The sequence below is a fragment of the Pirellulales bacterium genome (genome assembly GCA_019636345.1).
Taxonomy (GTDB): domain Bacteria; phylum Planctomycetota; class Planctomycetia; order Pirellulales; family Lacipirellulaceae.
In genome coordinates this window covers 346,030-403,700 of record JAHBXQ010000005.1, presented here as the reverse complement: position 1 = coordinate 403,700, position 57,671 = coordinate 346,030, and the positions used below count along the sequence as shown (strand labels likewise).

General features: G+C 67.2%; 39 protein-coding genes and 1 pseudogene (2 of these 40 only partly in view). 24 read left to right on the top strand and 16 right to left on the bottom strand.

The features are described 5' to 3' along the window. A protein-coding gene (locus KF688_14470; protein ID MBX3426880.1) for an alpha-keto acid decarboxylase family protein crosses the window boundary here: on the bottom strand, positions 1-1,341 show its 5' portion. 330 nt of this gene lie to the left of the window's left edge; the window shows 1,341 of its 1,671 coding nt (coding positions 1-1,341); its start codon is at positions 1,339-1,341; its stop codon lies beyond the left edge, outside the window. Positions 1,342-1,376: 35 nt separating this feature from the next. Next, positions 1,377-2,501, bottom strand: coding sequence for an S-methyl-5-thioribose-1-phosphate isomerase (gene mtnA / locus KF688_14465; protein ID MBX3426879.1), 1,125 nt, complete (start codon positions 2,499-2,501; stop codon positions 1,377-1,379). Between the two features lie 188 nt (positions 2,502-2,689). Between mtnA and KF688_14460 the strand changes: the two genes are divergently transcribed. After that, positions 2,690-3,013, top strand: a complete 324-nt coding sequence (locus KF688_14460; protein ID MBX3426878.1) for a heavy metal-binding domain-containing protein — start codon at positions 2,690-2,692, stop codon at positions 3,011-3,013. A 74-nt stretch (positions 3,014-3,087) separates the two neighbouring features. Here the strand turns inward: KF688_14460 and KF688_14455 are convergent. Both KF688_14455 and fbp read right to left on the bottom strand, forming a co-directional pair. After that, positions 3,088-4,225 (bottom strand): annotated as a pseudogene (locus KF688_14455) (Fic family protein). A 256-nt stretch (positions 4,226-4,481) separates the two neighbouring features. Beyond that, positions 4,482-5,501: a class 1 fructose-bisphosphatase gene (gene fbp / locus KF688_14450; protein MBX3426877.1), complete on the bottom strand. Its 1,020-nt coding sequence runs from the start codon at positions 5,499-5,501 to the stop codon at positions 4,482-4,484. Positions 5,502-5,888: 387 nt separating this feature from the next. Here fbp and KF688_14445 point away from each other — a divergent pair, with 387 nt between their 5' ends. After that, on the top strand, positions 5,889-6,365 hold the full coding sequence (locus tag KF688_14445) for a two pore domain potassium channel family protein (GenBank protein MBX3426876.1): 477 nt from the start codon (positions 5,889-5,891) through the stop codon (positions 6,363-6,365). 106 nt (positions 6,366-6,471) lie between these two features. On the opposite strand, the gene ald is transcribed toward KF688_14445, so the two are convergent. Then, positions 6,472-7,581, bottom strand: coding sequence for an alanine dehydrogenase (ald, locus tag KF688_14440; GenBank protein MBX3426875.1), 1,110 nt, complete (start codon positions 7,579-7,581; stop codon positions 6,472-6,474). A 436-nt stretch (positions 7,582-8,017) separates the two neighbouring features. Between ald and KF688_14435 the strand changes: the two genes are divergently transcribed. Next, a complete protein-coding gene (locus KF688_14435) occupies positions 8,018-10,615 on the top strand; it encodes a hypothetical protein (protein MBX3426874.1) in 2,598 nt (865 codons plus the stop codon). A gap of 72 nt (positions 10,616-10,687) precedes the next feature. Here KF688_14435 and infC read toward each other — a convergent pair whose 3' ends face one another. After that, on the bottom strand, positions 10,688-11,206 hold the full coding sequence (gene infC / locus KF688_14430) for a translation initiation factor IF-3 (GenBank protein ID MBX3426873.1): 519 nt from the start codon (positions 11,204-11,206) through the stop codon (positions 10,688-10,690). A gap of 228 nt (positions 11,207-11,434) precedes the next feature. After that, positions 11,435-13,471 carry a threonine--tRNA ligase gene (gene thrS, locus KF688_14425; protein ID MBX3426872.1) on the bottom strand — a complete coding sequence of 679 codons (2,037 nt, stop codon included), beginning with the start codon at positions 13,469-13,471 and terminating at the stop codon, positions 11,435-11,437. 1,120 nt (positions 13,472-14,591) lie between these two features. Between thrS and KF688_14420 the strand changes: the two genes are divergently transcribed. Both KF688_14420 and KF688_14415 read left to right on the top strand, forming a co-directional pair. Next, on the top strand, positions 14,592-15,464 hold the full coding sequence (locus KF688_14420; GenBank protein MBX3426871.1) for a PEP-CTERM sorting domain-containing protein: 873 nt from the start codon (positions 14,592-14,594) through the stop codon (positions 15,462-15,464). A 184-nt stretch (positions 15,465-15,648) separates the two neighbouring features. After that, positions 15,649-16,221 (top strand): PEP-CTERM sorting domain-containing protein, encoded by a 573-nt coding sequence (locus tag KF688_14415; GenBank protein MBX3426870.1) that lies wholly within the window; start codon positions 15,649-15,651, stop codon positions 16,219-16,221. 216 nt (positions 16,222-16,437) lie between these two features. On the opposite strand, the gene KF688_14410 is transcribed toward KF688_14415, so the two are convergent. From KF688_14410 to KF688_14395, 4 genes are all read right to left on the bottom strand, one after another. Then, positions 16,438-17,832 (bottom strand): 4Fe-4S dicluster domain-containing protein, encoded by a 1,395-nt coding sequence (locus tag KF688_14410; protein MBX3426869.1) that lies wholly within the window; start codon positions 17,830-17,832, stop codon positions 16,438-16,440. 210 nt (positions 17,833-18,042) lie between these two features. After that, positions 18,043-19,431 (bottom strand): FAD-binding protein, encoded by a 1,389-nt coding sequence (locus tag KF688_14405; protein ID MBX3426868.1) that lies wholly within the window; start codon positions 19,429-19,431, stop codon positions 18,043-18,045. Positions 19,432-19,652: 221 nt separating this feature from the next. Then, positions 19,653-19,832: a hypothetical protein gene (locus KF688_14400; GenBank protein ID MBX3426867.1), complete on the bottom strand. Its 180-nt coding sequence runs from the start codon at positions 19,830-19,832 to the stop codon at positions 19,653-19,655. Between the two features lie 13 nt (positions 19,833-19,845). Next, positions 19,846-21,354, bottom strand: coding sequence for a hypothetical protein (locus KF688_14395; protein MBX3426866.1), 1,509 nt, complete (start codon positions 21,352-21,354; stop codon positions 19,846-19,848). A gap of 441 nt (positions 21,355-21,795) precedes the next feature. On the opposite strand from KF688_14395, the gene KF688_14390 reads away from it, so the two are divergent. The 14 genes from KF688_14390 to KF688_14325 all read left to right on the top strand — a co-directional run bounded on the left by KF688_14390 (position 21,796) and on the right by KF688_14325 (position 44,709). Next, the gene (locus KF688_14390) at positions 21,796-22,818 is read left to right on the top strand and encodes a TRAP transporter substrate-binding protein (GenBank protein ID MBX3426865.1); all 1,023 of its coding nucleotides are present in this window, start codon (positions 21,796-21,798) and stop codon (positions 22,816-22,818) included. Between the two features lies 1 nt (position 22,819). Continuing rightward, a complete protein-coding gene (locus tag KF688_14385) occupies positions 22,820-23,332 on the top strand; it encodes a TRAP transporter small permease (GenBank protein MBX3426864.1) in 513 nt (170 codons plus the stop codon). A 19-nt stretch (positions 23,333-23,351) separates the two neighbouring features. Then, positions 23,352-24,650, top strand: coding sequence for a TRAP transporter large permease (locus tag KF688_14380; protein MBX3426863.1), 1,299 nt, complete (start codon positions 23,352-23,354; stop codon positions 24,648-24,650). 87 nt (positions 24,651-24,737) lie between these two features. After that, complete coding sequence (gene uxaC, locus KF688_14375; GenBank protein ID MBX3426862.1) at positions 24,738-26,141, top strand: glucuronate isomerase; 1,404 nt, start codon at positions 24,738-24,740, stop codon at positions 26,139-26,141. 622 nt (positions 26,142-26,763) lie between these two features. Continuing rightward, positions 26,764-28,623 (top strand): hypothetical protein, encoded by a 1,860-nt coding sequence (locus tag KF688_14370; protein MBX3426861.1) that lies wholly within the window; start codon positions 26,764-26,766, stop codon positions 28,621-28,623. Continuing rightward, positions 28,560-29,669: a beta-lactamase family protein gene (locus KF688_14365; protein ID MBX3426860.1), complete on the top strand. Its 1,110-nt coding sequence runs from the start codon at positions 28,560-28,562 to the stop codon at positions 29,667-29,669. The genes KF688_14370 and KF688_14365 overlap by 64 nt, the downstream gene beginning before the upstream one ends. A gap of 288 nt (positions 29,670-29,957) precedes the next feature. Further along, positions 29,958-30,503, top strand: a complete 546-nt coding sequence (locus KF688_14360; GenBank protein ID MBX3426859.1) for a sigma-70 family RNA polymerase sigma factor — start codon at positions 29,958-29,960, stop codon at positions 30,501-30,503. A 54-nt stretch (positions 30,504-30,557) separates the two neighbouring features. Continuing rightward, positions 30,558-32,024, top strand: coding sequence for a hypothetical protein (locus KF688_14355; GenBank protein ID MBX3426858.1), 1,467 nt, complete (start codon positions 30,558-30,560; stop codon positions 32,022-32,024). Between the two features lie 301 nt (positions 32,025-32,325). Next, the gene (locus tag KF688_14350) at positions 32,326-36,279 is read left to right on the top strand and encodes an autotransporter-associated beta strand repeat-containing protein (protein MBX3426857.1); all 3,954 of its coding nucleotides are present in this window, start codon (positions 32,326-32,328) and stop codon (positions 36,277-36,279) included. A gap of 116 nt (positions 36,280-36,395) precedes the next feature. Next, a complete protein-coding gene (locus KF688_14345) occupies positions 36,396-37,136 on the top strand; it encodes a PEP-CTERM sorting domain-containing protein (GenBank protein MBX3426856.1) in 741 nt (246 codons plus the stop codon). Between the two features lie 210 nt (positions 37,137-37,346). After that, positions 37,347-38,390 carry a DUF1559 domain-containing protein gene (locus KF688_14340; GenBank protein ID MBX3426855.1) on the top strand — a complete coding sequence of 348 codons (1,044 nt, stop codon included), beginning with the start codon at positions 37,347-37,349 and terminating at the stop codon, positions 38,388-38,390. Between the two features lie 70 nt (positions 38,391-38,460). Beyond that, complete coding sequence (locus KF688_14335; GenBank protein ID MBX3426854.1) at positions 38,461-38,889, top strand: hypothetical protein; 429 nt, start codon at positions 38,461-38,463, stop codon at positions 38,887-38,889. Positions 38,890-39,033: 144 nt separating this feature from the next. Further along, positions 39,034-42,348, top strand: coding sequence for a BNR-4 repeat-containing protein (locus KF688_14330; GenBank protein MBX3426853.1), 3,315 nt, complete (start codon positions 39,034-39,036; stop codon positions 42,346-42,348). 174 nt (positions 42,349-42,522) lie between these two features. After that, complete coding sequence (locus KF688_14325; GenBank protein ID MBX3426852.1) at positions 42,523-44,709, top strand: rhamnosidase; 2,187 nt, start codon at positions 42,523-42,525, stop codon at positions 44,707-44,709. Positions 44,710-44,726: 17 nt separating this feature from the next. On the opposite strand, the gene KF688_14320 is transcribed toward KF688_14325, so the two are convergent. The 4 genes from KF688_14320 to KF688_14305 all read right to left on the bottom strand — a co-directional run bounded on the left by KF688_14320 (position 44,727) and on the right by KF688_14305 (position 49,790). Then, on the bottom strand, positions 44,727-45,941 hold the full coding sequence (locus KF688_14320) for a carbohydrate kinase family protein (GenBank protein MBX3426851.1): 1,215 nt from the start codon (positions 45,939-45,941) through the stop codon (positions 44,727-44,729). Positions 45,942-45,960: 19 nt separating this feature from the next. Next, complete coding sequence (locus tag KF688_14315) at positions 45,961-47,058, bottom strand: TIM barrel protein (protein ID MBX3426850.1); 1,098 nt, start codon at positions 47,056-47,058, stop codon at positions 45,961-45,963. Between the two features lie 257 nt (positions 47,059-47,315). Next, positions 47,316-48,578 carry a Gfo/Idh/MocA family oxidoreductase gene (locus KF688_14310; protein ID MBX3426849.1) on the bottom strand — a complete coding sequence of 421 codons (1,263 nt, stop codon included), beginning with the start codon at positions 48,576-48,578 and terminating at the stop codon, positions 47,316-47,318. 30 nt (positions 48,579-48,608) lie between these two features. Further along, entirely contained in the window at positions 48,609-49,790 is a 1,182-nt protein-coding gene (locus tag KF688_14305) for a DNA-binding transcriptional regulator (protein MBX3426848.1), read from the bottom strand. 412 nt (positions 49,791-50,202) lie between these two features. Here KF688_14305 and KF688_14300 point away from each other — a divergent pair, with 412 nt between their 5' ends. The 3 genes from KF688_14300 to KF688_14290 all read left to right on the top strand — a co-directional run bounded on the left by KF688_14300 (position 50,203) and on the right by KF688_14290 (position 53,431). After that, on the top strand, positions 50,203-51,372 hold the full coding sequence (locus tag KF688_14300) for a hypothetical protein (protein ID MBX3426847.1): 1,170 nt from the start codon (positions 50,203-50,205) through the stop codon (positions 51,370-51,372). Between the two features lie 94 nt (positions 51,373-51,466). Continuing rightward, positions 51,467-52,240 (top strand): PEP-CTERM sorting domain-containing protein, encoded by a 774-nt coding sequence (locus KF688_14295; GenBank protein ID MBX3426846.1) that lies wholly within the window; start codon positions 51,467-51,469, stop codon positions 52,238-52,240. A 147-nt stretch (positions 52,241-52,387) separates the two neighbouring features. Next, the gene (locus KF688_14290; protein MBX3426845.1) at positions 52,388-53,431 is read left to right on the top strand and encodes a DUF1559 domain-containing protein; all 1,044 of its coding nucleotides are present in this window, start codon (positions 52,388-52,390) and stop codon (positions 53,429-53,431) included. A gap of 41 nt (positions 53,432-53,472) precedes the next feature. Here KF688_14290 and KF688_14285 read toward each other — a convergent pair whose 3' ends face one another. After that, positions 53,473-54,150: a hypothetical protein gene (locus tag KF688_14285; protein ID MBX3426844.1), complete on the bottom strand. Its 678-nt coding sequence runs from the start codon at positions 54,148-54,150 to the stop codon at positions 53,473-53,475. Positions 54,151-54,489: 339 nt separating this feature from the next. Between KF688_14285 and KF688_14280 the strand changes: the two genes are divergently transcribed. Both KF688_14280 and KF688_14275 read left to right on the top strand, forming a co-directional pair. Further along, positions 54,490-56,376: an adenylate/guanylate cyclase domain-containing protein gene (locus KF688_14280; GenBank protein ID MBX3426843.1), complete on the top strand. Its 1,887-nt coding sequence runs from the start codon at positions 54,490-54,492 to the stop codon at positions 56,374-56,376. A gap of 113 nt (positions 56,377-56,489) precedes the next feature. Continuing rightward, a protein-coding gene (locus KF688_14275) for a toll/interleukin-1 receptor domain-containing protein (protein MBX3426842.1) crosses the window boundary here: on the top strand, positions 56,490-57,671 show its 5' portion. Its footprint extends 441 nt past the window's final position; only the first 1,182 of its 1,623 coding nucleotides appear in the window; its start codon is at positions 56,490-56,492; the stop codon falls past the right edge of the window.

Here is a 57,671-nt window from a genome sequence, read left to right as displayed (position 1 = left end):
CGTCATCTGAAACGCCCCGTCCCCCGCGATCGCCACGACGCGGGCCGACGGCCGCGCGATCTTCGCCCCCAGCGCCGCGGGCACGGCGAACCCCATCGAGGTGTAATACGCCGGGCTGAGAAACTCGGTCCGGCCTTGGGTCGTCAGCTCCGTCGAAGCGAACAGCGCGTCGCCGATGTCGGCGATCACGATCGTTTGGTCGTCGAGCTGCTCGTCCAATCGCCGCATGAGCCGCGTGATCGTGATCGGCGCCTCGGCCGCCAGCTTGTACGGTTCCGGCTCCCAATCCGTCGGGGCAGGGGGCTGCGGCGTCGCGCGCTTCCACTTGAACGCGGCCAGACCTGCGAGAAAGTCCTGCAGCCGGACGTCGTGGTAGTGATGGTGACGAATCCGCAGCTCTTCGCTCGTGGCGTAGATGCAGTCGCCCGCGTTGAGCTCGGCCGTGTAGATGCCCAAGTTGATGTCGGTCATGAACGTGCCGAGCATCACGACGCAGTCGCTCGCCTCGACGTACCGCGTCACCTCTTGCCGCCCGAGCGCTCCTTCGTACAGGCCCATGTACAACGGATGCGTCTCGGCGACGACCCCTTTGCCCAGCATCGTGGCCGCCATCGGGATGCCCGTCTCCTCGGCCAGCTTGAGCGCCAGATCCTGCAGGCCGAACCGATGGATCTCGACCCCCAACAGCAGCACCGGCTGGCGGGCCTGCTCGATTCGTTTCGCCGCCTCGCACACCGCCTCGTCGAGCGCCCGGCGATCGCTCACGGGCTCCGCCGGCGGCGCCGGGCGCGGGCCGTCGGGAACCACGTGCACCATGTCGCGCGGCATGTCGATGTACACGGGCCGCTTGAACCGCTGGCACGCCGCCAGCACCCGGTCGATCTCGCGAAACGCCGTGGCCGGGTCGTTCAGCTCGGTCCCGGCGATGCACAGCTTCTCGAACACCTCGTACTGCGTGCGAAACCCCCGCACCATGTGGTGGAGCAGGGGGTTGTGAACCCGTTCGCGCATCCCCGGCGACCCGGTGACGACCACCACCGGCGACTTCTCGGCGAACGCCCCCGCGACCGAATTGCAGACGCTCAAGCCCCCCACGCAGTAGGTGACGCACAGCGCCCCCATCCCCCGCACCCGGGCGTAGGCGTCGGCCGCAAACCCCGCGCAATCCTCGCGCGTGCAGCCGATGGCGTTGATCGGACTCGCCTCGAGCATCGTGTAGAACGACAGAACGTAGTCCCCCGGAATCCCGAACACGTCGGCGATGCCGTAATCCTGCAACCGTTCGAGCAGATACTCGCCGATCGAGGGATTGTTCTTGGCCGGACTGGGCTTTGTCGCCATGGCAACCTCCGTGGGGTTCAGTTCCTGGTTTCAGGCTAGCGGGCCGCCGCCGCGGCGACAACCGCGGCGACCCTTTCGCGCTCGACCGGTTCGATCACCCCGCGCTCGGTGACGATCCCGCGAATGAGCCGCGCGGGGGTGACGTCGAATGCGGGGTTATAGGTCCTCGCCCCCGCCGGAGCGGTCTGCCGCCCGCAGCCGTGCGTGATCTCCTCTCCGGCCCGCTCTTCGATCGGAATCGCCGCGCCGTCGGCCAGCGACAAGTCGAACGTGCTCGTCGGCGCCGCCACGTAAAACGGCACGTCGTGGGCCGCGGCCAGCACCGCGACGCCGTAGGTGCCGATTTTGTTCGCCGCGTCGCCGTTGGCCGCGATCCGATCGGTCCCGACGATCGCCGCGTCGACCCGCCCGGAGTGCATGACCGCCGCGGCCATCGAGTCGCAAATCACCGTGCAGTCGACGCCGCTCCGCATCAACTCCCACGCCGTCAGCCGCGCCCCCTGCATCAGCGGTCGCGTCTCGTCGACCCACACGTGGGGCCGCTTTCCGCGCCGGGCGAGTTCGTAGATCACCGCCAGTGCGGTCCCCGCACCCCCCGTCGCCAATGCGCCGGCGTTGCAGTGAGTCAGCAAATTCGCCCCCTCAGGGAGTTCGGCGAGTGCGTCAGCCCCATGCCGCCCGATCGCCGCGCACATTTCGCGATCCTCCGCATGAATCGCTCGCGCCTCGGCCAACAGCCGCTCGGCAAGGTCCGCACTCGCCGCGTCGTCCCCGCCCGCGACTCCCCGCGCCTCGCAATCCCGCTCCCACCGTTCGACGACCCCGCGCATCCGCCCCAGCGCCCAGAACAAATTCACCGCCGTCGGCCGGCTTGCGGCCAGCTCGTCGCAAGCGCGGAGCACCGCGGCGCTTTGCCGGCGAGGCGGGGCCTCGCGGCTGGGGGGCGGAAGGTCTTCGGCCAGGGCCAGGCATGTCGCATACGCCGCGGCGCACCCGATCGCCGGCGCCCCGCGCACCGCCAGTCGCCGAATCGCGTCGACCGCCTCCGCGACGGTCGTGCAGCGCAGTTCGACCGTCGCGCCCGGCAACTGCGTCTGATCGACCAGCACCAGCGCCCCGCCGGCGGCCGGCCCCTCCCAGCGCAACGTCGTCGGCAAGATCGGCGATTCGCTCACGAATACGCTCTCCACGGCGCCACGCAAACGGGTGTGCTACGATGCACGCCCATAATAGCGTCGCCGCCGCCCCAGGCGAGCAGCTCGCAACAACGAGTCGGGGCAAGACGCTGCTGTCGAGCGGCAGACGCCCCCCAATCTCCGCCCCACGCCTCAATCCTCTTCGCCCTTCCATGATCATCACCACCACCAACACGATCGAAGGCTACCCGATTCGCCAGTACCTGGGGGTCGTCACCGGCGAGGCGATTCTGGGGGCGAACGTCTTCAAGGACTTCTTCGCCGGCATCCGCGACATCCTCGGCGGCCGCAGCGCCGCGTACGAGGGCGAATTGCGCAAGGCCCGCGACATCGCCTTCGCCGAAATCGCCGAACGGGCCCGCGAACTCGGCGCCAACGCCGTCGTCGGAGTCGATCTCGACTACGAAACCGTCGGCGCCAACGGCAGCATGCTCATGGTCAGCATCAGCGGCACCGCCGTGCTGGCGGAGGGGTAGCGGAAGGCGCTCTGCCGTAGCCGACTCCCGCCCGACGAACGCCGTCGCGGCTGCCTGCTGCCTGAGTTCAATTTCTACTTCGGATACGGCGTGAACCCATTGCCGTCTTTAATCAGCAGCTTGATCAGTTTCGGATGGACGAACAGCATGTCGCGACCGACGACGAGCATTCGCAGGACGCCGATCTCGACGAGCTTTTGCAGGTATCGCGACGCAGTTTGACGTTCCGCCAGTTTGACGTCGATGACGTTTTGAATCCGGCAGTACGGCAGTTCGAAGATCAAGTTGATCAACTCATGCCGCGGCGCCTTCGGCAGCTTCGTGCGGACATGCTCGGTCGTGTGTTCCGCAAGGGCGTTGAATCGCGTCGATTTTGGCCGTCGTCCACGCGGCCGTCTCGGCGACCCCCTGCAACATGTACAGGATCCACTCCTCCCAACGCTGCTCGCATGTGACCGCTTGCAGGAAGCGATAGTAGTCCGCTCGCCGCCGAATGATGTGTCGGCTGAGGTACAGGATGGGCAGCGTGAGCAGATTCTCTTGAATGAGAAACAAGCTGTTGAGGATGCGGCCCGTGCGGCCGTTGCCGTCGGTAAACGGGTGGATCGCCTCGAACTGGTAGTGCCCGACCGCCATCCGAACGAGCGGGTCGAGGTCCGTCGACTCGTGCAAGAACTTCTCCCAATTGGCGAGCAGGTCTCGCAGCAACGTCTCGCCGACAGGAGGAGTGTAAACGACCTCGCCCGTTACTCGGGCAAGGGCCGTCCCCGGGACGCGACGCACCTGCATCGAGACCCCTTTGATTTTCGTGCAGATCTGCTCGGCCGTCCGGGTGCTGAGCGGTCGTTTGGCGAGCGTCCGAAACCTTTCCAACATAGCCGTGCTGTAGCGGAGCGCTTCCTTCGTCGCCGGGTCGGCCTGCTCGTTCGATTCCCGATACTGGAATAGGCGATCGGTCGTGGTGACGATGTTCTCGACCTCGGAACTGGCCTGCGCTTCGAGCAACGGCAAAGTGTTGATGAGAATTCCTTGGTTGGGAATCCGTTCCGCAGCCCGCTTCAACTCGGCCACCGCGGCCCGAGCCTCGATGCACTGCTTGAGAACCGCCTTCGTCTCCAGATCGCCTGCGGGAGGAAGCAGCGGCAGGTGGTTGTAGGGATGCTCGGGATGCCAGGAATCGGCAGGCGTCAGCGGCTTCTTGGCGCGTTTCATGGCGTTGAAGCTCATGACGCGACCCACCCCCCGGCAATGAAAATATGTTTACAAAAGTCAAAAAAATCGCCATATCGCCCCAGGCATGGTGTTCGGATCAACATATCCCCGAACAGGCGTACAGGGGCGTCACCGTCACCGGACGTCGCAACCAAGCGGGCCGCAGAAACCGGCGCTTCAAACATGTTTGTGCGCCGGCGCCAGCGGGCGATCATGCCGACAGCCGATGGCCTCTACGCCCCCCTCAGAGCCCCCCTCAGACCTTCAGAGGCGACTCGACGAACGCGCGCAGTTTCTGCATCTCCAGGCGGCTTCCGACGAACAGCGGCACGCGTTGGTGCAGCGCGGTCGGCTCGATGTCGAGGATCCGCCCGTGGCCGTCGGTCGCCAGTCCCCCGGCTTGCTCGGCCAACAGCGCGATCGGGTTCGCTTCGTACGCCAGCCGCAGCTTCCCCTCGGGAAACGAACTGGTCGGCGGGTACATGAAGATCCCCCCCGTCAGCAGCGTCCGGTGGAAATCGGCCACCAGCGACCCGATGTACCGCGACCGATACGCCGCGTCGTCCTCGCCGCTCTTCAGCCAATGCAGAAACCGTCGGCAGTACGGCGGAAATCCGTCGGCGTACGACTCGTTGACCGAGTAGGTCCATCCCCGGTCGGGCATCTTCATGTCGGGGTGGGTCAGCACGAACGTCCCGATCGTCGGATCGAGCGTGAACCCGTGCACCCCGCGGCCCGTCGTGTAGACCAGCATCGTCGACGATCCGTACAGCACGTACCCCGCGGCGATCTGGTCGCGCCCCGGTTGCAGCACTTCGTCGTGAATCGGGCCGCCGTTTCGCGTCGCCCGTTTGTAGACCGAGAAGATCGTCCCCACGCTGACGTTGACGTCCAGGTTGCTCGACCCGTCCAGCGGATCGAACACGACGATGTAGTTCCCCTTTTCGGGGGCTTCGAGCACGACGACCGGCTCCTCGTTCTCCTCCGAAGCCAACAGGCCCACGTTCCCCCGCGCGCCAAGGCACTCCATCAGCACCTCGTTGGCGAACACGTCGATCCCCTGCTGGCGTTCGCCGTGGACGTTCGTCTCGCCGGCGGCGCCGCGGGCGGTCGACAGTCCCAGCCGGCGGACCTCCTCGCCGATGATCTTGCACGCCAGCACGATCCCCGCCAGCAGCCACGAGAAGTTCCCCCGCGCCTCGGGATGCCAATCCTGTTGCTGCTCGAGGATGTGGCGTTCGAACGTCTGGCTGAGATGGGCTCGGTGGTGCGTCACGGTGCGGCGCTCCGTTCGGGCGAGTGTGCGAATCCGCGCAGAGCCGCATGCCGGCCCCGGCAAATCTAGCTTCGCCCAACCCGCAGGATGCAATCCGCGGGCCGGAAACGCGGCCGGCCCAGTCCCCCGCGGTTGGAACAACCGGCACAGGTCGCTCCGCCGCGCGGCCAACGGCTCTTCGAGGCTCGGCCGCGGGACGCAGGCGCCATGCTCCGTGGCGTCCCATCGACAGAATCGCCGAGCGCCGCTGCGCAGACGTCCTGCGCGCAGACCAGTTGTTCAACCTGGAACGCGAACGGTTACGGCGGCGCTTCCGAACGCTTGTGCGTCGTGCGAAGATAGCATGAGCCTGACAGCTCATTCCTTGCCGCGGCTCACGACTCGTCCATGCTTGAGCAAATACTCTACGCCCTCGCGCTGACCAGCGTGACCGTCACGTGTCATGCGGCGGGCAGCGTGTATCTCGTCATTCCTGCGACCGGCGTCTGGAAGCCGGCGAAGACGTCCTCCGCAGCGTCGCGACCGGTGTGGACGCTGATTCGACTCGTCAGCCTGCTGCTCGTCCTGCATCTCTTGGAGATGTCGGTCTGGGCGGCGGCCTACGCCGCCGGCGGCGTGCTGCCTGATTTCGAGACGGCGTTTTACTTTTCGATGACCAGTTATTCGACCTTGGGATTCGGCGACGTGATTCCCCCTGTGTCGTGGCGGCTCTTGGGGCCGATCGAAGCGGTGGTCGGAGTCTTGATGCTCGGATGGTCCACGAGCATCATCGTCGCAGTCGTGCAGCGCATGTACAATTCGCGCTTGCCGAATGCGCCGGGCGCCACGGACCGCGGCGCCACGCCACTGGCGCCCGGCGAGTAGCGCGGGTTGCCGTTGCCCCGGGCTCAACTGACTGATCCGAACCGTACTCTCGCGTCTGGAGTGCAGATTTTGGGGGGGGCGGACCACGCGCCGCCCGCCATCGCGCTCATCCCCCCCACCGATTCGCCAGCGGCAGGTGGAACGTCTCGGCCACCGCCCGGTTGGTCACCTCGCCGGCGTGCATGTTCACCGCCCGAGCGATCGGCGGCAGCGTGGCGGCCGCCTGCTCGACGCCGCGTTGGGCCAGTTCGATCACCCAGGGGAGCGTTACGTTGCACAGCGCAAACGTGCTGGTCCGCCCCACCGCGCCCGGCATGTTCGTGACGCAGTAGTGCAGCACCTCGTCGACGATATAGGTGGGATTGCTGTGGGTCGTAGGGCGGCTGGTGGCGATGCACCCCCCTTGGTCGATCGCCACGTCGATGATCACCGCGCCCGGCTTCATCTCCTTGAGATGCTCGCGCTCGATCAGCCGCGGCGCCTTCGCCCCCGGGATGAGCACCGCCCCCACCACGAGATCGGCCAGCCGCAGTTGCTCGCGGATGATGTGCCGGTCGCTGTACAGCACGTCGACGTTGGGGGGCATCACGTCGGACAGATACCGCAGGCGGTCCATGTTGATGTCGAGGATCGCGACGTTCGCGTTGAAGCCCGCGGCGATCTTCGCGGCGTTGGCGCCGACGACCCCGCCTCCCAAGATCGTGATGTTCGCCGGAGCGACCCCGGGGACGCCCCCCAGCAGAATGCCGCGCCCCATCTGCGGGCGCTCCAGGTACTTGGCCCCCTCTTGGATGCTCATCCGCCCGGCGACTTCGCTCATGGGGGTGAGCAGGGGCAGCCGGCCCTGGTTGTCGGCCAGCGTCTCGTACGCCACCGCCGTGCAACCGGTCGCCAGCACCGCCTCGGTCAACTCGCGATCGGCCGCGAAGTGGAAGTAGGTGAACACCGTCTGCCCGCGGCGGATCAGCGGCCACTCGTTCGCCTGCGGTTCCTTGACCTTCACGATGAGATCGGCCTCGCCGAAGATCTCGTCGGGGGCGGCGGCCAGCACGGCGCCGGCGTCTTGGTAATCGTGATCGGGAATCCCGGACCCCAGCCCGGCCCCCGCTTCGATCAGCACCCGATGCCCCCGCCGGACGAGCTCCTCGACCCCCACCGGCAACATGGCGACGCGGTACTCGTCCAACTTCACTTCTTTAGGAACGCCGACGATCATGCGGACTGCCTTCGATGTTGAGGGGGGAGGGATTCACCGCAAAGGACGCGCGGGGGAAGTGACCACGAATCGTTTCCCCAATCGCCAAGCGGTGCTAGCAAATCGATTCTTGGCCATCGAGGTTTGGTCATTGGAGCTTGGTCCACGGGCATCCGCTCTCGACGAACTCTGCGCTGACCGCGGTGCAGGAACAAGCGGAACCGCAGCCGCCGGATTCTAACCGACGCCCCGGGCGGATAGGCAAGTCGACTAAACTGCGCAGAATTGCCGCGCGACGGCGCACGCCCGGGGCCGTGCGTCGGTTCACGCAACGGGCGAAAAACCGCGGTAGGCTCCCCGCGACCGGGGCGGATATAGTGAGGCGGTCCGAACCCCCGCCCGGCCGCACGCTCGCGGCCCTGAGTTCGCGCCGCCCCTGCGTCAGGAGGACGCTTCGATGCCATGGATGGTCCCGGTTTGTCGTCGGCTGCTCGCCCCTTCGCGTGAGCCACAGGCGCTCGCGTCCGGCTTGCGCCGCTGTGGGGCCCTCGCCCTGACCCTGGCGGCGAGCCTCGTCGCGCTGGCCGCCGCGCCCCTGGCCGCCGCTCCCAACCCATCGACCGCCCCGGCGCGTCAAGTCGGCGACGCCGGCGACCTGCGCCGCCTCGAGCTTGTCGGCGTGCGGCAATGCGACCCGCTCGAGGTTCGCCGGGCGCTGCTGTTGGATCTCGAACTGCAAGCCGCCGCTCGCCCCAGCGCCGACATGGCCGCGTTCCTCGACGCGCTCCAAGCGCGGCTGCGGGCCGGCTACTGCCAGAGCGGTTTCCCCGACGCGGTCGTCGACGCCTCGTACGACTCGGTCACCGACTCGGTCTCGGCCTACATCCACGAGGGCCAGCACTTTCGGCTGCGAAGCTTGCGCGTCGTCGGCGGCACGGCCAAGGTCCGCACGGCGCTGGTGAAGTCGCTCACCACGGTCCCGCCCCCGCGCTCGTGGTCGCTGTCCGTCGCGGGCAAGCCGACGGCGACGCCGCATGACCAATCTCCGGGGCGCCCGGCGTTCGTCCGGGGCGAGCCGGCGAGCCTCGACGTCGCGGGCTTACGCCGCGTCGTGGAAAACCGCCTGACGACGCTCGGCTATCCGGCCGCGACGGTCGAGGTCGCCGTGATCCTCGATCGCGGGCGCGCACGGGTCGATTGGGAGGTCGACGTCCAGCGACTCGGCCCGCAAGCGGTCGCCGCGGAGATCGTCGTCGCAGGGCTCGAGCGCAACACCCGCGCGCAGGCGCTCGCATTGATTGCCGCCGAGGTCGGCGACCGGGTCACGGGCGAATCGCTCGCCGCGATTCATGAACGATTGCGGCAATCGTGCCGCTTCTGGACGTACGAGGTCGCCGCCCGCGTCCCCAAGCTCACCCCCGCGCAGAAACGGGGCGAGACGGCGCCGGTCGAACTGGCGATCGAGTTGGTCGAGTACCCCCACGTCGCCCCGCTGGGGGCGCCGCTCGCCCCGGCCGACGCCGCCTTGGCCCGGTGCGCCGGGTGGCTGGAGTCGCAGCTTGCCGACCCGGCCGCCGACGATCTGCTGTGCCAGTTCAAGACCACGGCCCGCAAGGGCGCGGCGGCTCAGTCGTTCGTCGCTGCGGTGCGGCCGGGAGGGGGCTGGCTCGTCGACGCCACGACCTCCGTGCCGCCTGGGGTGCAATTGCATCATGCCGCGCTGGTCGCCGGCGGCGAGCTGCTCGTCTGCAATTGGAGCCGCAACGAGCGAATCGAGCATCCCCTGCCGGGGCGCCCGACCCTGCAACTCCAATTCGTTCCGGGACCGGTCGCAGGGAACGAATTCAAATCGACGCTCAAGCTCGTCCCCGGCTTCCGCTCGGCCGGGTCCGGCGACTCCGCCGCTTCCGCCGGCGAGTTCACCGCCCAGATCGAACCGGTGGCGCTGGTGCATCTCGCCCATCGCGAGGGCTCGCGCGTCGCATGCCGCGACGATCAGGCGGTCGTCGCCGTCGGCGGGATGGAACTGACCGTCGAAGCGGCGACCGGCCGACTGCGGCACGTTCGCTCGACCTTGCCCGGGGCGAGCGTTCAGTTCGGGTTCGTCCCCGGGGCGTTCGCTAAGGAGCAGGCCCGCATCCAGGCGCAGGCCGCTCGACTCGATCAGCGGTATTCGGCTCAGCGCCCGGCGTCCTCCTGGGCCCGGTTCCTTGCCGATCAGATCGCCGAGCAGCCCCTCGCCGCCGCCGACCCGGTCGCGAGCCTCGTCTGCCGGCAGGCCCGGCATTTGGCCGAGCAGGGTTGGTTCGACGCCCAACTGGCCCAGTGGGCACCGCGATTGGCCGGCAAGACGCCGCTCGGGGCGCCGCGACCCGCGTTCCGGCTCGCCTCGCCGCTGGCCGATCGCCCCCGGCTGCAAGCCGAGACCGACCCCTGCGGCGCCACGGCCGTCATGTTCGGGCCGGCGATCGCCGACGCGATGTTCCCTCGCGGCAGTTGGCCGTGGACCCTGGTCCGCGAGGCGTCGTTCGCCGCGGCTCACGAACGAGGGTTGATCAGTTCCGTCCGCGGCGCCAATCGCGAGCTCAAGCGAATTGCCCGCGCCCGCGACACGGGTCCCGTCGGGCTCTTCGCCGCGACGCTGTTTGCCGCCAGCACGAAGACCATGATCGACCCGACCCAGTTCGTCGACGCCGCGGTCCGCCGGCTCAGCGACGACAGTCTTGCGACCGACGTCCGGCTGGCGGTCTACGGCGACTACGGCTTTGCCGCCGCGACGCGAGCGACGTTCGAGTCGTTCGCCGCGCTTGAGACGCGCGAGCGACAGAAACTGGCGGCCGAGCTGCCCGCCCCGTGGGGCGCCGTGCTCGAGGTCGTCGCCCAGCGGATCGAACAGTCGCCGCAGCGCCCGATCGGCCAGACGATCGAAACCGCGCTCGTCGAAGCCTGGGACGACGGCCTCCGCGACCTCGCCGAAGCCAAACTCCGCGCGCTGGTCGACCCCGCAGAGACCCGCCAAGCGCGCCAGCAGGACGAGGGCAAGCTCGTCAAGTGAACGTCGCGCGCCGACCCCCGCGATGAGCGGACGGCGCTAGCTGCCGAGGAACCCCGCTCCTGCCGCCCGGCCTTACTTGGGCGCGAAGATCACCACAATCCGCCGGCCTTGCATCGACGGGTGCTGCTCGACCTTCGAGATGTCGGCCAACTCGGCGATCACCTTCTGGATCAGCTTGAAGCCCTCGTCGACGTGGGCGTTTTCGCGCCCGCGGAACACGACCGAGAAGACGACCTTGTCCTTCTCGCCCAGGAACTTGCGAGCCTGGTTGGCCTTGGTCATGAAGTCGTGCTCGCCGATCTTCGGCCGCAGGCGAATTTCTTTGTTCTTGCTGTGGTGCGTGTGACCCTTGTTCAGCCGCTTCTTCTGCTGGTACTTGAACTTGCCGAAGTCCATGATCCGGCAGACGGGCGGCTTTTCAGTCGGCGCAACTTCGACCAGGTCGAGTCCCGCTTCCCGCGCCCGCTCGAGCGCCTCGTCGCGCGTGATGACCCCCAGTTGGTCCCCCTCGGCGCCGATCACGCGGATCGGCGAAACGCGGATCTGATCGTTGATCCGTTGCTGCTTGCGTTCGATTGCTAGGGTCTCCACAGGGTGCGACCGCCGACCCCCCCGTTCGTCACAGGGCGTCAGCAAGCCAGGGGCAGCGGCCGGGGCGTCCCCAACTGTCGGACGCGACCGCGAAAAGAGCCCCTAAGTATTGGTTATTCCGGGGGTTCGCGTCAACTGGCGCCAGCGCGACGCTGGTACGAATTGCAGCGACGATGCCGGTCGCGAGCCCCCGTGATCCGTTCTCCTGGAGTCTTGGACGCTCGCCGGTCAATATCCCCCGCTCAGCTCCTCGCCCGAACTGGCCGCTGGAGCGGTCGCTTCAGCGACCTGCCGCACCGTTCGCGCCGCCGTTTCCGCCTGGAATTTGGCGATCGCCTCGGCGACCGGCATCGCCCCCAGATCGCCGTCGATCCGGTCGCGGACCGCCACGGTGCCCCCCTCGGCGTCCTTCTCGCCCACCACCAGCAGGTAGGGGATCAAATCGAGCTGCCCCTCGCGGATCTTCGCCCCCAGCTTCTGCCCGCGGTAGTCGCCGGTCACGCGCAGACCAGCCGCTTTCAGCTTCGCCTCGACCTCTCGGCCGTAGGCCTCGCTCTTCTCGCTCACCGTCAGCACCCGCGCCTGCTCCGGCGCCAGCCACAGCGGGAACGCCCCGGCAAAGTGCTCGATCAGCACCCCCACGAATCGTTCCATGCTCCCCAGCGGCGCCCGGTGGATCATCACCGGGCGGTGGGGCTTGTTGTCCGGCCCCGTGTATTCCAGACCGAACCGCTCCTCGCTCGGCAGGTTGTAGTCGAGCTGCACGGTCCCCAACTGCCACTCGCGGCCGATGCAGTCGGTCACCACGAAGTCGGCCTTGGGGCCGTAGAACGCCGCCTCGCCCGGCTCGATCGACATCGCCGGCAGGTCCATCGACTCGCACACCGCCTTGAGCGCCGCCTCGGCCCGGTCCCAGACCTCGGCCCCGCCGACGTACTTCGCGCCGTCGGGATCGCGGAATCCCAGCCGCACTCGGTAATTGGTCATCCCCAGCGACGCCAGCACCGTGCGCGTCATCTCCAGGCACCCCCGGAACTCGTCCGCCACCTGTTCCTCGGTGCAGAAGATGTGCGCGTCGTCCTGCGTGAACCCTCGCACGCGGGTCATGCCGTTCAGCTCGCCCGACTGCTCGTACCGGTAGACGGTGCCGAACTCCGCCAGCCGCACCGGCAGGTCGCGATACGACCGCGGCTTCGACTTGTAGATCATGATGTGGTGAGGGCAATTCATCGGCTTCAGCAGGTACCGCTCTCCCTCGCCCGGCGCCGCCCCCTCGCGCGGTCCCAGGTCGATCAGCGGGAACTGGCTCTCGCTGTAGTAGGGAAAGTGTCCCGAGATCTGGTACAGCTCGACCTTGCCGATGTTCGGCGTGTACACCGGCTGATAGCCGCGCTGGGCAAGCTCGGTCTTGAGATAGTCCTCGAGCGTCTGCCGAATGATCGCCCCCTTGGGCAACCACAGGATCAGTCCCGACCCCACTGTTTGGCTGATCGTGAACAGCTCGAGCTGCTTGCCGAGCACGCGATGATCGCGCTTCTTCGCTTCCTCAAGTTGCCGCAGATGCTCTTCCAGTTCCTTCTTGTCGAAGAACGCCGTGGCGTAAACTCGCTGCAGTTGTTCGCGGCCGGCGTCCCCTTTCCAGTAGGCCCCGGCGACGCTGGTCAGCTTGACCGCCTTGCCGATGTGCCCCGTGCTGGGGATGTGTTTTCCCCGGCACAGATCGATGAATTCCCCCTGGCGGTAGAACGACACGGTCGCCTCGTCTCCCAGCCCCGTGCGCAGGTGCTCGACCTTCAGCTTCTGACCCAGCTCCTCGCACAGCGCAAGCGCTTTCTCGCGCGGCATCTCCAGCCGTTCGAACGGCAAGTCGTCGGCGACGATCTTCTGCATCTCCGCCTCGATCCGCGCGAAGTCCTCCTCGGAGATCGGCGTGTCGAGATCGAAGTCGTAGTAGAACCCCGCGCCGGTCACCGGCCCGAAGGCCAGACCCGTGCCGGGGAACAGACGCATGACCGCCTGGGCCATCACATGCGCGGCGCTGTGCCGCATGATCGCCAGCGCCTCGGGATCCTTCTTGGTGAGCAGCCGCAGTTGCACCTCGCCCGCGGCCCCGAGCGGAGCATGCAGGTCGCGCACTTCTCCGTCCACCACCGCGGCGACGCTCGCTTTGGCGAGCCCCGGCCCAATCGCCGCCGCTACGTCGTAGGCGCTGGACTCGGGGGGCGCCTCGCGCCGCGTTCCGTCGGGCAACACTACTGTCAGCATGATTCGATTCGAAGCGAGGTGTCGTCAGGGGCCCCGGCGCGTTCGAACCCGGTGCGGTCGTCACTACGCCCCGCAACCGCCTCGAACCGCCGCGAAAACCGGCGATTGTATGCCGCCCCCTCGAAACTGACCACGCCGTTCGCCTTCAGGTCGTGATGCCATTTGCCAATTTGAGGGTGGCTGGGGTCGAACGAAGTGAGCTCCCAGGAGATCCCTGGGGGCTCCGCTGCGCTGCGACCCCAGCCACCCTTCCAAAGCCGCAAATGGTATCACGACCCGCTTCCACACCTCGCGCACCACAACCCTTCGGCCGCGAGCCACGCCACCAATCCGCAAGACGTCCCATCTTTTTTTCGAGCCGCGAGCTTTCTCTCTGTTCTCCTCTCTTTCATGCATTCTGAATCGCGAGCTTTCATTCTGAGTTCCGAGCTTTCTTTCTCGCTGACATTCTGAGCCGCGAGGCGACTTCTTCCTTCTTTCCGAGCCGCGAGGCGTCAGCCCGCGGAGCCTCCCCGCGGAGCCCCTCCCAACGCCACCCCCCGCCACGAATCCCCTCGTCCCCCGACCAAAAAAACCGGACTTTCGCCCAAGACTCTCTTAAAAACGTCGCCTGCAGGGCCCCTGGGCTCCCCGGCCCCGGCCATCGTCCCGCCAGGAAAAACGCCAAAAATTACCCAGTCCCCCCCTCAAAACTGTTGCAAGCCCGCGAATCCTTGGTACAGTGGCACTTGGAATGGCGGCCAGAGTGTCGTTCAGCGGGATGCTTTTCTGCCGACAAGCGAGTTGACGAATCCAGCATTTCCAATCAAAGTGCAGGAGTAACTCCTAACACGAGTCACGCAGCCGGAGCTTCATGGTTGGAAGCGTCGGTTCGTCCGCTTGCCGAATCGAGCAGAATCTTTTCTCCGCCGCCCCCACGGAGCAGGAATCTCGCTAAGCTACCCAGTCTGTAGGATCGCTCCCTGAAGTCGTAACATGACGCGCAGGATCGCACCGCAGCGGGCAGCTCGGCGGAACGACGGCTAGCTCTCAGTTTGCCCCCAACCGAGCGCAGATTTTCAACGGGTATCATCTATCTACAATGAGACGGGGAATTGGAGCAATGAAAATGAACCGTGGTGTGATTTTCTCTCTGTGTGCGGCCCTGGCGGCTATGGCCTCGCCGGCGCTGGCGGCTGTCAACGTGCAGCTCAACCTGCGATACACCGATCCCGCCAACGCCACCGGCGGCGGCACGTGGCAGTTGTTGGTCAAGTCGACCGCTGGTGAAGGCGTTGCCGGCATCAAGGTCAACATCAACGGTGCCCTGGGAGTTACGGGCGTCGATCTTCCGGCCGCTCAAATCACCTCGACGAGCGCCGCCTGGAACAACACCGACGACGTGTTTCGCTATCAGCTTATCGCCGCGGGCGTGACCGAAGTGGTCGCGGGCAGCGATCTCGCCCCGGTCCCGTCGGCCGGTCAGTTGACCGTCGGCAACGGCGGCAACGGCAACGTTGCGGTTGACGACCTGTTCACCAACGGCTCGACCGCCTCGGCCTGGAACAACAGCTCGCTGATCGCCAGCGGTTCGTGGACCGGCGCCCGTCCGTCGATCGCCGTGACGGAACTGAACGTCTTCTCGGGCACGACCCCCATCGCCGGCACCCTTGGGACCGTCGTCACCCGTGGCGACTCCGTCGGGGTCGATGGGTTGAAGCCGGGCGATGCGAATCGCGATGGCCGGGTAAACCTGTCCGACTTCGCGATTCTGTCGGCCAACTACAACAACCCTGCAGCGAGCAAGACTTGGGATCAGGGCGACTTTAACAGCTCGGTCGGCGGCGTTAACGAGGTCAATCTCTCGGACTTTGCGATCCTGTCGGCCAACTACCTGCAAGCTTCGCCAAGCCCGGCCGCTTCGGCTGCCGTTGGCGCCGTACCTGAGCCCGCCTCGGTTGGCTTGGTTCTCGTGGGTCTGCTTGGCGCCGCTTTCGCTTCTCGTCGGAAGTAGTTCATCAGGTGGTTTTCGGTATCAAACTGGCGTATGGAGAGGTTTTCCTTCTGCTAATGAAACTGAGAGAGTTCTAGCCATTCGAATTGGCTCTTGTCGGGACAGTTAGTTTCCCGGCAGATTTTAGTGTCAGCTTTAGTGCTGCTTTCTCAATCTCCCGAATCGATACTTGGTGAATACTACTATGAATAAACTCTTTGCGATCTTTGCGGTATCTTGCGTAGCAATCGCGGCGAATGCGAACGCTGCGTCGATCTCTGTCCAGCAGAATGGCGATATCTACTCCCTGTACATTCAGGGTGTTGAGAACAACATTGCCGCACTCGGTTTTTCCGCGGCTCCTGTCGCCCCTGCTACGTTCCTGAATCCCAACTCGGGTAATGCGTCTGGTGCTCCGCGTCCTGCCGGTCAGGCTTTTACCTACCGGAATCGCTTCCTTGATCTGGATCCGGCCGATGAGGATGTGTCGGGTGGTCTCGGCTGGACGTTGTTGAATACGAGCCAGACAGCCGGTGGCCTCACGTTTGAGGGCGGTCCCCTTGGTCAGCTCATCGACATCTCGGCTCCTGTGTTCCTTGCCAACATCATGTTGACTCCTGGTGGCTCGGCTACTTACCAAGTCTTGCTCAAGGACGGAACTGGAGCGGACATCGGAGCGCCTTTGACCGGCACCATTCCGGTCCCTGAGCCCGCCACCTTCGTTCTGGCTGGCATCAGCATGCTCGGTCTGGCGGCTGTCCGTCGTCGGATGGCCTAAGTTGAATTGATCATCGACTACCGGGGAGTTCGCTCCCTGAGTAGGTGATACCCGGGCCCGGCGTTCTCCCAAGAACGCCGGGCCTTTTTCGTCCCCTGAGCGGACGACGCTCGCCGCCGGTGAAGCGCTCGCACGGCTTGCCTGCCGTGTGGACAAAACGATTGGCATGCCGTGGCGTCGTTCACCGGGCGCTAGCGCCCGCCGCTCAGTTTCGTTTCATGTCTTGTTGGCGATTCGCTCTTGGGCGTAGGCGGCGGCCAGCAGTTGCACGGGGTGGACCAGTTTGATTGCGGCGAGGTCCTGGCGGCCGGCGACCCCTTGGGCGAGTTGCAGTTGGCAGCCCGGGTTGGCGGTGGCGAGCACCGCGGCCCCGGTCGTCGCCAAATGGTCGAGCTTCCGCGTGAGCAGCGCCGCCGACTGCTCCGGTTGGGTGATGCCGTAAATCCCGGCCGAGCCGCAGCACCAGTCCGCCTCAGGGAGCGGCACAAGCTCGACCCCGGGGATCGCACCCAAGACCTGGCGCGGCTGCGAGACGACCTTCTGCCCGTGGCATAGATGGCAGGAGTCGTCGTAGGTGACGCGGACCGCTTCGCAGGCCGCACTCTCCGCGCAGGGCCGGCAACCGTGGGAGCGACTTGCCCCCGCAGAGAGCGTCTCCCACGGCGCGGCCGTCGGGGGGCGAAAGTCAATCTCCACCAGCCACTCGTGGACGTCGCGGACTTTGGCGTCCCACGCACGGGCTCGCTCAGCGTACGCCGGGTCGTCGGCCAGCAGGCGGCCGTATCGCCGCAGGTGCGAACCGCAGCCCCCGGCGTTGGTGACGATCGCGTCCATCGCGTTCAGGTCGAACGCGTCAATATTCCGTCGGGCCAGCTCGCGGGCCGCCTCGAGGTCGCCGTTGTGAGCGTGCAGGGACCCGCAGCAGGGCTGCCAGCGGGGCGTATGCACCTCGCAGCCGTTGGCCAGCAGGACGTCGACGGTCGCTCGATTGACGTCGGAGAGCATCAGGTCCTGCATGCAGCCGGTGAGCATCCCCACGCGGCGGCGCGGGTCGGCCTGCGGTCGCTCGATCTCGGTGATCCGAGCCATCGAAAACGGGGGGCGAATCCGCGGCGATTTCGGCTCCAGGTCGCGCAAATGCCGCGGCAGCAGCCGTGTCAGGCCGATGGCCCGGGCCAGCCGCTCGAGCCCGCTCGCCTGGTACAGCCACAGCAGTCGCCCCGCGGCGTGCAGCAGCCGCGGCCGCATGAACAATTGCCGCAGCGCCAGCCAGCGGTAGAACCGCCGTCGCGGCGCGTCGAGCATTTTCTGCCGCTCGACCTCGGTCCGGGCGGTCTCGAACAGCTCGACGTAATCGACCCCCGCCGGGCAAGCCGTTTGGCACGCCAGGCACCCCAGGCAGAAATACATCTCCTCGCCGAACGCCCGCGACATGGGGAGCGTTCCGTCGGCAATGTCGCGCATCAGCGCCACTCGGCCCCGCGGGCTGTGCCGCTCGCGACGGGTCGCGTCGTACGTGGGGCACGTCGGCAGACACATCCCGCAGTGCATGCATTGCTGCAGCACGGCGTAATCAAGCGACTTGAGCAGGTTAGGTTCAGGCGGAGTCATCGCATGACATGCGGCGCGGTAATGCGCGGCGGGCTTGGATTGAGTCGGACCGGCCCATCGTCCCAACATGAGCGGACGGCGCTAGCCGCCGGTGAAGCACGCACGGCTTGCCTGTCGCGTGGTTGCAACGAGTGGTTTGCCGTGGCGTCGTTCACCGGGGGCTAGCTAGCGCCCGCCGCTCATGGGGATTGTGGTGGTTTGCGGGGCCGATCAGTCGAAGATCTTCCCCGGGTTCAACAGCCCCTGCGGGTCGAGCGTTCGCTTGATCTGCCGCAGCAGGTCGTAGCTGGCGTCTCCCAACTGCCGGCGGAGGAACGGTTTTTTCGCCAGCCCTACGCCATGTTCGCCGGTCACGGTGCCCCCCAGGGCCAGGGTCTTGTCGACGATCTCCTCAAGGGCCTGTTCGACCCGGTGCATTTCCTCGGCGTCGCGTTCGTCGGTCAAGAACGTGGGATGCAGGTTGCCGTCGCCCATGTGGCCGAAGGTGCCGACCTGCACGCGGTGTTTGACGCATGTGGCGGCGACGAAGGCGACCATCTCGGCCAGGGCGCTGCGGGGGACGGTCACGTCCTCGAGGATCGTCGTGGGCCGCACCCGGGCCAGGGCCGCGAAGGCGCTCCTCCGGGCCAGCCGCAGCCGGTCCGCCTCGGCCTCGTCGTCGGCCGATTGGACGGCGATCGCCCCCTGTCGCCGGGCGATGTCCTGCATCGCGGCGATCTCCTCGGCCACGGTCGCGGGGGCCCCGTCCGACTCCATCAACAGCAGCGCCGCCGCGTCGGTCGGCAGTCCGACCCGGCTGAATTCCTCGACGCAGCGGATCGTCTGCTGGTCGAGAAATTCGAGCGTGCAAGGGACGATCTTCGCCGCGATGATCGCCGAGACGGTCTCGGCCGCGGCTTCCATCGTGCGAAACGTGGCGAGCGCCGTCTGCCGCGCCGCCGGTCGGGGCAGCAGCTTGAGCAGCACCTGGGTGATCACCCCCAGCGTCCCCTCGGACCCGATGAACAGGTCCCGCAGGTTGTACCCCGCGACGTCCTTGACGCACTTGTTGCCCAGCCACAGCACTTGCCCGTCGACCAGGACGACGGTCATCCCCATGACGTAATCGCGGGTCACGCCGTACTTCAGCCCGCGCAGCCCCCCCGAGTTCTCGGCGACGTTGCCGCCGATGGTCGAGATTTTTTGCGATCCCGGGTCCGGGGGGTAGAACAGCCCGACCTTGGCTGCGAGCTGATCGACCGTCTGGGTGATCACCCCCGGCTCGACGCGGATCGTGAGGTTTCGTTCGTCGAGCTCGAACACCTGGTTCATTTCGACGGTGCACAGCACGACGCACCCGGCCACGGGGACGCTGCCGCCGCTCAGCCCCGTGCCCGAGCCGCGGGTCACGACCGGGGTCCCCGCAGCGTGGGCGGCCCGCAGGCACTGGGCGACCTCGTCGGTCGTGCGGGGAAAGACGACGCACGCCGGCCGCTGCCGCAGGGCGGCGGTGCCGTCGAAGCCGTACGGCGCCAGATCGGTTGGCTCGGTGAGGACCCGCGCGCGGTCGCCCACCGCGGCGGCGAGCTGATCGATCAGGGCGGGAGACGCGGGATTCATGCGGCCAGGGCACACGGAGCGGTCGAGGCGACGATCGCTCCAGCATAACCGACCAAGGCCGCGAGTGCGGGGGGCGCCACGCGGCGGATGGTCCCGCGTGGTCGATTTTCTCCGAAAATCGACCTGGGGACGACGGCTGCAGCGCATCGTCTGTCGGCGATCAGCGCCGATCGGTCGATTCTCGGAGAGAATCGACCACGTCATCGAGAGAATCGACCTCGCTACTCCAGCGCCTTGTCCTGCTTGATCCACACGACCGCCGAGCCGAACCAGAGCAGCATCCCGACGATCATGATCTTGTAGTGCATGTCCATCTCGATCGCGCCGCGATAGACGAGCACCGAGGGGACGATCGTCAGCGCGAGGCCGGCGTACGAGACGAGCTTGAGCAGGGCGTGCATGACAATGGTCCTTTCAGCCGGCGGACGGGGCGCGGCCCGGGGAGGCGAACTGTTGCTGGATGAGGCTGCAGAGGGCGTACAGCGTGACGGCGATGATCCACGCCGGCAGCACTTGCGAGAACAGGTCGGCTCGATACGCGTCGAGCCACGAGGGAATGTATTTCTTCATCACGGCGAACGACTCGATGTTGTCCTTGGCGTACAGCAGGAAGCAAATGCCGAACGACCCCAGCCATCCCACGGCCGCCGGCCAGCTCGCCAGCAGGCGGCGTTTCTCGGCGTAGTTTTGCTGAAGACCCAGCCGTGGAAAGACCCAGTAGTCGATAAAGATAAACGCCCCCAATGGCATGAACAGCAGGCCGTAGTAGGCGACGATCCGGTCCAGATTGGCGATCACCGCCGGGATGCACGCGGTGAAGATCATCACCACCCCGGCCATCAGGGTGACGATCCATCGGCGCCAGTTGGGGGTCGCCACCTGAAAGGCCAGCCCCGCGCGATACAGCGTCGGGTTGGCGGTCGTCCACCCGGCCAGCAGCACGCACACGATTCCTGCATACCCGGCCCCCAGCATGGCGATGTTCGCCGGCGTGGGGTTCGGCGCATCGACCCCCGCGGCCCGCTGGGTGACCATGAACGCCGCGCACATGATCCCCGAGCAAATCCACGCCATGTAATGCCCCAACGCCATGCCGAACGCCGAGGCGAACCCCATCTGCCACTTCTTGGCGAAGCGAAAGATCGTCACGTCCCCCATGCCGATGTGCTGGCAAGCGTTGCACAACCACGCCAGCCCGACGCATGACCAAAACCCGTACTGCGAGTACCCCTTTTCGGGCTTGCCGTTCCAGATCTTCTCGTTGGCGACTTCCCAGAAGTCGGACAAGCTGCTCACCCCCAGCGCCGGCAGCGACGCGATCCCCCCGGCGAGAAACACGAACGGCATCCACGGCGCCACGACCTTGGCGAAGTGGGCCAGTTTCTCGAATCCCAGCACGGCCAGCACGGCGATGACCGCGCCCACGCCGATCGCGATCGCGATCCACGCGGGGCTGGGGATGCGATCCCCGGCGGCGTAGTCGGGGCTGTCGACGCCCAGCGTGTTGGCGACCGCCGTGGTCGACACGCTCACCATCGCCCCGGCCAGCAGGCACATCACCAGGGCGAACAGCCCCGAGTAGACGACCGTCAAGTACGGCCCCGCGACCTTGCGGATCTGCCAGTACACGGTCAGCCGCTCGCGCACGGCGATCGGGGCGCACATCAGGGCCCAGCTCAGCACGGCCAGCAGGTTCCCCAGCGCCAGCCCGGCGAACACGTCGAACGCCGTCACCCCGTGCTGGACCAGCAGCACCCCCAGCACGAACTCGGTCCCCGCGATGTGCTCGCTGGAGAACATCGCGATGAACGTCTTCCAGCCGTGCAGCTTGTCTTGGCTGACCGGTTCGCGTTCGTACTCGTACAGGGCGTCGAGCCGGTCGACGAGCGAACTGCCGGAGTGATGGTCGTGACCGGTCGCCATGGGCGCGTCTCGCGAATGCGGGGTCGAGAATTCAAGAACAGCAGCGGTTCGGGACAAGCGGCGGCGCGGGAAAAGGCCTGGCGCCCGCAGCCGGCGGTGCAATTGTGATCGCAACGCGCCCGCCGCCGCAACCGGCCTCGCGACGATTCCGTCGCCCCTCGTGCCGCGAAGCTTCCAAGATGGGCCGAGTTTGCCGCGCGAGCCAGCCGCCTGACGGAAATTGACGCCGCCGAGCAACGCGCGTCACGCCGGGGGGCGGCGGTTCTGCGGTTCCAACCGCCCGTCGCCGCACATCCCCTTGCGTGAATTCGACATAACCCGGTAATCGCTAGCCACTTGCACCCACCCGCCCGGTGACGACACTGGGGAGAACGGCTGGGCCCGGCCCTCGGCGCCCGGGCGGCCTCTTGTCGAACTCCTGCTGGTGCGGGGAGCTGCGTGATTTCCAAAGGCCCCTCATACTTCATCGCCGGCGCGCTGGCCGGCGTCCTGCTCGCCACGGTCGGATTCACGTGGTTCGTCCGCGGCCTCAACACGCCCGGCGCGGCAGGGGGCGCGGGGCATGTCGTGCTCAAGCTGGCTCACGGGCTCGACCAGCAGCATCCCGTCCATCTGGCGATGGAAGTCTTCGCCCAACGGGTCGCCGAGAAATCCGCCGGCGCCCTGCAGATCGAAATCATCCCCAACGGCCAACTCGGCTCCGAGACCGAGTGCCTCGAACAGGTCCAGCACGGCGCCCTGGCGATGACCAAGGTCTCGGCCGCCCCGCTGGAGAGCTTCATCCCCGAGTTCGCCGTCTTCGGCATGCCCTATCTGTTCCGCAGCGAGCAGCACAACTGGGACGTGCTCGACGGCCCGATCGGTCGCGAGTTGCTCCTGAAGGGAGAGTCGGCGGGGCTCCGCGGGCTCTGTTACTACGACGCGGGGGCGCGCAGCTTCTACACCGTCGACAAGCCGATCCTCAAGCCCGACGACCTCAAGGGGCTCAAGATCCGCGTTCAGGAGAGCCCCACCTCGATGGAAATGGTCGAGGCCCTCGGGGGGTCGCCCACGCCGATCAGCTTTGGCGAGCTGTACACGGCCCTGCAGCAGAAGATGGTCGTCGGGGCCGAGAACAACCCCCCCAGCTTTTACAGCAACCGGCACTTCGAGGTCTGCAAGCACTACTCGCTCGACGAGCACACCCGGGTCCCCGACATCCTGATGATCAGCCCCCGGGTCTGGGACCAGCTTCCCCCTCCGATGCAGGCCTGGCTGCAGGAGGCCGCCGACGAATCGGCCGACTACCAACGCCAGATCTGGCGCGAGCAGACCGAGGAGGTCCTGGCCGCGGTGGTCGAAAAGGGGGTCGCGATCCACCGCCCCGATCAGGCCGCGTTCGCCGCGAAGGCCGCCCCGATGCTGGTCAAGTACGACGGAACGCCCCTGGGCGATCTCATCCGCCGGATCAAGGAGGTTCCGTAGGATGCGTCGCGCCTGGGAGCAGTTTGAGCGACTCGTCCGGCTGGCCGAGCGGATCCTCGAAGGGGCCGTCGTCGTCGCGGTGGCCGTGCTGGTGCTGGTCGTGTTGTGGGGTGTGGCGGCTCGCTACTGCCTGAGCGATCCCAGCCGCTGGACCGAGGAGGCCGCGCGGCTGCTGTTGATGTGGGTCGCCATGCTTGGCGCCGCGGTGGCGTACAGCCGCGGCGAGCATCTGGGGTTCGACTACGTCGCCTCGCGGCTCGACCCCGGCGCCGGCCGCGCGTTGGGGGTCGTCGTCGAACTGACCGTCATCGCTTTTGCCGCCGCGGCCATGGTGTACGGCGGCTACGTCCTGACGGCCGAGACGCTCGGCACGGGGCAGCTTACCCCCGCGCTGCAACTGCCGATGGGCTACGTCTATCTCGCCGCCCCGATTAGCGGCGTCTTTTTCGTTCTGTTCGGCCTCGTCAAAATCCGCCAACGGCTGATGCCTGACGCCGCCGATCCCGCACCCTGACGCCGCCCAACCGCCCCGCATGGACGAGCAAGTCCTCATTCTCGTCGTCGCTTTCGTCGTCATCGTGGCGTCCAACGCCCCGATCGCGATCGCGCTGGGGGTGTGCGCGCTGTTGGCGCTGCTCTCGCTGGGGACGCTGCCGGCCTGCTACATGATGGCCCAACGGATGACGACCGGCGTCGCCAGCTTTCCGCTCTTGGCGATTCCGTTCTTCGTCCTCGCCGGGCTGCTGATGGGCGAAGGGGGGATGGCCCGGCGGCTCGTCGACTTCGCCACCGCCGTGGCCGGGCAGTTCAAGGGAGGGCTCGCCTACATCACGACGATCACCTGCATGATGTTCGGCGCCATCTCGGGCTCGGCCACCGCCGCCCTCTCCTCGATCGGCGGCATCATGATCCCCGAGATGACCCGCAACGGCTACGACCGTCGCTTCGCCGTCGCCCTCACGACGTCCGCTTCGACCACGGGATTGGTGATCCCCCCCAGCAACATCATGATCGTCTACGCGGTCGTTACGGGGAACGTGTCGGTCGCCGCCATGTTTCTCGCCGGCGTGCTGCCGGGGATCGCCGTCGGATTGGCGATCATGGCCGCCTGTGCGCTGATGTTCCGCGGCCAGCAGGTCGGCACGGTCGCTCCCTTCGCTTGGGGCCGAGTCGTCGCGACCGGGCTCGGCGCCTTGCCCAGCATGCTGCTGATCGTCATCGTCCTGGGGGGCATCCTGGGAGGCGTCTTCAGTCCCACCGAGGCCGCGGCGATCACCGTCCTGTACGCCTTTCTGTTGGCGGTCGTCTTCTACCGCGAGATCAAGCTCGCTCAGCTTCCCGCGCTCCTGCTGCGAACCGGCATCACCACGGCGGTCATCTTCTTGCTCATCGCCACCAGCCAGGCGCTCGCCTGGGTGCTGGCCAGCGAGCAGATCCCGCAAGCGATCAGCGCCGCTCTGTTGTCGCTGTCGGACAATCCGCTGGTGATCCTCATGCTGGTCAACATCCTGCTGTTGGCCGTCGGCGCGGTGATGGACATGACCCCCGCCGTGCTGATCTTCACCCCGATCTTTCTGCCAGTCGTCACCAAGCTGGGAATGCACCCGGTTCAGTTCGGCATCATGATGATCGTCAACCTTTGCATCGGCCTGTGCACCCCCCCGGTGGGAACCTGCCTGTTCGTCGGCTGCGGCGTCGGCAAGACGACCATCGCCGAGGTGACCCGGCCGATGATCCCGTTCTTCCTCGCCATGTTCGTCGCGCTGATGCTGACCACGTACTGGCCCGCGTTGTCGATCTGGCTCCCCACTGTCGCCGGAGCGATCGAGTAACTCCCCGTTCGCGGCGCGCCGCGGCCGGCGGTATCATCACGAGAACGACCTGCCGAGCGACCTTCCCACTTCAGGCGGAAACTTCCCATGCCGTTCATTCACGACGACTTCCTGCTGCAAACCAAGACGGCTCGCCGGCTTTATCACGACTACGCCGCAGGCGAGCCGATCCTCGACTATCACACCCACCTCCCTCCGGCCGAGATCGCCGGCAACCGCCGCTTCCGCGACCTCGCCGAGATCTGGCTGGGGGGCGATCACTACAAGTGGCGCGCCATGCGCGCCGCCGGCGTCCCCGAGCGGTTCTGCACCGGCGACGCCCCGCCGTACGAGAAGTTCCTCGCCTGGGCCCGCACCACCCCCCAGACGATCCGCAACCCGCTGTATCATTGGACCCACCTGGAGCTGGTCCGTTATTTCGGCGTCACGGAACTGCTCAACGAGGAGTCCGCTCCCCGGATCTGGGCCGCGGCCAACGAGCGGCTCGCGACCGACGATCTCACCCCCCGTGGGATCTTCCGCACGTTCCAGGTCCGCGCCGTCTGCTCGACCGACGACCCGGCCGACGATCTCGAACATCACAAAACGATCGCCGCGAGCGACCTGCCGACCCGCGTCTATCCCACGTTCCGCCCCGACCGCGCACTGGCGGTCGACGCGCCCGAGGAGTTCAACGCCTGGCTGGCCCGGCTCGAAGCGGCCGCCGACGTTTCGATCGGTTCGCTCGACGCACTGCTCAATGCGTTGCGCCGCCGGCACGACTTCTTCCACGAGCAGGGTTGCCGGCTTTCGGATCACGGCATCGAGCGCTGCTTCGCCGCCCCCTGCACCGACGCCGAGGCGGCCGCCGTGTTCGACAAGGCGCGCCGCGGAGTCGCCGCGACCCCCGACGAGCACGAGCGCTTCGCCAGCCATCTGATGCACTTCTTCGGCGTGCTCGACGCCGAACGGGGGTGGACCAAACAACTCCACCTTGGCGCCCTGCGGAACAACAACTCGCGGCTGATGAGCACGCTGGGACGCGACGTGGGGGGCGACTCGATCGCCGACGTCCCCCAAGCCCGCGCGCTGGCGACCTATCTCGATCGGCTCGAACAAGCCGGCGCGCTTCCCAAGACGATCCTCTACAACCTCAACCCGGCCGACAACGCGGTCTTCGCCACGATGATCGGCAACTTCCAGTCGGGCGAGATCGCCGGCAAAATCCAGTGGGGCAGCGGCTGGTGGTTCCTCGACCAATGGGACGGCATGACCCAGCAGATGATCGACTTGGCCAATCAGGGACTCCTCGCTCGGTTCATCGGCATGTTGACCGACTCGCGGTCGTTCCTCTCGTACCCACGGCACGAATACTTCCGCCGCTGTCTGTGCGATCTCGTCGGCGGCGACGTCGAGCGGGGCGTCATCCCCGACAGCGACGACCTGCTGGAACCCTTCATCCGCGGCATCTGCTACGGCAACGCGCACGCGTATCTGGGGCTCGAGTGTTGAGCGGCCAGCGCGATCGCCCGTCGCCGTCCCCGCCTTACGTGGCCCAAAAATCGTTTCTCGCTTTTGGCCGCGCGCTTTGAGATAATTCCCTCCGTTCGACGACGGCCCAGCGGCGCTTGCAGCCGCGGCGACTCATGCGGCGACGGTCGAGCGAGGTTGAAATCATTCGTCGGCGCGCGCGTCGGCGACTCCCGGGGACCTCGCACGCCAGCCGACCGCAGAGCTTCGCAGACGCGGCGCGCCGACCCGTCGACCGCGCATCGCTCGTGCTGACGTCACTTCCGCCACCGCGGCAATACGCTCCAGACGACCGATTCGTCCGAACGTTGGGATCCCAACTTTTTGAATCACGCGGAGAGAGACCAGCGGTCAAGAACACCCCCTAGGCCGGAGGCCCGCGGCCTCCGCTCGTCGCCGCCAACTTGTTGCCACGTTCGACCCGATCAGGCTAGACTGGAGGTTCGCCTGCCGCGCACCCCCCCGCGCGGCGTCCCTCCTTGTTCGCCGTGGTTTCCGGACGACCGCGGCGGCGCCCTGCGCCGGGGTCTTGGACCCGGCGTCTCGCCTTGCTTGGTGTCGGCTGATGATGCGTCGCTTATTGCGATCTTTGGTTTTGTTCGTCGTGGCCGGGGCCCTCGGTGCGCCGTCGGCTCGCGCGATTTACTGGAACAACGACCCCGCGCGGGGCGTCGCCTCGGCCGACGGTCTGACCGATCGGCCCGACTGGTTCGTCAACACGCACGTCATCCAGAACCAATCGAACGGCTCCCGCGGCACGGCGACGCTGCTCAACTCGGAGTGGGCGATCACCGTCCGGCACGTCGTGCAGAACGGCGGCAATTACAGCCAGATCGCCGCCGCCGACCAGATCTATCTCAACGTCGGCGGAATTCGCTACTACGCCGATCAGGTCCTCACTCCCGACGGCAGTTCGGAGATGGCGCTCGTGCGGCTGCGCGGGGGAGTCAACGGAGCGCTCGACGCCACGGGGACCGTCAACACGAGCTTCAACGAAACCGGCCGCTACGTCCATGTCGGGGGGTACGGCTACTGGGGGATCATCAGCACCAGCAACGTCGCGGGAACCGCCAACGGGTCGGCGTCGTTCCACCGGGCGTACAACATTCCCTACGTCACGGGCGGCCAGTTGCGGATCATCGCCGACGGCGAATCGTCGCTCGCGACGAACAATCTGCTCGAGGGTATCGCCGGCCCCGGCGACAGCGGCGGGCCGATGTGGGGTTACTACGGCAGCGGCGCCCCCGACGCTTCCAGTTCCTTGAGCGACTGGCGGCTGGTCGGTCTCACCGCAACCAGCACCGCCGGCACGGGGGGCGCCTCCTGGGGAGGGTTTTCCAACCATACCCGCGTCGCGTCGTTTTCCAGTTGGATCAACAACACGATCGCCAACGCCCCGGCCCCCGCTCCCGCGACGACCGGACCTTGGACGCAGGTCGTCGGCACAGGGCTGTACGACACGGGGGGCGCCAAGTTCAGCGTCACCGGCTCGACGTCGTCCGCGGTGACGCAAGCGGCCTTCGGGCCGGACGGCGCCGGGTATGCGCTCGACGCCGTCGGCGACAAGCTGACGATGACGGCCGTGCTCGACACGCCGTTGACGATGGCCTCGACGCAGTTCCGCTACGGCATGTTCGACGACGCGGGGGGAACGATCCCCGGCAACGTCCCCGGGGGGACCCCGTGGCACGGGTACCTCGTCGGAAACGCGGTCGAGAGTTCGCCCCAAGGCCCGCTGGAGAAAGGCCCCAACGGGGGCGGAGTCGGACAGTGGTGGTCGATCGTCAGCCCCAACTCGGGCGTGGCGCTCCTCAGCCGCGGAGGCTCCGCGACCGGGACCTATGACGACGCCGCGGGCAACCAGAACATGCCCGCCGGCCGCTACGCGCTGACGCTCGGCTACACGAGGGTCGATTCGGGGCTGCAGATCGATTGGTCGACCGTCTCGGTCGACGCCGCGGGCGTTCCGAACGGCGTCTACTCGCACCTGGGGACGGTCGTCGACCCGACCCCTGCGGCCAGCAACTGGAACTTCAACCAGTTGGGCTTCTTTCTCGCCGGCGGCTCGTTCACGGGGACGATCGTCATGGACGAGATCAACGTCCAATTCGACGCGGCGCCGCCGTCGCCCGCCGACTTCGACGCCGACGGCGTCGTCGACGGCGCCGACTTGGCGATTTGGCAGACCAACTACGGCGCCGAGGGGGCGTCGCAGTCCGTCGGGGACGCCACGGGCGACGGTTTGGTCGACGGCGCCGACTTCCTCGCTTGGCAACGTCTCGCCGCGCCGGGCGCCGCCGGGCCGAACCTCGCCGCAGTCCCCGAGCCGACCGCCGCGGCGCTCGTCGTGCTGGCCCTCGCGGGGTTTCTTTCTCGCGTCGGCCCGCGTACGCTGGCGCGATGCACCGAGCCCGCGGAATCCTCATCGAGCGGTTCGTCCGATTGCGGCGCATTGTCCGCTTGATCGCGCTGACGTTCGCGACGTTCCTGGCGGCCTCCGTTGCGGCGGCCGACGAGGCCCGCCTTGCCGCGAAGGTCGAATCGCTCCTTCCTCCCCACGTCGGCGCCGCGGTGACGGCGATCGACGACGGCGCCGTCGTGTTTCAACGCGCTTGGGGCCGGCGGCGGTGCGATGCGGCCGACCTCTGCACGCCGACGACGAACTTTCGCTTGGCGTCGGTCTCGAAGCACTTCACAGCGACCGCCGTCTTGCGGTTGGTCGATCAAGGCCAGGTGCGACTCGACGACACGCTTGACGAGTACTTCTCCGAGCATCCCGACTTCTGGCGCCGGATCACGGTGCATCACTTGCTGACCCACACGTCGGGGCTTCCCGATTACGAGGGCCTGATCCCCGCGGGGACGACGCTGCAACTGACGGATCTCAACGTGCTGGCGATCCTTCGCGCGGCGCGCGAGCCGCTGTTCGAGCCGGGGACCAAGTTCGCCTACTCGAACTCCGGCTACGCGCTGCTCGGGTTGATTGTCGAGGCCGCGGCCCGGCAGCCCCTGCACGATTTCTTGCGAGCCGAGGTCTTCGACCCCGTCGGCATGCGGCGCTCCGTGCTCTACGTCGCGGGGATGAACGAGGTCGCCGAACGGGCGTACGGCCACGAACCGGGCGAGGCCGACGGCTGGCTCCTCGCCGACCAGAGCGTCACCAGCGCCGTCCGTGGCGACGGCGGCGTGTACAGCTCGCTCGACGACCTGGCGCGGTGGCTAGTGGCGCTTGACCAAGGAGCTCTGCTCAGCGAAGCGTCCGCCCGGGCCATGTTCGCGCCCCATGTCCGCACCGATCGGGGCGAGGATCACTACGGCTACGGCTGGTTCCTGGGCGAGCACCGCGGCCAGCGGCGCACGATGCACGCCGGCAGCACGCGGGGCTTTTCGCTGATGTTGCAGCGATTTCCCGACCGGCAAGCGGCGGTCGTCATCCTGCTGAACCGCTCCGGGATCGACGGGGGGGACGCGTCCCTCCAACGGGTCGTCGATTGCCTGCTGTTCGACTAGGGATCGCTAATTTCCCCAGCCGGAGCGCCGACGGCCCACGGCCTCCGGACCGGATTGCGGAGAGGTCCAAGCCGCGGGCGAATTGGGGGCGAATTCGAGTTTTTTTCAGAATGTCCGTAAGTTTTCCGCCAGCGCGGACATATCCCGTCCCATACCCGCTCGTTCGTAAATTACGCGAGTTCGAGCGATTTGCAGGGTTTTCTCTGCACTTGGGCCCTAAGAATTCCCCTTGTCCGAACATTTCCCCTGGGGAGCGGGCGAAACCCCGCTTCCGGGTCGATTCTGGCCATGTCCTCCGACGATCCCGTCCTTGAGTTCAGCGAGCTTCTGCAGCGCAGCCGAAGCCGCGTCTACGGGCTGATCTACGCGATCGTGCTCAACACGACCGACACGGAAGACCTGTTCCAGCAGACCGCGGCGCTCTTGTGGGAGAAGTTCGACGAGTTTCAGCCGGGCACCGACTTCGCCTCGTGGGCGCTCAAGGTGGCGCGGTACAACGCGGCGAACTTCGTGCGGAGTCGCCGCCGCGAGCGACAGCGGTTGACCTCCGCGGCGATCGACGATTTGTACAGCGCGAGCGTCGCGACCGAGGACGGCGATTCCGAAACGCGGCTCGAGGCCCTCAAGGGATGCCTTGCGAAGCTCTCGGACGCCGACCGGTCGTTGGTGTTTCGCTGCTACGGAGCGGGCTTGCCGATCAAGGAGGTCGCCCAGCAGCAGGGACGCTCGGCCAACGCGCTGTACGCGGCGCTTCATCGAATTCGCCGGAACCTGTTGGAATGCGTGAAACGAACCCTCGCCGCCGGCGATCGCCCCGCTTCGAGTTTGTCCTAACGACCTCCGCCGCCACTGCCTGCCGGCCTGCTTCCCGGGAATTGGAATTTCTCCATGGATGAACGGTTTCATCAATTGATCGCCCGAGTCGTCGAGGATTCGACCGACGAGGACGCGATGCAGGCGCTTTCGGCGCGGCTGGAAGCCAACGCCGAAGAGCGGGACTATTATCTCGACTATTGCCGACTGCACGCCGAATTGCAGTATCTGGCCTCCGCCGAAGGCGCCGAGCGCCGGGCCTTGGACGCCGTCGCCGCGCAGGCGCTTCATCCTCCGCAAACGCCGAGCCCCCACGCGGTCGAGCGCCCGGCCAAGGGCGCTCGCAAAGGGTTGTGGGGGTTTTTCGCCCTCGCGGCCAGCGTTGCCGTGCTGCTCGGCTGGACGCGCATCGGGGGCGAGCAAGCCGCTCAATTCGGACTGCGCAAGCCGACGATCGTCGCCAGCCTGGTTTCGACGCAGCACGCCGTCTGGCTGGGGGCGGCGTTCGAACCGGGGGACCAGTTGCGCGTCAACGCCCGGCTGCGGCTGAAGTCGGGGCTCTTGAAGATGAGCACCCCCGACGGCGCCGAACTGCTGGTCGAGGGCCCCTGCGATCTGTTGTTCAAATCGACCGATTGCGTCGAGCTGCGCGAGGGAAAACTCTCGGCGCGGACCGCCGATTGGGCCACGCAATTCTCCGTCGAGACCAAGTCGCTGAACGTCGTCGACCTGGGGCAGCAGTTCGCCGTGTCGGTCGACGCCGGGGGAAACGCCGAGGCCCACGCCCTCGACGGCGGTTTGCGGATCGAGCCGCTTGCCGCCGTCGACGTCTCGCGAACCAGCTTCTTGCTGGGCGAGGGGCAAGCCGTCCGGGTCGATCCCGTGGCGATGAAGACCACCCGGCTGCCGGCCGACAAAGACCAGTTCGTGCTCCGCTTCGGCGATTTCCGTCCTTACCGGCCGCTGGTGATCCACAACTCGGGTCGCGGCTTGCGCGTGGGGGACGAGGATCCGTTCTGGCGGATCATCGGCGGGGCCGAGGGCGCCGGCTATCAGGGGCCGCAGTACGCGGTCGTTTGCGAACCGGACGAACGGTACTTGTCGAATCACCCGCTGGTTTCGCAGTGGATGTCGGTCGCCAAGGATCTTCGCCCAGGCTGTCTGCCGAACGCTTCGTACACCTTTCAGACGGAGTTTGATCTGTCAGGGTACGACCTGTCGACGGTGCGGATCCTGGCCGACGTATTAGCGGACAACGGCGTCGCCGAAGTGCGGATCAACGGCGCTCCGGTCGATTTGGACCCGTGGCGCGACAACGAATTCCTGCAAGAGTTTCATCGCTTTCGTCGGGCCGAGATCGCCAGCGGTTTCGTCCCCGGGAAGAACGTGATCGAGATCGACGTGTGGAACGGCATATACCAGACCGATCCCAACAACATGAAGGCGGCCGAGCCGACTCCCAATCCCATGGCGATTCGCGTGGAGTGGCAGGCGTTCGGCGTCCCCTTGTCCGTTGAACCCGATCGCGACGACGTGATCTGAGCAGCCAGGTTCGTCGCCATGCGACGAGCTTGCGGGGCAGCTGCTCAGGTCGTCCACGGCATGCAAAGCCGCCGACGGCGAAACAGGGAGCGTGCGCGCTCTCCTCGCTGAAGGTTCGCTCTTCGCAGTTGCGGCATGCCGTGCGCTGATTCCTTGGCTCGTTTTTCGTTTCGTAATTACAGTGAAGTTAGCGGCGTCGACGTGCGAGGCCCGGGGGCAGGGGCGCTCGCGCGCGGGGCAATCGGCGCCGCCTCGGTTCTCCCGACTCCTCCCCTTCGTGCGACTTTTAAGGATGCATCCTGTGAACGCAACCCGGAACTTGCTGCGTTTGTTCGCATTGACCGCTTCGTTGACGATGGCGGCGCGCGTCGAGGCTCAAACCACGCTCTATACAGATTCGTTCGGCGGCGGGGCTGTGCCGCTCAACGGCGTGCTCGTCCAAGGCGGCACGTTGCAGACCGGCTCGATCGCGTGGTCGGCCAACTCCGCGTTTCTGGCCAACGGCACGATCAGTCTCGCCGACGAAGGCTCGGCGATCCTGCCGTTCACGCCGCAGGTGAACGCCACCTACACGCTGACCATGGACGTCAACAACCCGTCGACCCAGTGGATTGCGCTGGGTTTCAAGGGGACGCCGCTGACCAGTCCCGGGACCAACTTTACGAACGACCGCTTCGCCAACGGCAACGGTTACGCCTGGATGCTGTATCGCGATCACGCCACGGACCCGACGCAGGACATTCAACTGTTCGGCGGCGCCAACACGGCCAACCCGATCGCCGACAACGACGTGACGTTCAACAACGCGGCGACGAATCAACTGAAGATCGTGCTCGATACGACCGGCGCGGGAACCAGCTTTACGGCCGACTTCTTTCTGAACGGCGTCTCGGTCACCTCGACCGGGCTGCCGGTGACGATCGCACAGCCGATCACGGCGATCAACTACGTCGGCCTGTCGTACGACAACACGGCTCTCGTTCCGGTGACGTTCGACAACTTCCTGCTGACCGAGTTGATTACCGGCCCGGTGGTGAACCAGTGGAACGTCAACGGCGGGGGCGTGTTCGGCACGGCCGGGAACTGGACGATGGGGGCCCCGCTCGCGGGCTCGACCGTGCAGTTCGGCAGCGTGCTGACCGCCCCCAACTCGCCGGCGACGGTCACGCTCAATGCCCCGGCGTCGTTGGCCGAGGTCCAGTTCAGCAACGCGGGGGCAAGTTACAACTTGGCCGGACCCTCGACGCTCACGCTCACCGGCGCCCGCACGATCAACGGCATCGCGGGGACGCATGAAATCTCGGCGGTGATCGCCGGGACGGCCGGGCTCGTCAAGGCGGGCGGCGGCAACGTCTATCTCAGCGCCAACAACACCTACACCGGGACGACCGACGTGCAGGGAGGAACGCTGCGACTGCGCACCGTCGGCGCCGTCGACGGCGACGTCACCGTACAGTCCGGCGCGGCCCTGTACTTCTCGGGCGATGCGGCCGCGAGCGGGGCGGGCTACAACGGCGCGTTCGCCAACTCGATCTCGGGCGCCGGCGACGTGCAACTTGACTCGACGCTGACCACCGAAACCGTCACGTTCGCCACCGCCAAGACCTACGCGGGCGTCACGACCGTCGCGGGAGGGACGCTCGCCCTCAGCGGCGCCGGCACGCTGGGCGCCTCGGACGGCACGGCCGCTTCGCGGACCGTGGTGACGGGCAACGAAACGACCGGCAAGATCGCCCTCAGCGGCGGCATCGCCGTCGGCAACGAGGTTCTCGTGCTGAACGCCCGCGAGCTCGCGGCGCTGAACGCGCCCCACCTGACCAGCGCCGGCGCCAACAGTTGGGCCGGCAACATCAAGGGAGACGTGGGCGGATCGAACTACAACATCGTCTCGACCTCGGGGACGTTGACCCTGGCCGGGACGATGTCGGCGCCCGATGCCGGAGTGCGCAACTTCGTGTTCGACGGGGCCGGCAACGTGAACATCCCCGTCGGCGCTAAGATCGTCGATCTGGCCACCGGCGACAACGGGGTCCCGACCCCGGGGCCGGTCAACGCCAACAACAACGTCAACGTGATCAAGCGCGGCTCCGGCACGCTGACCATTCGCACCGGCACCAACAGCAACGACGACTTCTGGCTTGGCACGACGACGGTCGAGGCGGGCACGCTGGAGGTGATTTCCGACGGCGCCAACAACGGCGAACTGAAGAGCGGCACGATCGCCGTTCGGGCGGGCGCGGTGCTCGACGTCGATCACTTCGGGTCGTACGACCTGCAGATCGGCCAGACGCTCACTGGCGCCGGCACGGTGTTGGCCACCGGCAAGACCGTGGCGATCTACTCCGACAACGTCCTCACCCCCGGCGACAACGGTGTCGGCACGCTGTCGATCGTCGGCGCCGCGTCGCTGACCAACGTCGGCCCCGGCGGGGCGCTCAACTACGAGCTTGGCAACACGACCGCGGTCGGGGGGACCGAGAACGACCTGGTCTCGATCAGCGGCGCCCTGACCACCAGCGGCGCCTCGCCTATGGCGGTCAACGTGCGGGCCGTCGAGGGGACGCTCGCCACGGGCAATTACCGGCTGATCTCGCACGCCGGCGGCGCCACCGACGCCAGCGGTTTCACCCCGCAGGTGTTCGACAACCTGGGCGCCGTGCTCAACCCGCGGCAGACGCTGTCGACCAGCGGGGCCACGGCCGGGCAGGTCAATCTGGTCGTCTCGGGGAGCGCGGGAGCGCTCACCTGGAACGGCACGGCCGGCAATCAAACCTGGGACGTCAACGTCAGCTCGAACTGGACCGGGGGACCGCAGTTCCGCGATCTCGATCAAACGACCTTCGGCGCCGGCGGCGTGAAGAACGTCACGGTCAACACGCGGGTCACCCCCGGCTCGACGACGTTCAGCGGCGGCGTCGGCAGCACCTACACGCTGACCGGCACGGGCGGGATCACCGGCTACGGCGCCGTGAACGTCAACAACGGCACGGTCAAGCTGTTCAACACGGGCAACAATTACGCCGGCTCGACCACCGTGGCCGGCGGCGCCCGATTGGAAGCGGCCACCATGACCAGCGGCAACATGGTCGTCAACGGCACGCTGGCTGTGAAAAACAATCTGGCGGTCAGCTTCGTCGACGACTTCTCGACGAACCTGTCCGCGTACACCAGCACGCGCATCCTCGACGCCAACGGCGGCGGGAGCAATACCTATACGTGGGAAATCAACAACGGGGCCGTGCGGATCAACACGACCGCGTACGACGGCATCGAGCAGACCGCGCTGACTCGCACCGATCACACGCTGGGGATCGGCCAGGAACTGCGGGCCGCGTACGAACCGAATCATCTCGACACGCAAGACATCGGCTTGTACGTCGGCGCCGGACATCCGACTGCGGACGTGCGGGCCAACTACGTGGCGATGTACGTTCGCAACAACGGGCAGGTTTTCACCCGCGGCTTCAACGGCACGACCGAGTTCGGCCTGGCCGGGGGCGCCACGCCGGCCGACATTGATTCGATCTTCATCACCCGGACTTCGGCCGATACGTTCCAGGCCGGTTACTACGAGAACGGCGCTCGCGTCGTGTTGGCCACGCGCGTGATCGAGAACGGCAACGCGGCGGGCATCGGCAACTCGATCGGGCTCTACAGCGACGTCCGCGGGGTCGGCCTCCGCGGCAGTCTGGACAACCTGTCGATCTCCAGCGGCAGCGCCAGCCACGTGACGACCGTCGCCGGGGATCTGTCGGTCGCGGCGACGGGGACGCTCGAGTTCGATCTGTCGAGTTTGGGTTACACCTCGCTCGACGTCACTGGCGCGGCGACGTTCGCCTCGGGGGCGACCGTCGCGGTGAACCTGCTCGACGGCTTTATGCCGGCCGAAGGATCGATCTTTTCGCTCGTCGATGCGACGGGGGGAATCACCGCGTCGAGCCTCAACTTCAACCTGCCGGCGCTGGCCGGCGGGTTGGCGTGGGACACCTCGGCGTTCGTCGCCAGCGGCGACGTGAGCGTCGTCGCCAGCGGCTTGGCCGGGGACTTCAACGACAGCGGGTTCGTCGACGGGAGCGACTTCCTCGCTTGGCAGCGGAACAACGGGGTCGGCAATCTGGCCGACTGGCAGGCGAACTACGGCGCCGGCAACCCGAGCACGCCGAACCTCGGGGCCGTTCCCGAGCCGGCTTCGCTGTTGTTGGCTGCCCTGTGCCTGGGCGGACTGCTCGCGAGCGCCCGTCGCGGCAAGCAATGAGTTGCAGGATGCGAAGGACGAACACGACAGAGACTTGGCCATCTTTGGGGCGGCACGACACGTAGCGTTTTTTTTCTCGGTTTGACTTCTCTTGGTTTTTTTTGGAGGTGGAACTCATGAAGTTCACAACGCGATTGACATCTTTGGCTGCGGCCCTCGCGGGTGCGGTCCTCGGCGCCTCGGCGTCGCTGGCCGGTCCCATCGGGCTGATCGACGATTTCAGCGGGACGCTGGCCCCGTACACGGCGACGCGGATTCTCAAGGCGACTCCCGCCGCGAGCGACAACGTCGGCCAGTGGCAGATCACCGGCGGTTCGTTGGAGTTCAGCACGACGACCTACAACGCAATCGAGCAGTACGCGCTGACTCGCACTGACGCAACGCTGCAAGTCGGCGAAGAGTTGCGGGCCGATTACCTTGGCGGAAACAACGGTTCGCAGGACATCGGGCTGTACGTCGGCGCCGGACACCCGACCCCGGACGTTCGCGCAGATTACGTAAACATTTACGTGCGGAACAACGGACAGCTCTTCTCCCGCGGTTTCAACGGGACGACTGAATTGTCGCTGGCCGGCGGCGGCTCGCCTGCGGTCGACACGCTGTTCATCAAGCGAACGGCAGCCGACGCGTTCGAGTTGGGTTACTACGAGGCAGGCGTCCGTAACGTCCTGTCGACCCGCTCGGCGTTGAGCAACGCCAACATCGGCAACGCCATCGGGTTTTACGCCGACATTCGGGCGGCCGGCGTCCGCGGGAACATGGACAACCTGCGGATCGTTCCCGAGCCGGCGACGGTCGTGCTGGCCGGCGTCGCCCTGATGGGCCTCGTCGCCGCGCGGCGGCGGCGGACGGCCTAACGAGGTTGGTTGCCGTCGCTTGAGTTTTTGAGCGTCGACGACCCGAAGATCATTGCCAGGCCGTCTCGCGGGCGACTCGTGCGTCCGCGAGACGCGTCCTGGATTTGCGTCGCTTGCCGCGGGCGGGCCGACGACGAAGGATAACGACGGGGGCTCTCCACTGACACCGCCGGGCGTCGTCCCGCGGAACCACGGAAGATGCGAGATATGATGATCAAAACGATCGGAAGGCAAGCGGCGCGCCCCGCGGCGCGGGGATTCACCCTCGTGGAACTGTTGGTGGTCATCGCGATCATCGGCGTGTTGGTGGCGCTGCTCTTGCCGGCCGTGCAGGCGGCGCGCGAAGCGGCTCGCCGGATGCAGTGCGGCAACAACCTGCGGCAGATCGCGCTTGGGCTGTTGAACTACGAATCGCAGCGAAAAGTGTTTCCTGCCGCCCGGCGCGGCAACGACGGCAGCGCCGCGAGCGTCACGTGCCCCAACGGCGACGGCTTCACGCTGTCGAGCGACCGCAGCGGGGCGAGCGCGCTGGCGCTCATCCTGCCGAACCTGGAGCAGCAGTCGCTCTACGATCTCTTGCACGTAAAGGACGTTGAAATCTGGAGCCCGGCCGTCGGCTGGCATACGCGCTATCCCGAGATCGCCACGGCGCTCGCCCAGCGTCCCCCCGTGTTCGAGTGCCCGAGCGACACGTCGCTCGGCCAGTTCGCCCAGTGGGCCCACGAGGTCCCGGTCGGCCAGTTCAACGTGGCGCCCAGCAGTTACGCCACGGTCTTCGGAACGAATCGTCCTGACAGTCCGCTGGCGGAGATCAAATTCTGCGGCGACGGCATGTTCGTGTATGAGCGGAAGTTCCGCGTCTCCGAGGTCGAAGACGGCCTGAGCAAGACGATCGTCGTCGGCGAAGTTCGCGAATCGCATCTGGTCGTCGACGGCAACGCGATCAACTCGAACATCTGGTCGAACGGCAACCGGATGCAGTCGAACATGCGCACCACCGCAACCCCGCTCAACACCGTCCCCGGCGAGAACGGCGGGGCCGGGGTCGTCACCCAGACCGGGGCTCGATCGAACGGCGGGTTCTCGAGTTTCCACGTCGGCGGCGGACAGTTCGCTTACGGCGACGGCCACGTCGAGTTCCTCACCGATTCGATCGATCTGGCGACCTACACGGCCTTGGCCGCCCGCTCCGACGGCGATCGCGGCAACGCCTACGGCGGCAGCACCGGCAACACGGGCGGATCGGGCCGCTGACGAAACGCTCCCGCCGCTTGCGAAAACGACGGGCAAGTTTCAGCACCATTCCTTGCGAGGCGAACTGACCATGACACGGATTGGATCGTCGATTCGCGCCGCGGCCGCGCTGGCGCTCCTCGGGACTGTCGGCTGCGGCGACGGGCTGCCGCAGCGCGTCCCCGTTTCCGGTCAGGTGCTCATCGACGGGGTCCCGCTCACCCAAGGCTCGATCATGGTCGTGCCCGAGGGGGATCGGCCGGCCGGAGGAACCATCGGCCCCGACGGGCGGTTCAGGCTGTCCTCCTATGCGCGCAACGACGGCGTCGTCCCCGGCACGCACAAGGTGGCGATCCAGGCGACCGAGCATCTGAGCGAGCGCGACACCCGCTGGCTGGCCCCCAAGAAGTACGGCAACCCCAATGCGTCGGGATTGACGATCACCGTGACGGAACCCCGCGACGACGTCGTCATTGAAATCACTTGGGAAGGGAAGAAGCCCTTCGTCGAGCGGATGTGACCGCTCGCTCGGACGGCGCCGCCGCGAGAGGCCGACGGCGCGGAGTTCCGGGGCGTCCGCGACGCTTCGATCGCATCGACGGCTCGGACTTGCGACAAATCTACGACAGAGAATCTACGACAGAGAAGAGACGGAACACCGCCGATGTTGCATCGTTTGAGGCTGCTCGCTTGCCGATTGATTTTGCCGGGACTGCTGCTCGCAGCGACCATGGCTGCGCCGTGCGCGGCCCAACTGACGCTCGTCGACGATTTCGTGCTTGACCCGGCGGCCCTGCTGATGCCGGCCGGCGCCACCTACGGTCGGGCGATCAACGGCGTTTCGTTCCAGCAGGAACCGCTGATGACCTACGGCGGCTTTCAATACGCCGCGTGGTATCACCTGGGGCCGACGGACGAGAACGTCTATCTGGCCCGCCGCGACCTGAGCGGCGGCGCTTGGGAAGTGATGGACACGGGCAAGACGTTCATCAACGGCGACGCCCCTGACTGGAACGCCCACAACGTGATCTCGATGGGGATTTCCGGCGACGGCAAGATCCACTTAGCGTGGGATCACCATGGCCACACCCTGCGATACATGACCACCGGCGCCGGCGCCGCGACGGGGGCGACCTGGGATTCGAGCATCTTCGGCGCCGAGCGCAACTCGCTCAACGCGGGCGGGTCGACGATCTCGGCCGTCACCTATCCGCGGTTCGTCACGGACCCGAACACCGGGACGATGAACCTGGAGTACCGCATCGGCAGCAGCGGCAACGGCAGTTCGTTCCTGGCTGCGTACGACCCCGGCACGGGACTGTGGAACTCGCCGCGACGGTACATCGACGGCACGGTCTCGATTTTCTACGACGACCCGTATGGGCCCAGCTCGAACAATCGCAACGCCTATCTCAACGGGATCGACGTCGATTCGTCGGGCCGGATGCACGTGACCTGGACGTGGCGCGAGCAAGCCACGGGCTCGTCGAATCACGACATCATGTACGCCTACAGCGACGACGGCGGCCAGAACTGGCATAACAACGCCGGCGCGACGATCGCCACCCCGACGACCGACATCACCTCCGCGTCGCCGGGGATCGTCGTCGTGCCGATGGATCGCGGCAACACGCTGATGAATCAGCAAACGCAGGCGGTCGACAACGACGGCCGGGTCCACGTGGTCATGTGGCACAAGACGGACGAGGCGCCTCCCGTCACGGGGTTCACGACGAACAACACGGCGTATTACCATTACTACCGCCATCCGACCACCGGCGACTGGACCCGCACCCAACTGCCGACCTCGCGGGCCGTGGGACTGCGGCCCGACATGGCGTACGACGAGCACGGCAACATTTACGTCGCGTACGTGACGCCGACGACCGGGTCGCCGAACAATTACTACACCAACGGCGACCTGATCATCGCCGCAGCGTCGAAGGCGGCCGGGTACGAGGATTGGGAGATCGTCTTCACCGACACGCGCGGTTGGGTGACCGAACCCTTGATCGACCAGCAGCGGCTGTTGACCGGGGGCAAGGTCTCGGTCTTCGTTCAGGAGAACAGCCCGCTCACCTCGGCCACGGGGACGCCGCTGCACGTGCTGGAATTCAACAAGCTGGCGAACCTGGTGGTCTGGGCCGGCGACCATGACGCGACCTGGCACGACGGCCCGGGATTGAACTGGGACAACGACAACGACGACGTGGGCGACGCCGAGTTCGCCGACGGGTATCGCGTGCTGTTCGACGACGGCGCCGCGTTCGCCGCGGTCAACATACTGCACCCGGTCGCCCCGGCGTCGACGACGTTCCGCAATTCAGCGGCCAAACCGTACGCGATCACCGGCGCCGGGATCAGCGGGGGCGGCGGGCTCGCGGTCCTCGGGGGGGGCGTCGTCGCTTTCGCCAACGGGGTGAACGACTATGCGGGCGACACGAGGATCGAAGACGGGGCGCTCCATCTCGTCGGCTCGGCGAGCATCGCCGCGTCGCCGACGATTGCGGTCGCGGCCGGCGCCGTGCTCGACGCCTCGACGACCAATTCCGGAGGGATGACGCTCGCCGGCCAGACGCTCGCGATCGACGGCTCCGTGTTCGGCTCGGTCGTCGCGACGAACGGATCGACGGTCAATCTCAACTCGCAGACGGCCGTCGGCGGCAATCTGTCGGTGGAGTCGGGGTCGACGGCCGACGGCGCGGGGCGCGTGCTCGGCAACCTTGCGACGGTCGGAGGCGCCGTGCAGATTGGCGGTTCCGGCATGCCCGCGGTCATGGAATCGAGCGTGACGCTCGTCGACGACTTCGCCAGCAGCAGTTTGACGTCTTATACGAGGACGACCGTCAACGATTCCAACACCTCGACGAACGTCACGTTCTCGGCTGCGGGGGGGAGCCTGTCTGCAGCAAAGACGGGCACGTCGACCTACGAGCAAGTGCTGCTGCTGCGGGACGACGTGTCGCTGGCGATCGGCGAAACGTTGCGTGTCGACCTCGCCATGGCGACGACCTCGCAGCAAATGGACTTTGGACTCGCGGTGAGCGCGACGGCGACGCCGACCGCCAGCACGCCCGCAACCCCCGACACGCGCACCACGTTCGAGTGGGCGTCGATCTCGATCCGCCCCAACGGCGACAACATCCGCGTCAATCGTTCGGTGAACGGGTCGATCGACACCGCGGGGGATGCGCTCAGCGGCGTCGCCGAGACGAACGTCACGGGGCTGTACGTCACGAGGAATTCGGCGACGCAATTCACCTTGGGGTACGTCGACGCGGCGTTGGTCGACAACCAGCGGTCGGTCGTCAATTTCACCGACAGCAACGCCGGGTCCGCGTTGGGATTCTACGTCGATTTGCGTTCCGTCGCGTCGCTTGGTTCGTTCGACAACCTGCGCATCGAAGGGCTTGACGCCCCGGCGTACTTCGGCGAGTCGCTGACAATCGACGGCGATGCGACGTTCGGCGCCGGGTCGCTGTTGTTGTTCGACGCGTACAGCCCGCAGGCGCACGATCAACTGGTCGTCGGCGGGCATCTGCATTTGGGCGGCACGCTGGCGATGACTTTGGAGGTCGACGCCCCGACGCCGCAGCTTGGCGACGCGTTCCGGTTGTTCGAGTTCGCCACGGCCGGCGGCGCGTTCGAGGCGTACCAATTGCCGACGCTCGACGCCGGGTTGGCGTGGAAGGTCTCCGACTTGGCCGTCAGCGGGGAACTGTCGGTCGTCGCCAATCTCGATCTCGACGGCAGCGGCCTGATCGACGGGGGCGATTTCCTCGCCCTGCAGCGACAGAACGCCGCCGGCATCGCCCCGTGGCAGGCGCAGTACGGCGACGCGGTCGTCGCCTCGGCCGGCGCCGCGGCCGCGGCCGTTCCCGAACCCGGGACGGGGCTGTTGGCCGTGCTGGGGATGGCGTTGGGGCTTCGAATGCGAATTGTCGCACCCTCCGGAGCGCGAGGCCCGGCGAGCCTGTGATGCTCCGGCTCCACGGAGTTTCATGTTCTCGGTATGATCAGTCGGGCAGATGGAGCAGAACACGCTAACGGCCGCGGGAACCCCCCGGCCGGGTCATACGACATGCACAACGGACCGTCGCCGATGATTGAACGACGGCATTCCTCGCACGGACATGCGACCCTGGGCAGCAGCATGACTTCTTTGTTCCTCGCACCCGGTTGCACCGCTTGGCTGATCGTCGCGACGGCCGTCGCGGCGTCGCCTGCGGCAGGAAGCGTTCCCGCGCCTGCGGGCCTGTCGTGCGAACTGCTGCAACGTCCGCACGAGGCGGAAATCTTCGACCCGCGGCCGGAGTTTTCGTGGGAGTGCGGCGTCGGCGAGCGGGTCTGCCGACAGGCCGCGTACCAGATTGTCGTCAGGCGCGTCCCTGCGGACGGTTCGGCGCCGACGGTCGTGTGGGACTCGCAGCGCGTCGCAGGCGACCAGTCGATCAACGTCGAGTACGCCGGCGAGCCGCTCGTCGCCGAGGCCGCGTATTCCTGGCAGGCGCGCATCTGGAACGAGGCGGGAACCGCGAGCGACTGGTCGCCGCCGCAGGAGTTCCGCATGGCGCGACGGCTGAGCGAGCGCCGGACGGCGCTCTACCCGCTGGAGAAAATCTCTCAGGCGCCGACCGTCGTCGAGTCGCGCGGCCCTGGGAGCTACTTCGTCGATTTCGGCCGGGCCGCGTTCGGCTACGCTCGACTGCGACTGCCGGCCAGCGACGAGGCGCGAACGATCGAGGCGCGGTTCGGCGAGAAACTGAGGAGCGGCCGCATCGATCGCAATCCGGGGGGCTCGATCCGATACTATGCGACCACAATCCTCGTCCCCGCGGGGACGACCGAGTTGACGCTCCGCCCGCCGCGCGATCGCCGCAATACGACCGGCGCCGCGATCCGGCTGCCGGCGTCGGTCGGCGTCGTGGCGCCGTTTCGGTATTTGGAGCTCGACGAGGCCCCGGCCGGGCTCGCGGCGGACGCCTTCGCGCGGATTGCCGTGCAGTACCCGTTCGACGACGCAGCCGCCCGCTTTACGAGTTCCGACGCCGACCTGAACGCCGTCTGGGACCTGTGCAAATACTCGATCCGAGCGACGACGTTCTGCGGCGTGTACGTCGACGGCGATCGCGAGCGGATTCCCTACGAAGCCGACGCGTACATCAACCAGTTGTGCCACTACGGCGTCGACCGCGAGTTCGCGCTGGCCCGGCACTCGCACGAGTACCTGCTGGCGAACCCCACGTGGCCGACCGAGTGGAAACAGCACTCGATTCTGATGGCGTGGGCCGATTACTTGCACACGGGCGACGTCGAGTCGCTGCGCAACCACTACGACGTGCTGCGACGCGAGAAGCTGCTCGAAGCCGCGGAGACGTCGAGCGGACTGCTCGACACGTCCGGAGACGACTACCGCGACATCGTCGACTGGCCTGAGACCGAGCGCGACGGGTACGACATGGCGCCGATCAACACGGTGGTCAACGCGTTTCACTATGCGACGCTCGACCGGATGGCGCGGATCGCCGCGGCGACGGGGCACGACGCCGACGCCGAACGGTTCGCCCGCAAGGCCCGCGCGCTGCACGCCCGGTTCAACGCGGCGTTGTGGAGCGACTCGGCCCAGCGATACGTCGACGGGCTGGGATCGCGGCACGCGTCGTTGCACGCCAGCTTGTTCCCGTTGGCGTTCGGGTTGGTTCCCCCCGAACGCCGCGCTTCCGTCGTGGAGTACGTCAAATCACGGCAGATGGCGTGCAGCGTGTACCCCGCGCAGTTCTTGCTGGAGGCCCTGTACGAGCACGACGAGGCGGACCATGCCCTGGAATTGATGACCACGCATGCGCGCCGCGGTTGGATCAACATGATCCGCAGCGGATCGACGATCACGCTGGAGGCGTGGGACAGGATCTACAAGCCGAATCTCGACTGGAATCACGCCTGGGGCGCGGCGCCGGCCAATCTCATTCCGTTCTATCTCGTCGGCGTGCGGCCGCTTGAGCCGGGGTTCGGTTCGATCCTCGTGCAGCCCCGCCCGGGAAAGCTCGAGTGGTTCGAATCGCGCGTCCCATCGATCCGCGGGCCGATCGACGTCGCGTACAAACGATCCGCGACGGCCGTGCAGCTTGAGGTGGTCGTCCCCGGCAACGTCGCGGCGACCGTGGCCGTGCCGCTGACCGAAGGGGCGGCGCCGAGCGTCGTCGATCTTGACGGAGAGGCGACGCCGGTGCGGCTCGAGGGTCGACATGCGTGGCTTGACGGCGTCGGCCCGGGGCGCCACGTGATCGTCCTCCCGCTCAAAGCCGCGGTGACGCAAGCCACCCCGACCGACGCGCGGTAGAACGCCGCCTCGTTCGCCTACGCCGCGCCGTCGTGCGGGCCGATGCAGAGTCCGGTTGCGGGGTCGTCGCGCCAGCCGGGCCGAGGGAGCCGCGGCGTGCGACGGCGCCAACCGGCGGCGATTCGCGCCGCCACGGTCTCCCAGGGGGGGATGTTGCTGGTCGCATCGGCGCTCTGCACGCAGAAGGCGCCGACCCCGGCGGCGGTCGTCAGGGCCGCGACTGGCGCTTGGCCGTGAACAAGCGCGGCCAGAAGTCCGGCGATGGTGCAGTCGCCCGCGCCGGTGGCGCCGACGACCTCGACCTCGAAGCAAGGAGCGAGGAGTCGTCGATGGCTCCAGTCGGCCAGCGGCAGCCGTCGGCCGAGGAGGCGATCGTTCCAACGTTGCGGGCCGGCGTGGGTGCGGAGGAAGAATCCTTCGTCGCCGAGCTTGATTCCCGCGGCCCCGGCGCCGAGGGCGAGCAGCTCCTCGGCGATTTCGTCGACCAGCGCCATCCCGGCCGCGGCGACGAGTCGGTCCGGTTCGACGGCGACCAGCCGGTCGTACTGGTCGGGCCGCAGCATCAGCAGGATTTCGTCGAAGCTGGGGACGAACAGATCGACCGCGGGAAGCACGGTTGCCAGCCAGGGGCGCCAATCGAGCCGCCCGGCCGGACTGTTGCGATCGGGGAGCGCCATGTCGAGCGACGTGAGCGTCCCCGCAGCTTGGGCGCGGCGGAAGAGTCGCGCGAGTCCCGCGCCGCCGTCGGCGTAGATTGTTCGCATGAGCGGGGGATAGCCGAAGTGAAGCGCCCCGCAGGCGCCCCGTGCGGCCAGATCGACGTCGTCCGCGGCCAGCTCGTCGTTGGCGCCGGGATGGTGGAGGAAGCAACGATCGACCCCCGGCGGGTTGAGCACGACCGTGTACGAGGTCGACGCACGGGGATCGACGAGCATCGCCCCGGCGAGTCCGGGCCGAGCCTCCTCGAGCAAATGCAGGATGGCCTGCCCCAGCACGTCGCGCCCGACCTTCGCCGTAAGCGAGGTTCGCATTCCCAGCCGTGCCAGCGCGAGTCCCGCGTTGGCGACGGCGCCCCCCAGCGAGGCGGTCGCAGGTCCGACGAGGGTCAGCCGTCCCGGGGCCGCGAGTTCGCGCATGGCGCCGGCGTCGCCCTTGGCGTCGAGATCGATGCGCGGGATGAGGTCGAGGCAGAGATGGCCCGCGACGGCGACGTCGACGTCAAGTTCGTTCAACTGCGGCTCCTGTGGTCGCTCACGACGCGTGCTGTATGGCCGCGGGGGAGACAAGCCGCTCCAGCGGCGCGTCGGTCGCGACCCCCAGCAGGTGCCGCAGCGCGTAGGCCTCGAGCGCCTCGTAATCGCGGGCGGCGATCAGTTCGGCCTCGAGCTGCCGGTCGGCCGAGCGGACCTTGTCGACCAAGTGCAGAAACAGCGCGCGGCTGTTGGCCAGATGCGCCGTCGACAGCGCCTGGGGCTGGGTTCGCATCGCCTTGACGTCGAGTCCGACAAACTCCCCCCGGCGACCGTAGCCGTTGTCCTCGAGCACGCGCACTTGGTTGTACGCCGAGCGGAGATTCGCCGAGCCGAACGACTTGTCCTGGTCGAACTTCAGCCCGTTCTGGTCGTTGAGATGGACGCTCGCCAGTTTGTCGTGGGCCAGCGCGAAGGCCATTTCGTCCGAGGGGTCGAGCCCCGCAAGCACGGCGTGGGCCGTTTCGATGAGCCCGCTCACCCGCGCGGGGTCGGCCGATTGGTACGCCAGCGCGATTGCGTGGCCGATCGTCGGCACGTAAGCGTGGTCCATCGGCTCGTTGGGCTTCGGCTCGATCCACACCTGAACCTCGGGATCGTATTCCAGCACGAGGTTGATCGCCTCGAGGATCCGCGCGTACGCCGTCCGGGCGTTCTTCGATTCGCGGACGTACGACCCTTCGCGAGCGAGCCACAGCACAATGTTGCGTGTCTGCACCTCGCGGGCGACGTCGATCGACCGGATCGTGCGATCCAGGGCATATTGCCGCTCGGAGGGGCTGTTGGAGGTGTACCCGCCGTCGATGGTGCGGGGGTCGAACCACAGCCGCGGGGCGACGAACTCGGCGACGAGACCGCGATCGGTCAGGGCCTGATTCACCTCGCGGGCTCGCTTCATGATCTGCAGGTGCTCAAGCTCGTCGATTCCTTCGACGACGTCGTCGTCGTGGAACTGCACTCCCTCGAACCCCAACGGGCGGTACCAATCGAGCTTCTCTTCAAGCGCGTAAGGGGTGCGGACCGCGGGGCCGAACGGGTCGGCGCCCTCGCTGACGTTCCACGGACCGAAGGAAAAGCGGTAGCGGACAGGATCGCTCACGGGTCGAATTCCTCGAATGGGTCGGGGCCCCCAGGGGCCATGCAGCGCGGCACGATGTGATCCGCAGGCGCTCGTGCTTTGTCCTATGACTCGACAACGAGCGGCGGACGCAGTCCCCGATGACGTTCGATCGAGGCCTGGACGGCAATCGCCGGCGGCTAGCGCCGTCCGCTCATGATTGCGGGACAGTGCTCAGCCTTGGGCGAACTGCGACGGGTTCTTCAATTCATCACGCGTCCGGGGTTGGCGGGCATGTTTCAACTCAGGAACGAACGCTCGTCGAACGTGTTCACCACGGCGTCGTACTGAGCGTCGGCGCCGGCGACGGTGAACGCGATCGCATTGTGGCCGATCTCGCCGGTGCACGCGGGCTGGGTGCGGGTGCGGACGCAGTGGTTGAAGATGCGCATCTCGTGGCCGTAGCTGTAGGTCCGCAGTCCCCCGCCGGCGCGGTCGGCTTCGGCCGCCTGCAGGTCGGCGGCCGAGGACGCGACCCCCGCGATCTCGCAATCGCCGAGCCGCTCGATCGGGATCCGCGTCGCTTTGCGATCGCGGTCGTAGTGAACGATCTCCTGCTCGGCGGTCACGCGGAGCGAACCCTCGCTCCCCAGCAGCAGCTCGCCGTAGCTCCAGCCGTAGTTGAATCCTTGATGGAAGTCTTGCGAGAAGCGGACAATCGTGTCGTTTTCAAACAGGTACTCGGCGGTGCAGATGTCGTGCGTTTCGCGTTCGTCGTGATAGCGGATGGCGCCCATCCCCGCGACGCGCTTCGCCTTAAGCCCTCCCAGCAGCCACGTGGCCGCGTCCATCTGGTGGGTGCCGTTCTCGGTAATCAGCCCGTGGCCGTACCGGCGATAGAGCCGCCAGTTGATCAGGTGATTGAGCGTCGGGAAGCCCCATTTGCTGAAGTCCATGTCGAGCTCGGGGAGCTCGAACTTCCAATCGCTCCAGCGGTCCCAGAAGGCGTCGATCCGCAACACCTCGCCGATGATCCCTTCCTGCTGGACGAGCCGTTCGGCGAGGTAGTACAGCGGGTTGCTGCGGCGCTGTTGGCCGATTTGCAGAATCCGCTGGCGTGTGTCGCGCGCGGCGATCATTTGCCGGGCCTCGTCGGCGGAGAAGGCCATCGGCTTCTCGCAGAAGACGTCGAGCCCCGCGTTCATCGCGGCGATCGAGGCCTCGGCGTGGGTGTGCTCCGGCAGGGCCACGAGCGCGGCTTGCAGGTCGCGCTCCTGAGCGAACATCTCGTTCCAATCCGTGTAGACCCGTGCGTCGGGCGCCATCTGCTTCGCCTCGGCGGCGCGCAGGGGGTTGATTTCGCAGATCGCCGTCAGTTTGGCGCCGGGGGTCTTCAGCAGCCAGCTCGTGTCCCAGCGGCCTTGCCCGCCGGCGCCGACGAGCGCGAAGTGGAGGTTCTCGCTCGGGGGATTCGTGGGCGCGGCGGCGCGAGCCTGGGTCGCCGCAGCCGCGGCGCCGACGACGGCCGTGTGGAGAAAATCGCGACGGTCGAGCGGAGACATGGGAGACTCGGGGTGATTGGAGACGGGTGACTAGCTTGGCGCGGATTGGCCGCGTTGGGATTCTTTGCGGAGCTCGCCGGGGGTCTTGCCGAGCGAGCGACGCATCATGGCGGAGAAGTACTGCACGGAGGAGACGCCGACGCGCTTGACGACCTCCTTGATCGGGATGTTCGTGGTGGTCAGCAGCCGACGAGCCGCATCGACCTGCACGCGGCGGATCTCGGCGTGGATCGACCGGCCGAGCACGTCGCGGAAGCGGGCTTCAAGCGTCGAGCGGGACATTTGCGCCGCGGTCAGCACGTCGTGCACGGCGATCGGTTCGCAGGCCCGGCGGCGGATGAAGCGGAGCGCCTCGGCGACGTCGGGGTCGTTGATCGCCAGCACGTCGGTCGACTGCCGGGTGACGATCCTCGCGGGGGGGACCGTCAGGCTTTTTCGCGGCGGTTTCTTGCCGGACATCATTTGATCGAGCAGCGACGCCGCTTCGAACCCGATGCGGCGCGCCCCTTGTTCAATGCTCGTCAGTCGGGGTTGAGTCAGTTCGCACATGACGTCGTCGTTGTCGACCCCCACGATCGCCACGTCCTCGGGGACGCGGAGCCCCGCGGCGCAGCAGGCTTGCATCACGTGGCGAGCGCGGGCGTCGTTGCAGGCCATCAGTCCCAGCGGGGTCGCCAGCGACTCCAGCCACCGTTGCAATTGGGTCTGCGACTCGCGCCACCGGCGCGACGGCGAGTGCCGGCCGTTGTACACGTCGCATTCGCAGCCGGCCGCTTCGATCGCCGACACGAAGGCCTCGGCCCGTTCGCGGGCCCAGCCGTTGGCTCGATTGGGAGGTTCGCCGCAGAACGCGAAGCGGCGCAGCCCCATGTCGAACAAGTGGTTGGCGGCCAATTCGGCGATGGCTCGGTTGTCGGTCCTCACATAGGGGATGTCGGGATCGCCGGGATAGTAACCGTAGCCGCCGCCGACGCCGACGATCGGCGCGCTGGTGCGACGGACCGCGGTGGCGATGCGGCGGTCGTCGAAGTTCGCGATGATGCCGTCGCCCCCCCACGCTTTGAGATCGGGCAAGCGGGCGACGGGATCCTCCTCGACGTACAACGACCAGTGACGGTGCTGTTCCTCAACGAACGCCGCGACCCCGCGGACGATGTGCCGATCGTACGGCCGGCCGGGATCGACGATCAGAGCGACTTCGCGACGATGCATGATGAGAAAAGTCCCGCCTGGTTCTCCCCACTAATAACGCCGCGGGGAGGGGACGAGAATGGAGGTCGGAAGATTTCGTACAAACTTTACACAATATCTTAATCCGCTTCGGTTATCCTGAGTAGACGCGACGGCGCTCGCCTTGCCTTGCTTGTCTGCTTCTCACGCGAGCGCCGCCCGAGGACGTTGTCGTCGGCCGCGGACGCGACGACGCCGTTTGCCGCGCTTGTCCGGCAGCGGGTCGATGCGCGATTCGGTTCGACAGCGGGGATTGACGTTCCCGAGGCGCGCAGGACGTTGTTCGCCGAGGACGCCGCTTGCGAAGCGCCGTCCTCCGGCGAGGTCGACCTACGGCGCTCGACGACCATGTCATGCAACGGCCCAAGCGATGCACCAGCGACGAGGAGGCGAGATGATCGACTTGTCAGGCGGCGGCGAATCGGGACGGAAGCGATCGCGGCGTAAAAGTACTAGGTCGTGGCGGACCTGCGTGCGAGCGGCGGCGCTCGTCGCGACGTTTGCGGCGACCTCGGCTCGCGGGGCGATCACGACGACCAGCGTCCGCGGCGAGATCTACTCGGATCTCGACGCGATGATCTCGACGACCGACGCGATCCAGGGCCTGATCGCCACGGAACTGTCGAGCGATCAGGGGTGGCATCCTGCGAACCCCGCGGAGGGCAACTCGTTGCATCCCAACGGGCTGCCGACGTTCACTGACGGCGTCGGGGGCTTCGCCTCGCTCGCCGGGCTGCTGAACGACTTCCCCGGGGTCGGCGCTCCTGCCAAGGCGATTCAGTACGATCTGGCCGCGCCGACCAACATCGGGTCGATTCAGATTCTGACGGGCAATCGCTCGAACGCGGACGGGCGCATCTTCTCGACGTTCGTGATCCGGTATTCGACGAACAACGGCACCACGTTCCAACCGCTGGGGGGGCTGGTGCGAACGTTCGAGGGGGCGGAGGTCCCGAACTCCTTCGGCTATTATCAGTCCGATCCGTCGGGGGTGATCAACAACGAGTCGGGCATCCCCGGCACGACCGAGGACCAAGCCAACCTCGTGACGGTGTTCGACGACGCCGCGCCGACCTTGGTCGCGGGGGTGACGAACTTGCAGTTCGATTTCTACTCGGTCGACAACACGCTGGGGGAGATGCGCGATCCGTTCGACGGAGTGAATCCCTTCACCGGGTTCGACGACGGGCTGACCGCCGCGTTCGTGTCGCCGTTGGTGTGGGAGATCGACGTGATCCCGTCGACCGCCGCGCCGGTGAACGCCGACTTCAACGACGACGGACTGGTCGACGGTCGCGACTACCTCGTTTGGCAGCGCAGCTATCCGGTCAACGACGGGACGGCGCTCCCCATGGACGGCGATGCCAACGACGACGGCAACGTCGACGCTGAGGACCTCGCCGCGTGGCAGACGCAATACGGAACCGGCAGCGCGCCGGCGTCGACTGCCGTCGCGGCCGTGCCCGAGCCGGCCGCCGTCGGATTGGCATTGTGCGCCGCGGCGACGCTGGCTGGGCGATGGGGAAGGCGCCGCCGTCAAGGAAGGCGCCGGCTGGTCGATTGAGGAGGGTCGCGCGGCTTGCGCGCGACGGAGTCTTGTCTTGCTTGTCGTGTCTTTGATCTTCGTCTCTGGTCGCTTTGAAAAAGAGGAACGTCTCATGAGAACGCTGCTTGCCCTCGGACTTGTCTCGCTGTTGGCCGCGCCGGCGTCGGCCGCGGTCACCTCCTCGACCCTGCACGGTCCCGAAGCGACGAGCCTCAACGGGCTGATCGCCGTCGGGGACGCGATCTCGGGATTGATCGGCACGGAACTGCCCGGCGATACGGGCTGGCACCCGGCGAACACGAATCCTGCCGATCAGTTGCCGGCGTTCACCGACGACGCCGGGATCTTGGGGAGCGGTTTGACGGGATTGATGAACGATTTCCCCGCCGCCGGCGCCCCCGCGAAGATCGTGCAGTACGATCTGGCCGCCGCGACCGACGTCCGAGCGATTCAGATCCTCACCGGCACCAACGGCAAGGACGGTCGGGCGTTTTCGACCACGGCGATTCGCTACTCGACCGACAACGGCAGCAGCTTTCATCATTTGGGATATTTCGAGTCGGATCCGCTGGGAACAGTCAACGCTGGGCAATGGGGTTCGACGCTGGTGCAGATTTACGACGACGGGGGGGCCCCGCTCGTGGCCGGCGCCACGAACTTCATTTTCAGCTTGTACGCCGTCGACAACACGGGGGGGCAGTACCGCGACCCGTTCGACGGGGTGAATCCCTTCACGGGGGTCGACGACGGGCTGACCGCGGCGTTCGTCTCGCCGCTGGTGCTCGAAATTGACGTGATTGCGGTTCCGGAGCCGGCCAGTTGGGCCCTGGCAGGGCTCGTCCTGGCGGCGGCGGGACTTGCCCGCCGGGTTCGGATGTCGGCCTAACGACGACCTATACTGGTACTGGAAGAAGCGACGACCGTCGCGCCGGCAGCTCTCCCCCGCGCCCGGGGGGCTGTCGGCGCGGCACGTTGCCGGGTCGCGGACGGGGCGCCGCACGCTTGCCGGCAGTGTGAACAGAGTGGCGAGGCTATGAAGGACACGGCGTTCAACGATCGACGTTCCGCGCACCGCGGCGCGTTTACGCTCGTCGAGTTGTTGGTGGTGATCGCCATCATCGGCGTGCTGGTGGCGCTGCTGTTGCCGGCCGTGCAGGCGGCGCGCGAAGCGGCGCGGCGAGCGCATTGCGTCAACAATCTCAAGCAGATCTCGCTGGCGATGTTGTCGCACGAGACGACTCACGGACACCTTCCGTCGGCTGGTTGGTGGGGCGCCTGGGTCGGCGATCCGGACGAAGGGTTCGGGCTGAATCAGCCCGGCGGGTGGGTTTACAACATCCTGCCGTACATCGAGCAGCAGCCGCTGCACGAGATCGGGCGCGGGTTGACGGGGATCGACAAGCGGCGGGCCTTCGCCGAGCGCGACGCTATGGCGATCGAAGCGCTCAACTGCCCGTCGCGCCGGGCGGCTGTGCCGTACCCCAATACGAACAACAACGTCCCGCTCAACAGTCGGTATGCCGCGGTGCACGGCCGCACCGATTACGCCCAGAACGCGGGCGACATCAAGAATCTGGAACATTGGGTCGTCGGTTGCGGGCCGCGCTCGGTCGAGGACGGGCGCAGCGCCGCTTGGCGGCCGGGGCTCGACGACCACTCGGGGGTCGGTTTCGGCGGGTTCCTCGTCGAGTTGCGTCATATTTCCGACGGGACTTCGAACACCTACGCCGTGGGCGAGCGGTTCATCGAGCCGCAGTTCTACGACACCGGCAAGGCCCACGCCGACGATTGGCCCATGTACACGGGCTTTCAGGACGACCTGTATCGGTCGGTGTGGTACGACGTCGAAACCTCCGCCGGGGAAGCGTATCTGCCGCTGCAGGATCGCGACGGGTTCGACGGCCAGTCGTTCCGCTTCGGCAGCGCGCATGCGGCCGGCTGTCACATGGCGATGGTCGACGGGTCGGTGAAGATCGTCGCGTACGACGTCGACGCCGAGGTTCACCGCCAGGGGGGCCACCGCAGCGACGGCGGCGTGCAGCGCGCCGTCAATCTTGTCGAGAGGTGCGCGAGGTAGATCGCCGGATCGGCGGCCGCTTCGGCGCGAGCGCTTGCTCGCTATCGGCTGGCGAGCTTCAGCACGATGCGATCGCCGATCGTGTCGCGGGCGATCTCGTCGCCGAGCGCCGTGCCGTCGACGTAGCGCTGCGGCAGTTTAATCCGCGGGTGGGAAACTGCGATACGGTAAGTTCCCCCCAGCACGCCGAGCATGCGGGCCTGTCGGGCCGCCTCGGGAAGATGCTCGGGGGCGACGCTCATCTTCGCCGTGCCGCTGGCGTCGGTGCGGCCGGTCGCTTCTTGGGGGCCGTCGCCAAGGTACTCCTCGGGGATCATTCGGACCTCGGCGCCGACGAGCGGCCGGTCGTCCAGCAGCACGTCGATTGCGAGCGTCCGCAGACCGACCCCCTGATTGCGCCACGAGGCGATGCGATCGGCGATCTCGCCGGCGCTGATGCAGCCGCTGTTGTCGGCGTCGTACTTCTCCTTGTAGAGCGCAAGGGCCGGCACGGCGGCCAGTTCGGCGTCGTTCAGACAACCGTCGCCGTCGCGGTCGTAGGCGGCGATCGCCGCTTCGCCGGCGCGGCCGGCGCTGATCGCCACGGGGGCGATCGCCGCGGGCTTGCCGCTGCAACCGAGCGACAACGCCGCCACCGCCGCGGGAAGTCCGCGGGCGAGCGAACAAGGGCGACGAGCGTCGCGACCGGCGCGGGACGAAGGGGGGGCGTCGCAGGGCATCGCCTCATGCTAAGGCCCGCCGCGACGAGGGTCAATTCGCCCGAGCCGGGAGGGGTTCGCATCGATCGCGAAAGTTTTCAGATCGTTGCCGATGATTGTCTTGCAAGGCGTTGCGGCGACTTGGTCTCGGCGAACTTCGCGCCGGCGCGCGGACCGGGGCCTGCCGGAACGGCGTTCGCCGCCGAGGCTCGCTCGCGCCGATTTGACCCGTGTCGACGGCGTGGGGCATAATGCCGACCCGCAGGGGCGACGCGGCCGCATGCCATCGTCGGGCGGCGGCGTACCGCGGAGGGCAGGGTGGTTGATCAATCGCAATTCGCTGAGGACGACGCTTCCCGAATGTCGGGTCCTCGCACCCCGGAGCAGTGTCGCGCCGCCGCGGAACTGGCGCTGGCCAAGGGGGAGCCGCTCGCGGCGTACGATCGCACGTCCGAGGGGTTGCGGCTCTGGCCGGGCGACGTGCGACTGCGGCAACTGCGCGGCTTGAGCTTGTCGCGCTCGGGAGCGATCGAGGCCGCGGCAGAGGAGTTTCGCGCACTCGCCGAGGGGGGCGCGGCGGATGAAGAGACGCTGGGAAATCTGGCTCAGACCTACAAAGCCCTTTGGCTCCGCGATCCGCAGGGCGGAAGCGCGGCCGAGTACCGGCGACAGGCGTCGCAGGCGTATCGCGACGCGTTCGACCGGACCGGCGGGTACTGGACCGGGGTGAACGCCGCGGCGATGGCCCTGGCCGAGGGGGATCGCAGCGCGGCGCTCGATCTGGCGGGCAAGACGCTGGCGATCTGCCAGGACAAACTGCTGCGCGAGCCCGACCCGACGACGCCCGAGGCGTATTGGTTGCGGGCGACCTGCGGCGAGGCGGCTCTGATCGCCGGGCGTGTTGACGAAGCGGCCGACTGGTACCGGCAAGCGGGCGCGCTGCCGGGGAAGCGGTTCGCGCACGTCGCCTCGACGCGGCGACAGGCGCGGCTCGTGTGCGGACTCGTCGGCGCCGACTGGGGGCGACTTGCGGACTGTTTCGTGTTGCCGCGGATCGTAGCGTTCACGGGGCACATGCTCGACGCTCCGGACCGCGTGACGCCGCGGTTTCCGGCGGCGCTGGCCGACGCGGTGAAACGCGAGATCGCGGCGCGGTTGGACGGCTGGGGCCCGGCGACGGGCTACTCGTCCGCGGCGTGCGGGGGGGACCTCCTGTTTCTGGAAACGCTCCTGGAGCGCGGGGACGAGGCGGTCGTCGTGCTGCCGTTTCCGCGCGAGCAGTTCGTCGCGACAAGCGTCGACTTCGCGGGGCCCGAGATGCGCGCCCGGTTCGACGCGGTGATGGAGCGACTCGGCGAGCCGATCGTTGCGTCGGCCTGGGGTGCGGTCGCAGGGCCGGCGGAGTATGCGTACGCGAATCGCCTGTTCTGCGGCTTGGCGAAGATTCAGGCCGATCTGTTCGACGAGCGCCCAGTGCTGTTGGCCGTGCAAGACGAGCAGGCGCGCGGCGAGCCGGGGGGCGCCGCCGAGGTGGTCGACGAGTGGCGAGCGCACGGCGGGGAGGTCGAGTTGATCGAGCTGCGCCGGTTGGCGCGCCGAGCGCTTGGCGCGCCTGGAGACGCCGGGGACGGAGCGTCGCCACGACTCACGGACCCGCAGCCGGGCGCGATTTCGGCCGCTCCGCGACAGGACGTGGTCGCACTGTTGTTCGCCGACGTGCAGGGGTTCAGCAAGCTGGCGGACGCCGAGGTGCTGTTGTTCGTTCGCGAGTTCCTCGCCCGGGTCGCCGCGCTGCCGCGGGCGATCGGGATTGCGCCGCTGACGGCCAACACCTGGGGGGACGGGATCTTTGCCGTGTTCGCGTCGGTGCGCGAGGCGGGCGAGTATGCGCTTGCGCTGGCCGAGTTGGTTCACGGCACGCGGTGGGACCAGTTCGACCTGCCGGCGGAGTTGGGGATTCGAATCGCGCTGCATGCGGGGCCGGCGTTCGCGGTGGACGATCCGCTCACCGGTCGGCCTGGCTATTGGGGCGCCCATGTGAGCCGGGCCGCGCGGATGGAACCGATCACTCCGCCGGGGCAGGTGTACGCCAGTCAGGCGTTCGCGGCCTTGGCCCGCGACGACGCCGACGGAGCCTTCGCGTGCCGGTACGTCGGCCGCACGCCGCTGGCGAAGGGGTTCGGGACGTTTCCCACGTACCACGTCGCCCGACGTGCGCCGCGGGGACCGGCGGCGGGCGCAAGTTGAGCGTCCGCTGGCGTCGCCGACCGACCCGCGACGAGAATTGCCGGGGAAGCCACTCGACTTACGCCGGCCGGTGCGACCACAATGCATCTCGGTCGCACCCCGGAGCGTTGCGGATGAAACCGATCTTTATTTCCTACCGGCGTAAAGACACCCAAGACGTCGTCGGGCGGCTGTTCGATCGGCTGAGCGGCTACTTCGGTCCGGGGCTTGTTCTGCTCGACGTCGACGCCTTGGTGGCGGGGGGGAATTACCGAACGCAGATTCAGCAGTTGCTGAAGGATTGCAGCGTCGTGCTCGTGGTCATCGGCCGCGAGTGGCTGACGATGGTCGACGCCGAGGGGCGGCGGCGGATCGACGATCCCGACGACCAATTGCGGATCGAGGTCGAGACGGCGCTCACGGCGGGGCGGACCGTGATCCCAGTGTTGGTGCACGACGCAGCGATGCCGACGGCCGCCGAGCTGCCTGACGCGATCAAGCCTCTCGCCGCGTGCGAGCCCCACTATGTCCAGAGCGGCGCGGCGTTCAACGCCGACCTATGGCACTTGATCGTGCGGCTGGGGGACGCGGGCATTCGGCCCGTCGAAGCGAAGTTCCCCTGGCACATGGTGCTGATGACGGCGGGGCTTGCGCTGTTGGGACTCGCGCTGGCTTCGGGGTCGTTTCTGCCGTACGAGCAGACCAGCGACTATGCGCTGCAGCAACTCGATCTCGACAAGGCGCTCCCCGAATTGCGGCTGAACCCCTCGTACGCTGCCTGGGACGGCAAGCCGTACGACCGGGCGCGGTACGATCGCCGGTTGCTGCTGGACGCAGTCTTCACGCTGGCGCCGCTGACGCTGGGGCCGATCCTGATCGTGTGGGGCAAGCGCAAGTGCTGCCTCAACAAGGAGCGGGACGCGGCGCGGTACCACTACGGCCAAGGAGCGGGGCGATTGCCGACCCCGAAGAGCGGCAAGTCGATTCTGTGCTTGGCTCTGGGGGTGGCGTCGTTCGGCGCCGGGCTGTTCGCGGCGATCCCGGCGGTGCTCGTCGGGGGGCTCGCGTGGCGCGAGATCGTGACGCATCGCACGTGGATTCGGGGCCGCAGTCTGGTCGTGTTCGGGTTGCTGGCTGCGATGCTCGGGGGCGCGATATCCGTGTGGTTGGTGTGGCCGCAATGGCGATCGCGGCAGTGGCTGGCCAGCATGGAGCAAGCGCACGCCGCCGCGCAAGCGGGAGACGACGCGGCGCAGTTGAAGGCGCTCGATCGGGCGCTCGCGCAGGCCGCGGGCGAGTTCCGGCATTCGTCCCTG

What these genes read in the sequence shown, in the direction of transcription:
- KF688_14460 (MBX3426878.1), top strand. Translation starts at nt 2,690, where the DNA reads ATGATCATCACCACCACCAACACGATCGAAGGCTACCCGATTCGCCAG.
- KF688_14445 (MBX3426876.1), top strand. Translation starts at nt 5,889, where the DNA reads ATGCTTGAGCAAATACTCTACGCCCTCGCGCTGACCAGCGTGACCGTC.
- ald (MBX3426875.1), bottom strand. Translation starts at nt 7,581, where the DNA reads ATGATCGTCGGCGTTCCTAAAGAAGTGAAGTTGGACGAGTACCGCGTC.
- KF688_14435 (MBX3426874.1), top strand. Translation starts at nt 8,018, where the DNA reads ATGCCATGGATGGTCCCGGTTTGTCGTCGGCTGCTCGCCCCTTCGCGT.
- thrS (MBX3426872.1), bottom strand. Translation starts at nt 13,471, where the DNA reads ATGCTGACAGTAGTGTTGCCCGACGGAACGCGGCGCGAGGCGCCCCCC.
- KF688_14415 (MBX3426870.1), top strand. Translation starts at nt 15,649, where the DNA reads ATGAATAAACTCTTTGCGATCTTTGCGGTATCTTGCGTAGCAATCGCG.
- KF688_14410 (MBX3426869.1), bottom strand. Translation starts at nt 17,832, where the DNA reads ATGACTCCGCCTGAACCTAACCTGCTCAAGTCGCTTGATTACGCCGTG.
- KF688_14405 (MBX3426868.1), bottom strand. Translation starts at nt 19,431, where the DNA reads ATGAATCCCGCGTCTCCCGCCCTGATCGATCAGCTCGCCGCCGCGGTG.
- KF688_14400 (MBX3426867.1), bottom strand. Translation starts at nt 19,832, where the DNA reads ATGCACGCCCTGCTCAAGCTCGTCTCGTACGCCGGCCTCGCGCTGACG.
- KF688_14395 (MBX3426866.1), bottom strand. Translation starts at nt 21,354, where the DNA reads ATGGCGACCGGTCACGACCATCACTCCGGCAGTTCGCTCGTCGACCGG.
- KF688_14385 (MBX3426864.1), top strand. Translation starts at nt 22,820, where the DNA reads ATGCGTCGCGCCTGGGAGCAGTTTGAGCGACTCGTCCGGCTGGCCGAG.
- KF688_14380 (MBX3426863.1), top strand. Translation starts at nt 23,352, where the DNA reads ATGGACGAGCAAGTCCTCATTCTCGTCGTCGCTTTCGTCGTCATCGTG.
- uxaC (MBX3426862.1), top strand. Translation starts at nt 24,738, where the DNA reads ATGCCGTTCATTCACGACGACTTCCTGCTGCAAACCAAGACGGCTCGC.
- KF688_14365 (MBX3426860.1), top strand. Translation starts at nt 28,560, where the DNA reads ATGCACCGAGCCCGCGGAATCCTCATCGAGCGGTTCGTCCGATTGCGG.
- KF688_14360 (MBX3426859.1), top strand. Translation starts at nt 29,958, where the DNA reads ATGTCCTCCGACGATCCCGTCCTTGAGTTCAGCGAGCTTCTGCAGCGC.
- KF688_14355 (MBX3426858.1), top strand. Translation starts at nt 30,558, where the DNA reads ATGGATGAACGGTTTCATCAATTGATCGCCCGAGTCGTCGAGGATTCG.
- KF688_14345 (MBX3426856.1), top strand. Translation starts at nt 36,396, where the DNA reads ATGAAGTTCACAACGCGATTGACATCTTTGGCTGCGGCCCTCGCGGGT.
- KF688_14340 (MBX3426855.1), top strand. Translation starts at nt 37,347, where the DNA reads ATGATCAAAACGATCGGAAGGCAAGCGGCGCGCCCCGCGGCGCGGGGA.
- KF688_14335 (MBX3426854.1), top strand. Translation starts at nt 38,461, where the DNA reads ATGACACGGATTGGATCGTCGATTCGCGCCGCGGCCGCGCTGGCGCTC.
- KF688_14330 (MBX3426853.1), top strand. Translation starts at nt 39,034, where the DNA reads ATGTTGCATCGTTTGAGGCTGCTCGCTTGCCGATTGATTTTGCCGGGA.
- KF688_14325 (MBX3426852.1), top strand. Translation starts at nt 42,523, where the DNA reads ATGACTTCTTTGTTCCTCGCACCCGGTTGCACCGCTTGGCTGATCGTC.
- KF688_14310 (MBX3426849.1), bottom strand. Translation starts at nt 48,578, where the DNA reads ATGTCTCCGCTCGACCGTCGCGATTTTCTCCACACGGCCGTCGTCGGC.
- KF688_14305 (MBX3426848.1), bottom strand. Translation starts at nt 49,790, where the DNA reads ATGCATCGTCGCGAAGTCGCTCTGATCGTCGATCCCGGCCGGCCGTAC.
- KF688_14300 (MBX3426847.1), top strand. Translation starts at nt 50,203, where the DNA reads ATGATCGACTTGTCAGGCGGCGGCGAATCGGGACGGAAGCGATCGCGG.
- KF688_14295 (MBX3426846.1), top strand. Translation starts at nt 51,467, where the DNA reads ATGAGAACGCTGCTTGCCCTCGGACTTGTCTCGCTGTTGGCCGCGCCG.
- KF688_14290 (MBX3426845.1), top strand. Translation starts at nt 52,388, where the DNA reads ATGAAGGACACGGCGTTCAACGATCGACGTTCCGCGCACCGCGGCGCG.
- KF688_14285 (MBX3426844.1), bottom strand. Translation starts at nt 54,150, where the DNA reads ATGCCCTGCGACGCCCCCCCTTCGTCCCGCGCCGGTCGCGACGCTCGT.
- KF688_14280 (MBX3426843.1), top strand. Translation starts at nt 54,490, where the DNA reads ATGTCGGGTCCTCGCACCCCGGAGCAGTGTCGCGCCGCCGCGGAACTG.